This is a genomic window from Microbacterium sp. NPDC064584 (assembly GCF_040687315.1).
GTDB classification, from domain to species: Bacteria; Actinomycetota; Actinomycetes; order Actinomycetales; family Microbacteriaceae; genus Microbacterium; species Microbacterium lacus.
In genome coordinates this window covers 1-56,092 of record NZ_JBFBMZ010000010.1, presented here as the reverse complement: position 1 = coordinate 56,092, position 56,092 = coordinate 1, and the positions used below count along the sequence as shown (strand labels likewise).

Genomic DNA, 56,092 nt, shown 5'->3' with positions numbered 1-56,092 from the left:
CGTGACGGCCAGGACGAGCACGATTCCGGTGATCATGAAGATCACGGACGAGTCGAGGTTCAGCAGCGTCAGGCCGGACGAGATCGACTGGATGACGAAGATGCCCAGGAGCGCCGCGAACGCCGTGCCCCGGCCGCCGAACAGGCTCGCACCGCCGATGACGGCGGCGGCGATCGCGTTGAGGTTCACATCCCCGGTCCCCGAACTCTGGTTCGCCGACGCGAGGCGGGCGGCGGCCAGCACGCCGCCGACGGCGGCGAGGGTGGAGCACAGCATGAACACCGAGATGTAGATGCGGTCGACGCGGATGCCGGCACGCCGGGACGCATCAACGGATCCACCCACCGCATACACGGCTCGACCCCAGCGCGTGCGGGTGAGCGCGATGTCGAGGATCACCACGAGCACGAGGAAGAACAGGAACATGACACCCACACCGCGGGACAGATTCAGGTACCACGCGGCCACGAGCAGGAACGCCAGCAGGGCGCCGGTGCGCACCCCGATCTCGACGTAGGACTGGCTCACAAGGTTCGCTGCGCTGCGCTGCGCGGCGCGGCGCAACCGGATCCAGGCGTACGCCGCCGCCGTCGCGCCGGCGACGAAGTAGGACGCCCACGCCGGCAGGTACCACTGCTGGGCGAACTGGACGATCCACGAATCGAACGGCAGGCCGATCGACCCCGTGTCGCCGAGGATCCACAGCTGCAGGCCGAGGAAGCCGAGGAGCCCGGCGAGAGTGATCACGAAGCTCGGAAGACCGAAGCGCGTGTAGAGGAAGCCGTACAGCAGGCCCACGAGCGCGCCGGCGGCGATCGCCGCGGCGATCGCGAGAACGGGGTTCCACTGCAGCTGCACGAAGCTGACCGCGAGGATCGCCGCGGCGAGCCCGGACACCGAACCGACCGAGAGATCGATCTCGCCGACGAGGAGCACCAGGACGATACCCAGCGCGATCGTGCCGATCGCCGCGCACTGCATCGTGAGGTTCACCAGGTTCGTGCTGGAGAGGAACACGGGGTTCAGTGCTTGGAAGATCGCCCAGATCACGACGAGACCGATGATCACCGGGAGCGAGCCCAGATCGCCGCCGCGGATGCGGTTCAGCAGGGACTCCGCCGCCGAGCGCATGCCGTCCGCGGTGAAAAGCCCGCCCTCGCTCTCCAGCTGGGGTGCGAGGTCTTTGCCGGCGTTCATCGCTCACTCCGTCCGCGGCGACGCGCGTCGCGGTCGTTCAGCGGGATGACCTTCGGATCGGCGGGCCGGTCGGACGGGCGGTCGGCCGCCCGCCGTGCGACCGCATTGTCCACCGCGCCGGTGATCGCGGCGATGAGCGTCTCGCTCGTGACGTCCGCGATGTTGTAGACGCCGTTGTTGCGGCCCAGGCGCAGCACGACGACCCGATCGGCGACCGCCATCACGTCCGCCATGCTGTGGCTCACGAGCACGACGCCGTGCCCGCGTTCCCGCAGGCGCTCGATGAGATTCAGGACCTCCGCGGTCTGCGCGACGCCGAGGGCGGCGGTGGGCTCGTCCAGGATCACGATGCGCGGGTCGCCGATGAGCGAGCGTGCGATCGCGACGGTCTGGCGCTGTCCGCCGGAGAGCGAGGCGACCGGAATGCGCACGGACGGGATCTTCGCCGAGAGCTCGCGAAGGAGCGTCCACGTCTGCTGCTCCATGTCGACTTCGTCCAGCATCCGCCCGTTTCTGAGTTCGCGCCCGAGCCACAGGTTCGCCACGACGTCGAGGTTGTCGCACAGCGCGAGGTCCTGGAACACCGTCGCGATCCCGAGCTCCTGCGCGTCCGCGGGGCTCCCGATCTCAACCGGGTCGCCGTCGTACTCGATCGCGCCGGAATCGGGGGAGTAGACGCCGGAGAGGAGCTTGACGAGCGTGGACTTGCCGGCGCCGTTGTCGCCGATCAGGGCGACCACCTCGCCCTCGTTCACCCAGAAGTCCACGTCCGTGAGCGCCTTCACGGCCCCGAAGCGCTTGTTGATCGCCCGGACGGTGAGCACGCGCTCCCGCGAGCGCCCCGGTCGCGCCGGCGTCATCGACATAGAGGTCATGCTCTCACTTCGCGGCGCCACGGGCGCCTCACATCGATCATCGGATGCCGGCCGCGTCGCACGCGGCCGCCAGGGCGGGGGTGCAGATGTCCTCGACGCTCCAGAATCCGTCCGCGATCACGGTCTCGGCGATGTTGTCCACGGTCACGGCCACCGGCTCGAGGAGGGTCGACGGTGTGCCCTGGATCTCCAGCGGCGCCTCGATCTGCTCGCCGCGGATGAGCGCGACGGCGACGTCGGCGGCGCGCTCGGCCTGCGGGCGGATCGCCTTGTACACCGTCATCTGCTGGTCTCCGGTGAGGAGGCGCTGGATCGCGGACAGCTCGGCATCCTGCCCTGTCACGACGGGGAAGGGCTCGACGTTGGCCGCTTTCAGCGCCGAGATCGCCCCGCCGGCGACGCCGTCGTTCGCGGCGTAGACACCCACGATCTCATCGCCGTACTGGGCGATCTGACCGGCGACCCACTCCTGCGCCTTCTCCGGACTCCACCCCGGGGTGTCGTACGCGGCGAGGACGCGCAGATCGCTGCTCTGGATCACTTCGGTCGCACCCGCCTTGAACTGCGCGGCATTGCTGTCGGTCGGAGACCCGTTCACCATGAGGACGCCGCCGGAGCCGCGTCCGTCTTCGTCGAGCGCCCGCACGAACTCCGTCGCCTGGAGGTCGCCCACGAGCTCGTTGTCGAACGAGATGTAGTAGGCGAGGTCGCCGCCGGCGATCAGTCTGTCGTAGGAGATCACCGGCACATTCTGCGCATTCGCGGACAGCACGATGCTGACGGCAGCCTGCGTGTCGAACGCGTCGAGCACGAGCACGTCGGCGCCGGCCGCGAGGGCGGACTCGGCCTGCTGCTGCTGCTTGGTCGCGTCGCCGTCGGCGTTCGAGTAGAGCACCTCGTAATCGCCCAGCTCCGCCACACGGGCCTCGAAGATCGGCCGGTCGAACGTCTCGTAGCGGGCGGTCTTCGCGTCCGGCAGCAGGAGTGCGATCGTCCCGGCCCCGTCGTCCGGCGCCGTGCCACCCGTGCACGCCGCGAGCGAGCCGGCGAGGATCGCGCCGGTGATCACCACCATGCCCGTGCGGGAGAGGCGCTTCATCGGACCCCTTCTTCGGGTGCGACCCGGATGCGGTCCGGGCGGGAGGGAAACGGGATGTCGAGCCTACGCCGAGAACGGCACGGCTTCGGCATCCACTGTGACGTGATCCAGCGCGATCGTGATCGCGCCGCGCGTCTCGGCCCATCCGCCGAACGTCGCGCCGACGATCTCGGGCAGTCCGTCCGCCGAGGCGAGTGCGGTGCGCTCGAGCGAGTGGCGCATCGGGGCCATCAGGATCTCGCCCGCCTCGCCGAGTTCGCCACCGACGATGATGAGCTCCGGGTCGAACAGATTGCACAGGCTCGCCGCGGCGATGCCGATGTGCCGTCCGGCGTCGGCGATCACCCGGCGGGAACTGCCGTCACCGGCATCCGATGCCTGAATGAGGTCCCGGAGACGCTGCATGCCCTCGCTCGGGGGGAAGAGCGAAAGCAGGGCGGGGCCGCCCGCGTACGTCTCGAGGCAACCGCGGTTGCTGCAGCGGCACATCGGACCGTTCTCGTCGATCGTGACGTGGCCGATCTGACCCGCTTTGCCGTTCACGCCGCGGAAGAGGTCGCCGCCGACGATGAGTCCGGCGCTGATCGTGTGGCCGACCCGGATGAACACCGACGACGACGCATTCCGACCGGCGCCTTCGCGGGCTTCGGCGAGTCCCGCGAGATTCGCCTCGCTGTCGACGAACACGGGGCGCCCGATGCGGGCGGTGAGGCTTTCGGCGACGTCGACGCCCTCCCAGCCGCGGAGGAGGCCCGGGGTGGAGACCATCCCGGTGCGCGGATCGATGGGTGCGGGCAGTGCGAGGCCCACGGCGAGCAGGTCGCTGACGGTACCGCCCAGGGTCTCCATCATGTCGCCGAGGAGGATGCTGAGACGGTCGAGTTCGGCGTCGTGCCGGTGATCGAGCGCGAGCGGCAGCGATGTCTGCGTGATCACGGTGCGTGTGGCGTCGGCGATCGCGATGTGCAGCTGGCGAGAGCTGAAGTGGACGCCGGCGACGAGACCCAGCTGGCGGGCGAGGGAGACCAGGGTCGCACGGCGTCCGCTGCGAGAAGTGATCGAGGTGTGCAGCAGACCCGAAGCGGTGAGCTCCTTGACGATGTTGGACACGGTGGCAGGCGAGAGGCCGGTGCTGCCGGCCAACTCCACTTGCGTCAGTCGCCCATGTCTTTTGAGCGACTCGACGAGCCGGGCTCGGTTGGCTTCACGGAGTGAAGTCTGCGAGCCGGGCGGGGCGATGCGTCCTACCACGATCGACACTGTACCGGACGCCCTCCCGGCCGTCCCGTCCCGGTGGTCCTCTTTGCCCCGAGATGGTCCCCTTTGCCCCGAGATGGTCCCTCTTGCACCGAGATGGTCCCTCTTGCCCCGAGGTGGTCCCTTTTCCGCCGAGATGGTGGGCACCATCTCGGCGGGAAACCCACCACCTCGCGGGGAAACCCACCACCTCGCGGGAAGAACAACCACCTCGGGGGAAGAGCCACCATGTCGGCGGGGCCGGGGCCGGGGCCGGGCGGGGGGCAGGACGAAGCCCCCGCCACCTTCCGGTGACGGGGGCCCGGTCAGGCGAGCGGATGCCGGTCAGACGCGATCAGCCACGCGCTCGGCCTCGGCGCGCCGCGCATCGTCGATGCGATCGAGCTCGTGCAGCGACGAGCCCTTGGTCTCGCGCATGGAGACCACAGCGACGAGGGACACCGCCGCAGCGACCGCCAGGTACACCGCGACCGGGAAACTTGATTCAGGTTTCAAGGGGTTACTCCCGCAGACGCACCAGCCGCTCGTGTCCCGTCTCCTCCAGCTCGGCGATGGACTCGCGACCCTTGAGGAAGTCAGAGAAGGACCGGTAGCCGAGCGCCTTCTCGCTGAAGGACGGATCCATGCGTCGCATGTGGGTCTTCACCGCCGAGCTGTGCAGCCACTCGGCGTCGTCGTCCTTGTCGCGGCCGAGTCGCAGCGCGCGCTCCAGGAGGCGCGTCGCGACGTCCTGCGGATCCTCCGCGGGCTCGTCGGATGCCGGCTCCTCGGTCGCCGCGGCGGCCACGGAGCTCGAGGTCGCGCGCCGGTTCGTCCGCCGCGCCGGCGCGACCGGCTCGGGTGCCTGGAAGAGGGGTGCCACGACGTCGGCCGTCGCCTGCGCGCTCGCCTTCTCGGGGCTCGCCGGCTCGTCCGCCGCCGGAGTCTCCTTCGCCGGCTGCTTCTTCGAGCCGCGCCCGCCCCGGGTGCGGGCAGGGGTCTCCGCCGGCGTCTCGGCGGCGACCGGGGCCGCGGATTCGGCCTCGGCGGCCTCGTCGGCGGCGGGTGTGCTGCTCTTCCCGCGCGAACCGCTGCCACGGCCGGTCGCTCTGCCGCCGGCATCCCGCGTCGATGTGCTCCGCACCGGCCGCGGCACGCCCGGCAGGGAGTCGTAGGCCTCGAACTCGTCGCACGCCGCCGCGAGGGATTTCGCCGTGGACCCCGCGACGCCCACGCCGACGACGTAGCGGCCCAGGCGCCGGCAGCGCTGCGCGAGTGGCACGTAATCGGAGTCGCCCGCAACGATCACGACATGCGTGAGGTCGGGGAGCCGGAACATGTCTTCGACGGCATCCACCGCGAGGCGGATGTCGGCGCCGTTCTTCGCGTACGCCGCGGCGGGGAAGAGCTGTACGAGATCGACCGCGCGGGCGACGAGCTGGCTGCGGTAGACCGCGTTCACGGGCGACGACCAGTCGGCGTAGGCGCGCGTCAGGACGAGAGTGCCCAGCGACGCGGCGTAGTCGATGATCGCGCCGACGTCGATCGTCGCCGCCGCGAGGCGTTCGGCGATCTCGGGATCTTCGGGTGTCTCGATGATCCGCTGACGGTCGCGCCCGTACGAGTTCCGGCCGTGCACCCGGTCGTACCAGGAGATGACGATGTTGTCGAAGTCGAGGTAGACGGCGACGCGTGAATTCTGGGAGTCGGGCATCCTCCCAGTGTGACAGGCCCGCCCGGCGCGGCGTGCGGGCGCGGTGCTCAGGCCTCGCCCGGGTAGCGCAGTCCGATCTGCCGGCGCACTTCGTCGAGGGTGTCCATGATCGCGACGGTCTCGGACAGCGGCAGGATGTCGCTGTCGTTCGCGCCCGAGGCGACGTAGCGCTCGGCGGCCAGCGCCTGGAACTGCATGCCGCGGCCCTCGATGTCGGATTCGAACGACTCCCGCACGGTGCCGTCGGGCGAGACGAGACGGAACGACGTCGGGGTGTACCAGACGCGGTCGATGTCGATCCGGGCCTCCGTGCCGATGATGCTCGCGGTGTTGGGGCCGGCGGCGTGCGACGCGGACAGCGACGTCGAGACAGCGCCGCGCTCGTGCGTGAAGATCGTCGCCACTTCGTCGTCCACGCCGGTGGCCCCGAGGTTCGCGGCGGCGGTGACGGAGGTCGGAGCGCCGAGGATGTCCCACGCGAACGAGATGGGGTAGATGCCGAGGTCCAGCAGGGCGCCGCCGCCGAGGGCGATGTCGTTCAGCCGGTGGGCGGGGTCGGTCGAGATCTTCTGGGTGTGGTCGGCGGTCAGCGCACGGATGTCGCCGAGCGCACCCTCCTGCACGAGCTCGCGCACGCGGAGCATGTGCGGGAGGTATCGCGTCCACATCGCCTCCATCGCGAGGAGACCGGTACGTCGGGCGACGTCCTGCACCCGTGCCGCCTCGGCGCCGTTCAGGGTGAACGGCTTCTCGACGAGGACGTGCTTGCCGTTCTCCAGCGCGAGGATCGCGTTGTCGGCGTGCATCGGGTGCGGCGTGGACACGTACACGATGTCGACATCGGGATCCGAGACGAGGTCCGCGTACGACGAGTGCACGCGGGGGATGTCGAACTCCCGCGAGAAACGCTCGCCCGACTCCGCCGAGCGCGAGCCGACGGCGGTGAGCGTCAAACCCGCCGTCCGCAGGTCGCTCGCGAAAGCGTGGGCGATGCCGCCCGTGGCAAGGATTCCCCAGCGCAGTCCAGTCATCCCTCGAGCGTAGCGAGCGCAGCGCCCAGATCGGCGATCACGTCGGCCGGATCCTCCAGGCCGATCGACAGGCGGAGCGTCGTGGGCGAGATCCCGGCTTCGGCGAGCTGCTCCGCGGTCAAGTGGCTGTGCGTCATGGAGGCGGGATGCGCGATCAGGCTCCGCGCGTCGCCGATGTTGGCGACGAGACGCACGATCCGCAGCGCCGCGATGAGGCGCTCGATGCGGTCGAAATCGGCGAGGGGGTCCCCGGAGGAGGCGACGTCGAAGGAGAAGACGGATGCCGCACCCCGCGGCAGGTATTCTTTCGCGCGCTCGTGCCACGGGCTCGAAGCCAGGCCCGGGTGGCTGACGCGCGTGACCGCGGGGTGCTCGGCGAGGAATGCGGCGACCGCGAGGCCGCTCGCGCTGTGCCGCTGCATGCGCAGGTCGAGCGTCTCCAGGCCCTGGAGCAGTTGGAAGGCGTTGAACGCCGACAGCGACGGACCCAGGTCGTGGACGTATTTCGTCTTGACCAGCGCGATGAAGGGCGACCCGGTTCCGCCGAAGCGCTCGACAAGACTCCCGCCCGCGACGCGCCGGTAGGGGAGCGCGAGTTGAGGCCAGCGCTCGGGGTCGGCACCGAAGTCGAACGTGCCGAGGTCGACGATCACGCCGCCGAGAGAGGTCCCGTGGCCGCCGAGGTACTTCGTCGCCGAGTGCACGACGATGTCCGCGCCGAAGTCCTTCGCGCGTTGCAGATAGGGCGTGGCCACGGTGTGGTCGATCACGAGCGGCACGCCCGCGTCGCGGGCGATCGCGGCGACGGCGCGGACGTCGAGCACCTGCGCGTTGGGGTTCGTGATCGACTCCGCGAACAGTGCGCGCGTGGTCGGGCGGACGGCCGCCGACCAGGCCGCGATGTCGTCCTGATCGACGAAGTCGACCTCGATGCCCCAGTCGGCGAACGTGTCCTGCAGCAGATCGACCGTGCCGCCGTACAGCTGACGCGCGGCCACGATGTGCTCGCCCTGCCTGGCGAGCGCGAGCAGCGCGAGGGCGACCGCCGCCTGGCCCGAGGCGACGGCCGCTGCGGCGACCCCGCCCTCGAGTGCCGCGATGCGCTGTTCGAACACGAGTACGGTCGGGTTCGCCGCGCGGCTGTAGATGTTGCCCTCGCGTCGGAGCGCGAACAGGTCGCGGGCTTCGCTGAGCGAGGCGAACTCGAACGCGTTGGACTGATGGATCGGGGGGACGGCCGTGTTCTCGGCCTGGGCGGGAACGTAACCCGCCTGCACCTGAGCCGTCGCGAAGGACCGGGAGACCTCGGACATGTCCCCATCATCCCGGGGCTCCACCGCCGCCGCATCGGCGTGTGTCGAACTGTTGCACGGAGCGGGTCGGGCTCGCGGGCGCGGACAATGGAGGGATGTCGCTGCTGATCAGCCCCGCAGAACTCGCCGCCCTCCTCGCCGGCGCGGCGCGCGTCGTCGTCCTGGACGTGCGGTGGCGCCTCGATCGACCCGACGGCCGACCCGAGTATCTGACCGGACACATCCCCGGCGCCGTATGGGTGGACCTCGAGCGCGAGCTCTCGACGCACGGCGATCCGGCCGAGGGCCGGCATCCGCTGCCCGCACGGGATGAGCTGCAGGTCGCCGCGCGGCGATGGGGCCTGCGTGAGGGCGACACGGTCGTCGTGTACGACGACGCGAACGCGCTCCCCGCCTCCCGCGCGTGGTGGCTCCTCACCGGGAGTGGCGTGGCGGACGTGCGGCTCTTGGACGGAGGACTGCAGGCGTGGGCGGATGCGGGACTCCCGCTGCAGACCGGTGAGGTGACGCCCGAACCGGGCTCGATCGTCCTCACGCAGCTCGCGCATCCCGTGCTGTCCACCGATGAAGCCGCGACGTGGCCGGGGAGCGGGATCCTGCTCGACGTCCGCGCGCCGGAGCGCTACCGAGGCGAGAACGAGCCGATCGACCCGGTCGCCGGGCACATCCCGGGGGCTCGCAACCTGCCGATCGCGACGCTGCTCGAGTCCGGTCGGTTCCGTGACGCCGAGGTGCTGCGCGACGCGTTCGCCGCGGTGGGCGCCGTTGCGGGTGCGCGGGTCGCGGCGTACTGCGGATCGGGCATCACCGCGGCCCAGACGGCCCTCGCCGGAGTCCTCGCCGGGGTCGAGGTCGCGGTGTACCCGGGTTCGTGGAGCGCGTGGTCGAACACCCCCGGTCGGCCGGTCGCGACCGGGGACTGACCGCGGCTACGGCAGCAGCGTGATCTTGCCGTCCGTGCCCGACTCCAGAGCGCGGTGGGCCTGCGTCGCATCGGCGAGCGCGAAGGACGGGCCGAGCTCCACCGAGAACCGCCCGGCGGCCATCAGGGCGATCGCGACCGGCACGGCCTCGCGCCGCCACTCCAGCTGCCGCGGGCTGAGTCCCTCCGGGCTGCCGCCCGAGAACGCCCGGATGCCGAAGGAGCCGGCATCCCGACCACGCACGATCGTCGCGATGCGATCGCGGTCGGCGACGAGCTCGAGCGACGTCTGGATCGCCTCATCGGTGCCCGCGGCGTCCAGGGCGACGGTGATCCCGTCGGGTGCGGCGTCGCGCACCCGTTCGGCGAGCCCTTCGCCGTAGGCGACGGGCGTCGCGCCGAGCCCGCGCACACGGTCGAACCGCCGCGGGGACGCCGTCGCGATCACCCGCGCTCCCCACAGCACGGCGAGCTGGATCGCAGCCTGGCCGACCGCGCCGGACCCGGCGTGGATCAGCAGGGTGTCGGAAGGTCCGACCGCGAGCGAACGTAGCGACTGATACGCCGTGCCGACCGGGATGCCGATCGCAGCGCCTTCGGCGGCGCTCACCTCGGGCGGCCGCGGCTGCGTGTTCGCGGCATCCACGACGACCTCGTCCGCGTATGTGCCGCTTGCGTCGAACAGGACCACAGCGTCGCCGACCCGGAATCCCTCCGCACCCTCACCGACGGAGGTGACGATGCCCGCGGCGTCCGAGCCGGTCCGGCGCGGCTCGGAGATCTCGCCCGAGGGTCGGAGGCCGCTGCGCAGCTTTCCGTCGATCGGGTTCACCCCGGCGGCCTCGATGCGGACGGCGAGCTGGCCCGGCCCCGGGTCCGAGGCCGGCACGTCGGTCAGGGTGAGCACGTCGGGTCCGCCGAACGCGCTGTAGGTGATCGCTCTGGTCATCACGGGCCTTTCTGAGAGGGCGGCGAGTCGGCGTCGCGGAGGGACTTCTGGATGCGCTGCAACGAGACGGGCTCGGCGGTGCCGAGGTGCTGCGCGAACAGGCTCACCCGATACTCCTCCAGCAGCCAGCGGGTGCGCACGATCGGTGCGGGCGCGTCGGCGGGGACCGGGATCGTCCCGCCCGCCTCGGCGAATGCGGCGGCCGCGCGCTCGAACTCGGTCATGCGCTGCCGGTCTCGTCCGGGGTTATCGGCGAGGCTCTGCACGCGCTCGGTCGCCCCACGCAGGTAGCGCGGGACGTGAGCGAGGCGTGCCAACCCGATGCGCGAGACGAAGCCGGGGAAGACGAGACCTGCCAGCTGGCTCTTGACGTCGCCGAGCGCTCCGAGCAGGGTGAGCGAGTTCTGTGCGCGGAGCGCCCGTTCGCCCTCGCGGGCGGCGGTGAGGATCCGCGTGGCGAGCGAGACCGCCTCGAACGTCTCCGTGACGACTGCGCTCGAGAACGCATCGCGGACGCGCTCGAAGTCTTCCCGTGTGCGCACGGGCCCGCCGGCTGTCCGGTCGAGCACGGCGTCGGCGACCGCGAGCCGGGCGTCTTCGATGAGCGCTTTCGCGGACGGATAGGGGGATGCCGCCAGGGCGAGCTTCTCGGTCGAGGTCAGGTGCTCCAGCACATAGGTCGCGGGTGACGCCACGGCGAGCAGCATGAGGCGACGGACCCCGGCGCGGGTGGCCCGGGCGGCCGCCTCGGCGGTCGCCTCCACGCGCACCGTGACACTGGTTCCGGCATCCACCACCGCCGGATAGCCGCGCACGACGCCGCCCGCGACTTTCGTGTCCACGACGTCGGGCAGATCGCCGAAGTCCCAGTCGGTGACGCCGGTGCGCTCAGCCGCCCACGCTGCGCCGCCGCTCGGCGCGTTCGACGCCGCGGGCCCCGGGGGATCGGGACGTACGCGTGCGGTCGCCCGCGCGACCGAGGTGCGCGCGCGGTCGGCGAACCGTGCCTGGAGGGCGGGGAGGTCGCGCCCCGATCCGACCGTTCGCCCGCGTTCGTCGACGACGCGGAAGGAGACCTGCAGATGGGCGGGGACGCGGTCGAGCTCGAAGTCCGCCGCGGTGACGGGTTGGTTCGCGATCGGCTGGATCCGCGTCGCGAGCGCCGCGCGCAGTGCGACCGGAGGCAGGCCGCCGTGCGACTCCGGCCCCTGGCCATCGAGTTCTTCGGAGAAGCGCGCGGCCCAGTCCGCCGCCGGGACGACGTGCCGGCGGATGTGCTTGGGCAGGGCGCGCAGCAGCGCGGTGATCATCTCGTCCCGCATGCCCGGGACCTGCCAGTCGAACCCGTCCGGGCGGATCTGGGCGAGGAGGGCGAGCGGCACGACGGCGCTCACCCCGTCGTCCTCGGCGCCCGGTTCGAAGCGGTAGGCGAGCGTCAGCACCTGGTCGCCCTGCCGCCAGCGTGCGGGGAAGGCCCGTTCGTCGGTGCGTGCGGCGTCTTCGAGGAGGTCTGCCTCGGTCATGTCGAGGAGCCGGGGCGTCCGGGAAGCAGCATCCCGCCACCACTTCTCGAAGGAGCGCGCATCGAAGACGTCGCGGGGGATCCGCGCGGCGTAGAACGCGTACACGGCCTCGTCGCCGACCAGGATGTCGCGGCGGCGCTCCCGCTCCTCGATCTTCTCGAGCCGCCGCCGCAGTTCGAGGTTGCGGCGTTCGAACGCGGTGAGGCGCTTGTCCAGCGCCGTGGAGTCCCAGTCGCCGTCGACGAGCGCGTGGCGCACGAACAGCTCACGGGCCAGCGGGCGGTCGAAGCGCGCGAGCTGGGCGCGACGGCGGGGGATGATCTCGACCCCGAACAGCGTCACTTTCTCGTAGACGGATGCCGCTCCCGCCGCCTTCGACCAGTGCGGTTCGCTGAGCTGGCGCTTGACGAGATCGGGGGCGAGGGACTCGGCCCACGCCGGGTCGATCGCCGCGACCGTGCGCGCGAACAGACGCGACGTCTCGACGAGTTCGGCCGCCATCACGGCGGCCGGACGGCGTTTGCGCAACCCAGACCCGGGGAAGATCGCGAACTTCGTGCCGCGGGCGCCGAGGTATTCCGCGAGCGGCTGCCGTCGTCCCTCGGCGGGGGCTTTGGCGCCCGCCGCCTTCGCGGCGGCGCGCTGGTCCAGGATGCCGATGTGCGAGAGGAGGCCGGACATGATCGCCCGGTGCAGGTCGTCGGGGTCCGCCGGGCTCTCCGGTCCGGCGTCCCGCCGCGGCGCCCCGACGAGCGTGCGCAGCTGGCGGTGCACGTCGACCCATTCGCGCACGCGCACGTAGTTGAGATGCTCCGCGCGACACAAGCGCCGGAAGGCGCTCGAGCCGAGCGCCGCCTGCTGCTCCTGGAGGTGGTTCCACAGGTTCAGCAGGCTGAGGAAGTCGCTCGTGGGATCCGTGAAGCGCGCGTGCAGACGATCCGCCTCCTCGCGCCGCTCTTCGGGCCGCTCGCGGACGTCCTGGATCGACATGCCTGCGACGATGGCGAGCACGTCGCGCTGCACTCCCGCGCGTTTCGCCTCGATCAGCATGCGCGCGAAGCGCGGATCGATCGGCAGCCGCGAGATCTCGCGGCCGACGTCGGTGAGCCGTGCGGTGCCGCCGTCGCCGCGGGCGGGAGCCTGGACTGCGCCGAGCTCGAGGAGCAGGTCGACCGCCGCCTTGACACCGCGCGAGTCCGGCGGAGTGAGGAAGGGGAAGGCGCTGATCTCGCCGAAGCCGAGCGAGAGCATCTGCAGGATGACGGACGCCAGGCTCGTCCGCAGGATCTCGGGTTCGGTGAACAGCGGACGCCGGTCGAAGTCGTCCTCGGAGTACAGGCGGATCGCGATACCCGGCGCGGTGCGGCCCGCGCGGCCGGACCGCTGCTGCGCGGACGCCTGCGATATCGCCTCGATCGGGAGCTGCTGGATCTTCGTGCGGTTGCTGTAGCGCGAGATGCGCGCGGTGCCGGTGTCGATCACGTACCGGATGCCGGGCACGGTCAGACTCGTCTCGGCCACGTTCGTGGCCAGGATGACCCGGCGGCGGACCCCGGCGACCGCGGATCGCTCGAAAACGCGGTGCTGTTCGGCGGCGCTCAGGCGGCCGTAAAGGGGGAGGACCTCGGTCGGGGCGGCGTCCTTCGCGTACATGCCCCGGACGGCATCCGTGGCGTCCCGGATCTCGGCCTCGCCGGGAAGGAACACGAGCACGTCGCCGGGAGCTTCACGATCGAGCTCGGCGAGGGCGGAGGTGATGCCGTCGACGTCGTCCTCGGTGGCCGCCTCGGGTCCGCGGTAGCGGATCTCGACCGGATAAGTGCGGCCGGACACTTCGATGATCGGCGCGGGCTGCCCCTCGGCATCCGCGAAGTGCGCCGCGAAGCTCTGCGGATCGATCGTCGCGCTCGTGATGATGACCCGCAGATCGGGCCGCTTCGGCAGGATCTGGGTCAGATACCCGATCAGGAAGTCGACGTTGAGGGATCGCTCGTGCGCTTCGTCGACGATGATCGTGTCGTACCGGCGCAAGAGGCGGTCGCGGTGGATCTCGTTGAGCAGGATGCCGTCGGTCATGAGCGCGATGCGCGTGTCGTCCTGCACCTTGTCGGTGAAGCGCACCTTGTACCCGACGGTGGTGCCGAGGGGCACATCGAGCTCATCCGCGATGCGCTCGGCGATCGTGCGCGCGGCGATCCTGCGTGGCTGGGTGTGGGCGATGCGGGTCCGCCCGAGCTCGAGGCAGATCTTCGGCAGCTGCGTCGTCTTGCCCGACCCCGTGGCCCCCGCCACGATCACGACCTGATGGTCGCGGATCGCACGTGCGATGTCGTCCCGTGCGGCGCTGACGGGCAGCTCCGGGGGATAGGAGATCACGGGTTCCGGTGCGGACATAGCCTTCCATCGTATCGATTCGCGTCCCGCTCCTGCCCGACTGCTCCTCGCGAGAGGGCAGATATGTCACCCTCGGACGGCGTGTCGCCCTACAGATCTGCCCTCTCGCGAGCGCATTTAGGCTGGAGCGATGACGATCCCCACGCTTCAGCTCAACGACGGCTACGACATCCCCCAGCTCGGCTACGGCGTCTTCAAGGTCCCGCCGGCAGACACCGAGCGCGCGGTCACCGAAGCGTTCGAGGTCGGCTACCGTCACATCGACACCGCCGCGATCTACGGCAATGAAGAGGGCGTCGGTGCTGCGATCGCCGCGAGCGGCATCCCGCGCAGCGAGCTGTTCATCACGACGAAGCTGTGGAACGACCGCCACGACGCTGAAGAGCCGCACGCCGCGATCCGCGAGAGCCTGGACAAGCTCGGCCTCGAGCGCGTCGACCTCTATCTCGTGCACTGGCCGACCCCGGCGAAGGACAACTATCTGCACGCGTGGCAGAAGCTCATCGAGATCCGAGATGCCGGGCTCACCCGCAGCATCGGCGTCTCCAACTTCCTCGTGCCCCACCTCGAGAAGATCGTCGCCCAGACGGGCGTGACACCCGCTGTCGACCAGATCGAGCTGCATCCCGCGCATCAACAGCGCGACATCACCGGATGGGCTGCCGATCACGGCGTCCGCATCGAGTCCTGGGGGCCGCTCGGTCAGGGCAAGTACGACCTGTTCGGGCTGCCCGAGGTGCGCAATGCCGCCTCCGCGCACGGGAAGAGCCCCGCGCAGGTCGTGCTTCGCTGGCACCTGCAGAAGGGCTTCATCGTCTTCCCGAAGTCGGTGCGTCGCGAGCGCCTGGAGGAGAACCTCGACGTGTTCGATTTCACGCTGTCGGATGCCGAGATGCAGGCGATCGACCAGGTCGAGCCCGGCGACGGCAGTGGTCGGGTCAGCGCGCACCCCGACGAGGTGAACTGAGCTCAGCTCGTGACGTCGCGACGCTGGCCTGCGGTCAGCGTCGCGGCGAGCTGCGTGAGGGCCGCCGCGAGCGCTTCGCGCTCGGCCGGCGACAGGGTCTCGACCATCGTCTCCCGGCGCCGCCGGCTGCCGTCGAGAGCGGCCCGTGCGGGCGAATCCGCCGACATCGTCGGCGTCAGCACCACGCTGCGCCGGTCGTTCGGGTTCGGTGAGCGGGCGAGGTGGCCCGCGCTCGCCAACCGGTCCACGATCGCCGTCGTCGCGGCGCTGGAGGTACCGAGGGTCCTGGCGATGTCGCTCGGAGTGAGCAGGTGGCCTTCCGCTTCGGCATCGGTCACGAGACGAAGGACGGCGATGTCGTTGCCCCCGAGTCCGAGCGATGCCCGCAGATCACGCTCTTCCTCGAGCAGGGCGTGCTCGAACAGCATGAGCGAGGCGAGAGCTCGCTGTTCCTGCGCGACGGTGTACACGGATGATCCCCTTCTGGAAAAGATCATACGCCGAGAAGATGTTGCATTTACCTAAAAGAACGAGATACTAGTTAGATCAGCTAACTAGGGAGGTTGGGAATGGGCACGCTCTTCTACGGAAACAGCGCCGGGATCCACGTGGATGACCGGACGCTGGAGCATCTGCGTCTGGCGATGGCCGTACGACTGCGTCGCGACGAGTCGTTCATGGTGAGCCTGCCGGTGGAGGAGCTCGGCTCGGGCAGTCGCCGCAACCTCTGGGTCTCCGCCGCGGTTCCGCTGCAGTTCGTCTCGAGCGGGAGCCGCGTTCCTTCGCTGAACCGCCTCTGGATCCAGGCCATGGGGGAGAGCGAGGACTCGACGGGAACGCTCACCGTGATGCCGGAGTCCGAAGCGGCCGCGTACCTCGAACGCAAGCACATGCGTGTCATGAACCAGTTCGGGGCGGAATCATCGCACAGTGAGGTCAGGGTCGCCAGCTGAGCCGACCCTGTGTCCCTCGGCTTTATCATCGACACCATGCCGGAGTATTCGACCGACAGCAGCGGTTACTGGTACGACCAGAGTGACGACGCGCGCAGGCGGCGCGCCATCGCCCTCCTGCAGTCCTTCCGCCTCTACCGGGCTGCGGAGGTCGCGATGCGCCGCCGCACGCGGGACTCGATGTCCATGGGCGAGAACGACCTGCTCGTCCTGCGCTACCTGCTCAAGGCGCATCAGCAGGGGCTCTCGGTGTCACCGGGCGAGATCGCCCGCTACCTGGGCGTCTCGACCGCCTCGACCACCGCGATCGTGGACCGTCTCGAGAAATCCGGGCACGTCCGCCGTGAGCGGCACGCCACCGATCGTCGGAGCATCTACGTCGTGCCCACCGCCGACAGCGACGAGGAAGTGCGGCGCACGCTGGGCGACATGCACGATCGCATGCTCGAGGCCGTGATCGACATGAGTCCGGAGGACATCACCGTCGTCATGGACACCCTCGCGCGCCTCCAGGCTGCCGTCGATAAGGTCGACGCCCACGAACCCGCGGTCCGCTCCGTGTGAACCGCCGATCGGTCTGAGCCGCCGATCGGATGCTGTCAGCCCTCCGCGTTCAGATGAGCGGTGCCAGCGCGCCCGCTGTGAGCGCGAGCGTCGCCGCGATCGCTCCCGCGCCCGTGGCGGCGGCGAACTGCAGTCGGCGCACTCGCGCGCGCTTCTTGATGAGCTGCGGACCGCTCGCGCTCGTCAGGGCGCGTCGCGCCGTCCTCTCGTCAGCGAACAGGCCGGTCGCTTCGCCGCGACGATCCACGGCGACGAACCCCGCGGTGGTGCGCTCGACCGTGCCGAAGAAATCACCGGCGGTGCTGGCGACGACGCTGCTCATGATGCCTCACTAGTTAGCTGAACGAGTTACTCACCTTTCTACCTAAATAAACGACATTCGTCTTCCGCCTTGACCTGTTGAGAGGATGGCGGAATGTACGAGACCGAGCCATCAGCGATCGTCGACGGCGCCGCTCTCACGATCGACGGCTGGCGGGTCGTGTCCTACGCCCAGGTGATCGCCCGTCTCGCCGATCGCTATCCGGAACGGCCGCTCCACGAGATCGAAGCGATCGTGGACCGTGAGGCCGACGCCTTCACCGGTGGTCGGGTTCTCGTGGTGCCGTTGGGTGTCGAGGAGGGCGCGGCCGAGATCCTCGGCCGATCCTGCAGCTAGACGGTCAGATCCAGCTCGGCATCCAGTTGTGCGCTCGCCAGAAGTCGTACGGCACCGGCGTCGCCGTGAGGATCGGATACCAGAACGCCGACAGGACGACCGCGAGCACCAGGAAGACGATCACGACCCGCTGACCGCTCGTGCGTCGTGACGCGTCCGCGTGGGACGCTCCCGCCACATCGCGCAGCGCGAACGTGAGGGCGAGCACGAGGAACGGCAGGATCGCGATCGTGTAGAACTGGAAGACCGTCCGCTCGGGATAGAGCAGCCACGGCACGTAGGTCGCGCCGACGGCGGTCAGGACGAGCGCGTAGCGCCAGTCCCGGGAGATCGCGAACCGGTAGATCAGATAGGCCGCCGCGGCCACACCCGCGTACCAGATCAGCGGATTCGGCATGCTGTAGATGTTCTCGACGCATCCGTTCGCCGCGCCGCAGCCCGCTTCGCCCTGGGGCGTGGACTGGTAGTACATCGACGTCGGTCGCAGGAGGAGCGGCCACTGCCACGCCGGACTCGCGTAGCCGTGCTCGGCGGTCAGCCCCACGTGGAAGTTGTAGATCGCCCGATGGTAGATCCACAGGCTCTGCAGCGCCGGGGGAACCCAGGACCAGAAACCGGTGGCGGGCTCCTCGAGCCCCTTCTGGCGGTCGTAGCCGCCGTCGGTGGTGAGCCACCCGAACCACGAGCCGAGGTACACCACGAGGGCGACGGGGATGAAGAGCACGAAGGTGATCGGTCCCTGGCGGAAGGCGGCATCCGCGGGCCAGATCCGGATCCCGGCGCGTCGACGGGCCAGGGCGTCCGTCACGACGAGGTAGATCCCGAACGCCGCGATCGCGTACAGACCCGACCACTTCACCGCGGACGCGGCGCCGAGGGCGGCGCCGGCGGCGATGAGCCACGGACGATTCCACATGACCGGTCCCCAGTCCGCCGGCCCACGGGCGGCGACGAGCGCTGCGAGTCGGGTGTCGTGGCGCCGGCGGTCGAGCAGGACGAACCAGAACCCGAGGAGGAGGAAGAACGTGAGGATGCCGTCCAGAAGCGCGACGCGACTCATCACGATCGCGAGTCCGTCGATCGCCAGGACTGACGCTGCGACCGCGGCGAACGGCACCGAATCGGTCATCGCCTTGGCGACCAGGTAGAGGATGAGCACCGTGGCCGTGCCGATCAGCGCCGTGGCGATGCGCCAGCCGAACGACGAGTCCGCGCCGAAGAGCGCCATTCCTGCACCGATCAGGAATTTGCCGAGCGGCGGGTGAACCACGAAGCTGCCGGTCGTCGAGAAGACATCGGTGTCGCCGGCGACGAAGCTCTCGTTCGCGCCGTCCGGCCATTCCGCGGCATAGCCGAGGACCCACTGGCTCCACGCGTCCTTGACGTAGTACGTCTCGTCGAAGACGAGGGCGTGCGGATGGCCGAGGTTCCAGATCCGGAGGACGCCCGCGAGCAGCGTCACCATCAGCGGCGCGAGCCACGACCAGCGACGTACGAGTCGCGGGTCCGCTGCGACCCGCGCCCGCCACCGGTCGTACATGGACGTGCGCACCGGGAGGAGCGGAGGCGCCGCGGGGCCGGTGGCCGCGACGGGCTCGGACTCGGGCGGGGTCACGAGCACCAGCCTAAGGTGGGACCGTGATCATCCTCGCCGCGACGCCGATCGGCAATCTCGGCGATGTCTCCCGGCGACTCGTCGAGGCGCTGGAATCGGCGCCGGTCATCGCCGCCGAGGACACCCGCACGACGCAGCGGCTGCTCGCAGCCCTCGAGATCGCGCACCGCCCCCGGCTGATCGCTCTGCACGATCACAACGAGAAGGAACGCGCCGGCGAGCTGGTTGAGATCGCGCGCGGCCAGGACGTCCTCGTCCTGAGCGATGCCGGGATGCCCACCGTGAGCGACCCGGGCTATTCGCTCGTCGTCGCGGCGGCAGCGGCAGGCGTGAGGGTCACCGCGATCCCGGGACCGAGCGCCGTCCTCACCGCCCTCGCCGTCTCCGGCCTGCCGACCGACCGTTTCACGTTCGAAGGATTCCTGCCGCGAAAGGCCGGCGACCGGCTGCGGACGCTGCGGAGCCTCGCCGTCGAGCGCCGCACGATGGTGTTCTTCGAGTCGCCCTCCCGCATCGCGGCGTCGCTGGCGGACATGGCGACCGCCTTCGGCGCCGATCGTCGAGTCGTCGTCGCCCGGGAACTCACCAAGAAGTTCGAGGAGATCGTCCGCGGCACGGCTGCCGAGCTCGCGGACTGGGCCGAGGCGGGCGTACGCGGGGAGGTCGTCGTGGTCGTGGAGGGTGCGGCTGCCGCGCAGGTCACATTCCCGGATGCCGTGACGCAGGTCCTCGAACTGGTTCGGGGCGGAACGCGACTCAAAGACGCCGCGGGTGAAGTGTCGACGAACACCGGGCACTCGTCCCGCGAGCTGTACCAGGCGGCGCTCGCCGTCAAGGGCTGAGCAGCCGTCACACGCGAGGGTGCGGCATCCGCCCCCGTCTAGAATCCTCTGGTGAGCACCGGCGAATCCTTCTACATCACCACGCCGATCTACTACCCGAGCGACGTGCCCCACATCGGACACGGCTACACGACGGTGGCGGTCGACGCCCTCGCGCGTTGGCACCGCCAGGCGGGCGATGACACCTGGATGCTGACCGGCACGGACGAGCACGGTCAGAAGATGCTGCGCGCCGCCGCGGCGAACGGTGCGACGCCGCAGGAATGGGTCGACCGGCTCGTGAGCGAGGCGTGGTTCCCGCTCCTGAAGACCCTCGACGTCGCGAACGACGACTTCATCCGGACGACGCAGGAGCGCCACGAGGAGCGCGTGAAGAAGTTCGTCCAGGCGATCTACGACCGCGGCTACATCTACGCCGGCGAGTTCGAGGCGCTGTACTGCGTGGGCTGCGAGGAGTTCAAGACCGAGTCCGAGATCGTCGACGGCACCGGACCGTTCGAGGGCCTCAAGGTCTGCGCGATCCACTCCAAGCCCCTCGAACTGCTGCAGGAGAAGAACTACTTCTTCAAGCTGTCCGAGTTCCAGGACCGGCTGCTCGAGCTCTACAAGACGGATTTCGTGCGCCCCGAGTCGGCGCGCAACGAGGTCGTGTCGTTCGTGAAGCAGGGTCTGAAGGACCTCTCCATCTCCCGCTCGACGTTCGATTGGGGCATCGAGGTGCCGTGGGATCCGTCCCACGTGATCTACGTGTGGGTCGACGCCCTGCTGAACTACGCGACCGCGGTCGGCTATGGCAGCGACCCCGAGCAGTTCGACCGGCGCTGGCCGGCGTATCACGTCGTCGGCAAGGACATCCTGCGCTTCCACGCGGTGATCTGGCCGGCGATGCTCATGGCCGCCGGCGTCGACGTCCCGAGGGGCGTCTATGCGCACGGCTGGCTGCTCGTGGGCGGCGAGAAGATGAGCAAGTCGAAGCTCACCGGCATCGCCCCCACCGAGATCACCGACGTCTTCGGCTCGGACGCCTACCGGTTCTACTTCCTGTCCGCGATCGCGTTCGGCCAGGACGGGTCGTTCTCGTGGGAGGACCTGTCGGCCCGCTACCAGGCCGAGCTCGCGAACGGCTTCGGCAACCTCGCTTCGCGCACGGTCGCCATGATCGAGAAGTACTACGAGGGCATCGTCCCGCCCGCCGCGGCATACACCGACGCTGATCTGGGCATCCAGAAGATCGTGGCGGATGCCGTCACCTCGGCGGATGCGGCGATCGAGCGCTTCCGGCCGGACGAGGCGATCTCCTCCATCTGGACGATCGTCGAGGCTCTCAACGGCTACATCACGGACAACGAGCCGTGGGCGCTCGCGAAGGACGATGCGCAGCGCGGCCGGCTCGGCACGGTGCTGTACACCGCGGCCGAGGGTCTCCGGGCGCTCGCGGTCCTGCTCTCGCCGTTCACCCCGATCGCGACGCACAAGCTGTGGGTGGCCCTCGGCGCCGCCGACACGCTCGGAGCCCTGGACGCGCAGCCGATCCGCGGGGCCGGCCGGTGGGGCATCCTCCCCGCCGGCGCCGCGGTCAGCGGACTCGCGCCCCTGTTCCCGCGCGTCGAGCAGTCTGCATGAGCGATCCGAGCCAGTACGTCCGCGAGCGCCATAACGACGGCACGCGGGACGTCCGCTGGCCGGCGGCTCCGGAGCCGCTCGCGGTGCCGGTGTACGACAACCACGCCCACCTCGAGATCGCCGACGGCGATGAGCCGCTGACCCTCGAGGACCAGCTCGAACGCGCGGCGGCGGTCGGCGTGATCGGCGTCGTGCAGGCCGGGGGCGACGTCGACTCGAGCCGGTGGTCGGCGTGGGCTGCGGCATCCCACACGCGCGTCCTCGCGGCCGTGGCGATCCACCCGAACGAGGCCCCCGCGTACGAAGAGGCGGGGGAACTGGATGCCGCGCTCGCGGTGATCGACGAGCTCGCCGCCGAGCCCCGCGTACGCGCGATCGGCGAGACCGGACTGGACTTCTTCCGCACGCAGGACGCGGGGCTGCCCGCACAGCATCGCTCGTTCGAGGCGCACATCTCCCTCGCGAAGAAGCACGGCATCGCGATGCAGATCCACGACCGCGACGCGCACGACGCCGTACTGGAGACCCTCGAGCGTGTCGGGGCTCCCGAGCGCACCGTGTTCCACTGCTTCTCCGGCGACGAGGCGATGGCCCGCGTCGCCGCCGATCGCGGGTACTACCTGTCTTTCGCCGGCAACGTGACCTTCAAGAACGCGCAGAACCTCCGCGACGCGCTCGCCGTCACGCCGCGCGAGCGCATCCTCGTCGAGACCGACGCGCCCTTCCTCACCCCGACCCCGCATCGCGGCCGCCCGAACGCCCCGTACCTGATCCCGGTCACGCTCCGCTTCATGGCTGCCGAGCTCGGTGTCGAGCTCGATGAGCTGTGCGCGCAGCTGGCCGCGAACACACGCGAGGTCTACGGCTCCTTCGAGGACTGAGTCACCCGATCAGGGGCTCGCCGCCCGCGCCCGGCTCGGGCTGCGCGTCGGTCTGTGCCACCGGTTTCGCGGCGGCGATGTGCGAGATCGGTCGCCACACCAGGGCGAGAGTGACCGCCGCTCCGCCGAACGCGAACCACCACGGTGCCGTCAGCCCGAAGAACTGGGCGAGGATGCCGCCGATGAACTGTCCGATGACGAGGCCGCCGAAAACGCCCACCATGTTCACCGACGCGATCCGGCCCTGCAGTTCGCGGGGGACGAGGCGCTGCCGGACGGTCGTGGAGATCGTCGCCCAGACGAACGCGTACAGGCCGAAGACGAACATGATCATGAAGGCGACCGCGGGCAGCGTCGTCAGGGCGAAAGCCAGGTGCATGAGCACCTCGAGGGCGAGGCACACGCGCATGAGCGTGGCGAAGGACACGTGCTTCTCGAGCCAGCCGAACAGGAAGATCGCGACCATGCCGCCGAGCGCCGACGCGGTCATGAGCGCGCCGTAGCCGACCGGACCCATGCCGAGGTGTTCGGTCGCGTAGAGCACGAGGATGCCCCAGGGGGCGGCCCAGGTGACGTTGAAGACCAGGATGATGATCACGAGCGTCCGCACGGGTGCGTTGTGCCGCAACCAGCGCAGACCCTCGCCGATCGCCTTCAGCGGGGCTCGCGACGACTCCGCAGGGTGCTCGGGCACCGGCGTGCGCGCGATGCGGGAGATGAGGACCACGGCGAGCGAGACGCACAGCACTTGCGCGGCGAACGGCCAGAACGACCCGATCGCGAACAGGAACGCGCCCAGCGGCGGGCCGGCGAGCTGATTCGCGACGAGGAACCCGGCCTGCATGCGGGAATTGCCGATGCCGAGGTCGTCGGGTCGCACGATCATCGGCAGGAGCGTCGAGCCGGCGGAGTCCGCGAAGACCTCAGCGGTGCCGTAGAGGAACGCGACGGCGAGCACCATCCACACCGTCACGGTGCCGGTGACGAGGAACGCGACCAGGGCGAGCACGATCACCGCGCGAACCCCGTTGGCTACCATCACGAGGCGACGTCGGTCGTGGTGGTCCGCGATCGCGCCGGCGAGCAGTCCGAAGAGCAGCCACGGCAGGTACTGCAGCATGGCGCCCGCGGCCACGACGAGCGGCGACGAGGTCAGGGAGGCCAGGAGGAGGGGAGCCGCCGCCAGGGCGATGCCGTCACCGAGGTTGCTCGTCCACGACGAGCTGAGCAGCCACGGGAAGTCGCGTCCGAGCCGACGGGGCGCGATGATCTCGCCGGGGGATCGCATCCCTCGATCCTAGATCGCCCCTCCGACGGCCGCCCGGCGGGTCAGCGCTTCGGGGCGACCGGCGCGGGCGCGTCCTCGCTCATCGACTCGAGCGTGCGCCCCTTGGTCTCCTTCACGTACTTGATCACGAAGAAGATCGCCACGAACGCGAAGAACGTGTAGACCCCGTAAGCGAGTCCGAGTCCGACCGATGCCAGCGCCGGGAACGTCGTGGAGATCACGAAGTTCGCGGCCCACTGCGCTGCTGCCGCGACCGAGAGGGCGACGGCGCGGATCTTGTTGCTGAACATCTCGCCCAGCAGCACCCACACCACCGGTCCCCACGTGGCGCCGAAGAACACGACGTACAGGTTCGCGGCGATGAGCGCGATCGTGCCCGACGAGCCCTCCAGGACCGGCTGCCCGTCCACGACCGTGGCCGTGGCGAACATGAGCGTCAGCACCCCGAGGCAGACGAACTGGCCGATCGCGCCGACGAGCAGCAGGGGCTTTCGACCCACCTTGTCGATCAGGAGGATCGCGACGATCGTCGTGACGATGTTCGTCACCGAGGTGATCACGGTGATCGTGAGGGAATCCTGCTCGGTGAAGCCCACCGCCTGCCAGAGCGTCGTGGAGTAGTAGAAGATCACGTTGATGCCGGTGAACTGCTGGAGCACCGACAGTCCGATGCCGATCCAGACGATCGGCAACAGGCCGAACTTGCCGCGCCGGAGGATCGAGAAGCGCGCGCGCTCCGACTTGCCCTCGACGGTCTTGAGGATGTCGGTGGACACCTTCTCGACGTCGCCGCCGACGTAGCGGGTGAGGACTTCCTTCGCCTTCGTCATCTCGCCGCGCGCGATCAGGTAGCGCGGGGACTCGGGGATCGTCAGCGCGAGGACGCCGTAGATGACCGCGGGGATCACTTCGACCAGGAACATCCATCGCCACGCTTCGAGGCCGAACAGCCACGGCGCGGACGCCGTGCCGGCGGCCGCGACGATCGCCGCGTCGCTGAGGAGGGCGACGAAGATGCCCGAGACGATCGCGAGCTGCTGCAGCGAGCCGAGCCGGCCGCGGTACTCGGGCGGAGAGACCTCGGCGATGTACGCCGGGGCGATGACGGATGCCGCTCCCACGCCGAGCCCGCCGACGATGCGCCAGAACGAGAAGTCCCACACGCCGATCGCGAGCGCGCAGCCGACGGCGCTGGCGACGAACATGACCGCGGCGATCAGCATCACCCGGATGCGGCCGTATCGGTCGGCGATGCGCCCGGCATACCAGGCGCCGATCGCACAGCCGATCAGGGCGGAGGCGACCGCGAAGCCGAGGAGGAGATCGCCGGTCTGGAACTGCTCGCCGATCGCGTTCACCGCACCGTTGATGACGGCGGTGTCGAAGCCGAACAGGAAGCCGCCGAGCGCCGCCGTGGCTGCCACGAGGACGACGCGTGTCAGCGGCACGGAGACGTGCGATCCGGATGTCGGAGCCGAACTCATGGGGGGCCTCCTCGTTCGCGAAGACGGACGGCAGTGCCCGCCTGGCCTTACCCTGGCCGCCGCGCGCAGGACTGTCAACCCGACGTGCCGCGGGGCGGCGAGCCCGTCCGCACTACAGTGTTCTCATGCCCGTGACCCTCCTCGGCGCGTCCGAGATCCGCTCGCTGGCCGCAGGACTCGACGTGACTCCGACCAAGAAGCTCGGTCAGAACTTCGTCGTCGACGCGAACACGGTGCGCCGGATCGTTCAGGTCGCCCGGGTCTCCGCGGGGGAGCGCGTCGTCGAAGTCGGACCGGGTCTCGGGTCTCTCACGCTCGCGATCCTCGAGACCGGGGCGAGCGTCACGGCCGTCGAGATCGATCACCGCCTGGCTTCGCGGCTCCCCGCGACGGCCGCCGCCCACGGTGTGCCGGCCGATCGGCTCGAGGTCGTGGATGCCGACGCCCTCCGGGTCACCGAGCTCCCGGGCGAGCCGACCGTCCTGGTCGCGAACCTCCCCTACAACGTCTCCGTCCCGGTGCTGCTGCACTTCCTCGAGCATTTCCCCGCGCTCCAGCGCGGCGTGGTGATGGTCCAGGCGGAGGTCGGCGAGCGACTCGCGGCGGCGCCGGGGTCCAAGACGTACGGGGCGCCGAGCGTGAAAGCCGCGTGGTACGGTCCGTGGCGGCTGTCCGGCATGGTCTCGCGGCAGGTGTTCTGGCCGGTCCCCAACGTCGACAGCGTGCTCGTCTCCTTCGCCCGCGATCCCGAGCCGCGCGGCACCGAGGCGGAGCGGCTTCGCACGTTCCAGATCGTCGACGCCGCGTTCCAGCAGCGGCGGAAGATGCTCCGGCAGGCGGTCTCGGGGGTGCTCGGCGGCTCTGCGGCAGCGGCCTCCGAGATCCTCGAACGTGCGGGGGTCGCGCCCACGGCGCGCGGCGAGGAGCTCGGCGTCGAGGACTTCCTGCGGATCGCGCGGGTCGCCTGATTCTCGACGTTCGCGCGTCGGACCCACCCCGTTCACGAAACATGCCGGTAACATTCAGGGCATTCCGTCACCGTGGCGGGTGGCGCATCCAGCGCCGAGGGGGAGGGTGCGATGCGCACCGCGGAGTATCCGGCGCCCGAGCGCGTCCTGCTGCACCTGAGTGACACGCACCTTCGTGCGGCCGGATCGCGGCTGTTCGACCTCGTGGACGCGCGTGAGCATCTCGCCAGGGCCCTCGCGACGATCGAGGCGTCCGGGATCGCCCCGGACGGCATCGTCTTCACGGGTGACCTCGTCGACCTCGGTGAAGGTGACGCATACGCGCAGCTGCGGGATCTCGTCGAGCCGTTCGCCGCACGACTGCACACGCGCGTGTTCTGGGTGATGGGCAATCACGACGACCGCGCGGGGCTTCGGACGCACCTGCTCGGGTCCGGCGGCGACGCACCTGTGGACCGCGTCGACGAGCTCGACGGACTGCGCCTGATCACCCTCGACACCTCGGTCCCCGGCGCCCACCACGGCGAACTGCGCGACGAGCAGCTCGCGTGGCTCGCCCGGGTCCTCGCGACACCGGCGCCGCTCGGCACGATCATCGCGATGCACCATCCCCCGGTGCCGAGCGTCCTGCCGCTTGCTGCGACGGTCGAGCTGCGCGACCAGCAACGGCTCGCCCCCGTGCTGCGCGGCACCGATGTGCGCGCGATCATCGCCGGACACCTGCACTACTCCACGTTCGCGACGTTCGCCGGGATCCCCGTGTCGGTGGCCTCGTCCACCTGCTACGCGCAGGACCTCACGGTTCCGGTCGGCGGGACGCGACCGCAGGACGGCGCGCAGGCGTACAACATGATCCACGTCTACGACGACACCGTCGTGCACTCGGTCGTCCCCGTCGATGCGCCGCGCACCCTGGAGTACGTCGACGCGGCAGAAGCGCGTCGACGCCTCGCGGATGCCGGAATCCGCCAGCCCGGGGCGCCGGAGCGGATCAGCCCGCGGACAGCCCCGCCGACGGAACCGATCGCGATCCCGCACTGAGGTCCGCGCGCTCCCACGGTGCGCGCACCGGGAACATCCGCTCCAGGATGTCGGTCACCGTCCGAACCCGCAGCTCTTCCGGCATCTCACCCGCGCCGCCGTCGTTCAGGCAGAACATGTCCACGTCGCGACGGCGGGCGAGGCGCTCCATGCCCGCGAGCGAGGCCGCGAGCGTCGTCTGCACGTAGCGCACCCGCGGCTTCGTGCTGGCAATCGCCCGCCCCGTGAACTGCGCGTAGTAGTGGTACAGGCTGTTCGTGACGGAGATGTCGGTCGCGGACCGGAAGCGGGAGGCGGCGGTCCGGGCGAAGTCCTCGGGGAACGCCTGCTCGAGCTCCGCCATGACGCTGCGACGCAGCGGGGTCGCGCAGTGCTCGAGATCGCGGGTGATCGTGCGGCCGAAACGCTCCTGCAGCAGCGCCCGGTTCACGCGCAGCGCGTTGTCGTGGCCGCTGCGGTGCGTCTGCGGTCCGCCGGCGCCGATCCGGATCCCGCACTCCACGAACCGGGTGATGCCGGCGGGGGAGAAGAAGAGTTCGGGCTGCACGGGCCGGCCGAAGAACATGTCGTCGTTCGAGTAGAGGAAATGCTCGGCGAGCCCGTCGATGCGGTGCAGCTGCGACTCGACGGCATGCGAGTTGTGGATCGGCAGGACGGACGTGTCGCCGAAGAACTCCTCGCTGCGCACGATCGTGACCTTCGGGTGATCCAGGAGCCATGCCGGTGCGGGGGAGTCGGTCGCGATGAAGATGCGACGCACCCACGGGGCATACATGTGGACGCTGCGCAGGGCGTACCGCAGCTCGTCCACGTGGCGGTAGCGGGCCGGCCCGTCGTCGCCCTCGCCGACGACGTACTCGGCCATCTGCGCGGCGCGCTGCCGCTGGAAGTCGGTGGACGAGCCGTCGACCCACGAGAACACCATGTCCACGTCGTGTGTGAACTCGCCCGGGTGCACGTCGAACATCCCGGCGATCGTGCGGAAGGACCGGCCGTGCCGCACGACGTCCACGAAGGAGAGATCGGAGGCGGCCGTGATCCGCCGCGTGACCGCGTTGTCGTGCGGGGCCTCGATGACGTCATCCCCGAATCGCCAGAACTCGAGCCGGATGCCGACCTCGTGGTCGTAGCGAAGATCGCCCTGCGCGCTCATCCGCGGGCGATAGACACGCAGCGCCGCGGGAGCATCCGACGGATCCTCGAGGTCGGCGGCGAGCACCGCCCCGAGGGCTTTGCGCTTCACGTACACCGGTTCGGGCAGCCCGCGCAGGGCCTGCACCGAGGCTGCGGCATCCGTCACGTCGACCGCGAGTCCGACGGTGTGCACGTCGTGGCGGATCAGCAGGATGCCGACGCCCGCGTGTTCGAGCGCGCCGGCGATCAGCAGGAGGTCCTCTTCGCGCGCCTGCGCCGGAGTGGTCTGCTCGTGCAGCAGTCGAAGGACGCCGCGGTCCAGAACGATGTCATCGCGCTCGAGCAGCGCGGCCCAGCTGCGGGGCTGGACGGGGAGTGCGGACAGCATCGCCATGATTCCTCCTTCGACAGGGGGACAGACTAAGCGGCCATCGTTTCGGTGACGTTTCGCGGCCGTCCCCTTGACCACGAGGTCGCGACGTGCTGTGGGTCCGCACCCTCTCGCGCTCGCACGGCCGAGGATAGGCTCGGTGCGTGACCGACTCCCCGCGCTTCCGCCCCGACGTCCGAGAACTGCACCGGCCCTATGCGGCCGCCGCCGACCGCTACTCCGCGACCGAGTACCGCCAGGTCGGATCGTCCGGGCTGTTCCTTCCGCCCATCTCGCTGGGCCTGTGGTGGAACTTCGGCGACAACATCCCGTTCGACAACCAGCGTGCGGTGCTGCGCCATGCTTTCGACATCGGCATCACGCACTTCGACCTCGCGAACAACTACGGTCCGCCGTACGGCACGGCCGAGACGAACTTCGGCCGCATGATGCGCGAGGATTTCGCGCCCTACCGCGACGAGCTCATCCTCTCCTCGAAGGCCGGCTACGACATGTGGCCGGGGCCGTACGGAGATCACGGCTCGCGCAAGTACCTGCTCGCCAGCGCCGAGCAGTCGCTGCGCCGCATGAGCGTGGACTACGTCGACATCTTCTACTCCCACCGCGTGGATCCGGTGACGCCGATCGAGGAGACGATCGGCGCGCTGGACACGCTCGTCCGCCAGGGCAAGGCGCTGTACGTCGGGATCTCCTCCTACAGCGCCGAGCGCACCGCGACCGCGGCCGCCGTCGCGCGGAGCCTCGGCACCCCGCTGATCATCCACCAGCCGTCCTACTCGATCCTCAACCGCTGGGTCGAGGACGGGCTGACCGGCGTGCTGGCGCAGGAGGGGATGGGGGCGATCGCCTTCACTCCGCTCGCCCAAGGGCTGCTCACCGACAAGTACCTCGGCGACGGCACCGCGCAGCGCGCGCAGAGTCGATCCTCGCTGCCCGATCGCAAGCTCTCGGAGAGCGCGCTCGAGGCGCTGCGCAGCCTGGATGTGATCGCGAAGAAGCGCGGGCAGTCGCTCGCGCAGATGGCGATCCAGTGGGTGCTGCGCGATGCGGTCGTCGCGTCCGCGCTGATCGGCGCGTCGCGTCCGGAGCAGCTCGACGAGAACGTCGCCGCTCTCTCCGGTCCGGCATTCGACACGGCCGAACTCGAGCAGATCGACGCGCTGTCCGGACGGCTCGACGTCGATCTGTGGGCGGAGTCGGCGCAGCTGTGACGCACGCGTTCGTGGCCGACCGCGTCCACGTCCGGGCGCCGGGGAAGCTCAACCTGTTCTTCGAGGTCGGCGACGTCCAGGACGACGGCTATCACGATGTCGCGTCCGCCTACCAGGCGGTCTCTCTGTTCGAGGACGTCTGGGCCGAACCGGCGGATGACTTCACGATCGCGATCTCGGGCACGGTCGATGTGAGCGGTGTGCCCGCCGACGACCGCAACCTGGCGCTGCGCGCCGCGCGCCTGGTCGCGCAGAAGGCGGGATATGCCGGCGGCGTGCACCTGGACGTCGTCAAGCACGTGCCGGTGGCCGGCGGCATGGGCGGGGGGTCCGCGGATGCCGCGGCCGCACTCGTCGCGTGCGACGCGCTCTGGGGCACGGACCTGGGAGCCGCGACGTTGCACCAGCTCGCCGCCCGACTCGGTGCGGACGTGCCGTTCGCCCTCATGGGCGGCACCGCGGTCGGCACCGGTCGCGGCGACGAACTGAGTGCGGCGCTGGTGCGGGGACGCTTCGACTGGGTCGTGGTGCCGGCCGAGGGGGGACTGTCCACACCGGAGGTCTACGCGCACCTGGACGTGCTGCGAGCAGAGCACGGGGCGCTCTCGCGCGTGCGGACGCCGGCTGTCGACCCCGGCGTCCTGAAGGCGCTGCGCGCCGGAGACCCGGTGGCCCTCGCCGAACACGCCCGCAACGACCTCCAGGCCGCCGCGCTGTCGCTGCGCCCCGATCTGCGGGCGACCCTCGAACTCGGCGATCAGGCCGGGGCGCTGGCCGGAATGGTGTCCGGCTCGGGTCCGACGCTGGCCTTCCTGGCGGCGGACGCGGAAGCGGCGCTCGAGCTGCAGGTGGTGCTGTCCGCGGCGGGTCTCCGGGCGCTGCACGTGCACGGGCCGGTGCCGGGCGCCCGGATGATGTGAACGCGGCAACGTAGCGTTCATTTCGGTTCATTGCAAGGATTCCGTCGGACGGATCCCGTGTCGACGGGGTTCGCTACGCTCGGAAAGCGGCTTCGTGCTGCGCACTGATCCAGGCGCCGTGAGCGCCTCGAGGAGGAATCATGAAGGCGCATCTGAACGGCACGGTCATCGCTGAGGCGGACGAAGCCGACCTGGTCAAGATCGAGGGCAACTGGTACTTCCCGCCGGCGAGCGTGAAGCGCGAATTCCTCCAGGAGAGTCCGACGCCCTACACATGCCCGTGGAAGGGCGAGTGCCAGTACTACTCGGTCGTCTCGGGCGACGACGTGCTCGCGGACCGTGCCTGGGCGTACCCGACCCCGTACCCGACCGCGATCGAGCGAGTCGGACGCGACTTCTCGGGGTACGTGGCTTTCTGGAAGGAAGTCGAGGTCACGGCCTGAGCAAGGTCGTCCCATGATCGAGTTCTCGAACGTCACGAAGGAGTTCCCCGACGGCACGCGCGCGGTCGAGGACTTCCATCTGATCATCCCGTCGCGCAAAACGACGGTCTTCGTCGGATCCTCCGGCTGCGGCAAGACGACGCTGCTGCGCATGATCAACCGCATGGTCGAGCCGTCCGGCGGCGATATCTCGATCGACGGGGAGAGCATCCTGGCGAAGGATGCCGTCAAGCTGCGTCGCAGCATCGGCTACGTCATGCAGAACTCCGGGCTCATGCCCCACTTCACGGTGATCGACAACGTCGCCACCGTGCCGGTGCTGAGCGGCGTGCCCAAGAAGAAGGCCCGGGAGCAGGCGCTCGGTCTGCTCGACACGGTGGGCCTGGACCGCTCGCTGGCCGGCCGCTACCCGAGCCAGCTGTCCGGCGGTCAGCAGCAGCGCGTCGGCGTCGCCCGCGGACTCGCCTCCGACCCCAACATCCTCCTGATGGACGAGCCGTTCGGCGCGGTCGACCCGATCGTGCGCGCCGATCTGCAACAGGAGCTCATCCGACTGCAGAGAGAACTCGGCAAGACCGTCGTGTTCGTCACGCACGACATCGACGAGGCGTTCCTCCTGGGCGACCAGGTCGTGATCCTCCAGAAGGGCGCCCGCATCGCACAGGTCGGCTCGCCGAGCGAGATCATCGAGAATCCCGCCGAGGACTTCGTCGCGAGCTTCATCGGCGTCGACCGCGGCGCGCGGGCACTCACGATCAAGCAGACCGACCGCGGCGCGGTGGTGGTCGACAGCGAGGGACGCACCCAGGGAGCGATCGTCGGAGACGCCCGATGAACTGGGTCGCGAACAACCTGGATCTGATCTGGGAGCTGACGCTGGTGCACCTGCGGCAGTCGATCATCTCGATCATCCTCGGGTTCGTGCTGTCCGTGCCGCTCGGGTGGCTCGCCTGGCGATACCGGGCCGCGCGAGGCGGCATCCTCACCGTCACGGGTCTGCTGTACACGATCCCCTCGCTCGCGCTGCTCCCGCTGCTCCCCGTTCTGATCGGAACGCCGATCTTCAGCGAAGTCAACCTGATCCTCGCCCTCACGATCTACGCGATCGCGCTCATGACGCGGTCGGTTTCGGACGGACTCGGCTCGGTCGACCCCGCCGTGCGGCTGTCCGCGACGGCGATGGGGTACGGCGCGGGGCGGCGGTTCTGGGCGGTCGACTTCCCCCTCGCCGGGCCGGTGATCCTCGCGGGGCTCCGAGTCACCGCCGTCAGCACGATCGCCCTCGCGACCGTCGGCGCGCTCATCGGCGTGACGAACCTCGGCTACCTCTTCACGAACGGCTCGCAGCGGCGGATCATCGCCGAGGTGCTCGCCGGCATCGTCGCGGTGGTGCTCATCGCGCTCGTGATCGACCTGCTGCTCGTCCTGATCGGGCGCGCGCTCATGCCGTGGTCGAAGACGCCGTCCCGCGCCGCGCGCCGGCGTGCGCGCCGGGCGAACCTGCCGCTGGAGGTGAGGGTCGCGTGAACCTCATCGGCGATGCGATCGCGTGGATCTTCTCCGGTGACCCCGGGGCGGGCCTCGCACCGATCCCGGTGGCGCTCGCGCAGCACATTTGGTTCACGTTCCTGTCGATCCTGATCGCCGCGCTCATCGCCGTGCCGCTCGGCTGGCTGATCGGGCACACCGGGCGCGGCCGGGACATCGCCGTCGCGATCTCTGGTGCGGCTCGCGCCATTCCGTCCTTCGGCCTGCTGATCCTGCTCTTCCTGCTGCTCGGAGTGCTCCGCACGACGGAGGCTGCGATCATCACCTTCGTCCTCCTGGCGATCCCGTCGATCCTGGCCGGGGCCTACACCGGGTTCGAGGCGATCGACCGTCGAGTGCTCGACGCCGCCCGATCGATGGGGATGACGCCGTGGCAGGTGCTCTGGCGCGTCGAGGTCCCGCTCGGTCTGCCGCTGCTGGTGGCGGGCCTGCGGTCGGCGACGCTGCAGGTCGTCGCCACGGTCACGATCGCCGCGTACATCAACCTGGGCGGGCTCGGGCAGTACATCCTGGCCGGCATCCCGCTGCGCCGTTTCGACATCGTCCTCGGCGGCGCGCTCCTCGTCGCGGCGCTCGCACTCGTCCTGGACGGCTTGTTCGCCCTCCTGCAGCGCGCATCCGTCCCCGCGGGCATCCGCGCCGCCCAGACCCACCACTCCGCTCCCCGGCGATCGGCATCCGCACGCACCACGGCTGCCGCCGCATCCTGAAAGTCCTGCACCACCACACACAGAGGAAAGAACCATGTTCACCATCAACAAGTCCAAGGTCGCCTTCACCGCGGCCATCCTGACCGGCGTCGCACTCGTGGCCTCGGGTTGCGCCTCCAGCGACCCGCTCGCGCCCGAGACCGAGGCTCCCGCGGCCGGGGGCGAGACGATCGTCATCGGCTCGCAGGCGTACTACTCGAACGAGATCATCGCCGAGATCTACGCACAGGCGCTCGAGAACGCCGGCTTCGACGTGTCGCGCGACGCGTTCAACGCGGGTCAGCGCGACGCGTACATCCCCGCCCTGGAGGCGGGGGAGATCACCCTGTTCCCCGAGTACTCCGGAAACCTCCTGCAGTTCTTCGACCCCGAGACGACGGCGCGCACCGCCGACGAGGTGTACGCGGCGCTGCCCGACGCGCTGCCCGAGGGCCTGAGCGTGCTGGACCAGTCCACCGCGACCGACCAGGACTCCTACACCGTGACGAAGGCGTTCGCCGATGAGAACTCGCTCGTCGAGATCGGCGACCTCGCGAACGTGACCACCCCGCTCACCCTCGGCGGCGCACCCGAGCTCGCCGAGCGCCCCTACGGACCCACCGGGCTCCTGGACACGTACGGTGTGACCGTCGCGTTCTCCCCGACCGCGGACACCACGGTCGAGGCGCTCCTGGCGAACACGATCCAGGTCGCGAACGTCTACACGGCCGACCCCCGCATCCAGACCGACGACCTCGTCGTGCTCGAAGACCCCGAGGGTCTGTTCCTCGCCTCGAACGTCGTCCCGGTCGTCAGCGGAGAGCTGCCCGACGGTGCGGCCGAGATCATCAACGAGATCAGCGCGGCGCTCACTCCCGAGGGTCTGGTTGCGCTGAACGTGCAGAGCACGGTCGACCAGGAGTCCACGCCCGACATCGCGACGGCCTGGCTCACCGAGAACGGCCTGATCTGATCCGGCCCTGACGGCCCTTCCGCGAGACTGCAGCGGAGCGCCGAGACTGCGGGTGATCCCCTCAGTCTCGGACGCCCGTTGCAGTCTCGCGGCTTTTCGCGGCCGACTACCCTGGGAGGGACATGGCACATCTTCTCGGGGCCGAGGCCCTGCAACTCGAGTTCCCCACGCGCATCATCTTCGACTCCGTCTCGCTCGGCGTCGACGAGGGCGACCGCATCGGCGTCGTCGGTCGCAACGGCGACGGCAAGTCCAGCCTCCTCGCGATGCTCGCCGGGCGACTCGAGCCCGACGGGGGTCGCGTGACCGTCCGCCGTGGCGTCAGCGTCGGTGTGCTCGACCAGGGCGACACGCTCGACGATGGCGACACGGTCGCCCGCGCCGTCGTGGGCGATCTTCCCGAGCACGAGTGGGCGGGTGATCCGCGGGTGCGCGACGTGACCGCGGGCCTGCTCTCGGGCTTCGACTGGAACGCGCCGATCTCCGACCTCTCCGGTGGTCAGCGGCGCCGCGTCGCGCTGGCGAAGCTGCTGATCGGCGACCATGACGTCCTCATGCTCGACGAGCCCACCAACCACCTCGATGTCGAGGCGATCGCCTGGCTCGCCGAGCACCTCAAGCGCCGCTGGGCGCCGAATTCCGGGGCGCTCCTCGTCGTCACGCACGACCGGTGGTTCCTCGACGAGGTCTGCACCCGCACGTGGGAGGTGCACGACCGCATCGTCGAACCGTTCGAGGGCGGTTACGCGGCGTACATCCTCCAGCGCGTCGAGCGCGACCGCATGGCGGCCGCTTCCGAGGCCAAGCGACAGAACCTCGCCCGCAAGGAGCTGGCATGGCTGCGGCGTGGAGCGCCCGCGCGCACCTCCAAGCCCCAGTTCCGCATCGACGCGGCGAACGCGCTCATCGCCGACGTCCCGGAGATCCGCGACCCCGTCGCCCTCCGCTCGCTCGCCGTCTCGCGACTCGGCAAGGACGTCGTCGACCTCCTGGACGTCTCGGTCGCGTACGAGCGTCCCATCCTCACCGACGTGGAATGGCGGATCGCGCCGGGCGAGCGCACCGGCATCCTCGGGGTGAACGGCGCGGGCAAGTCGACCCTCCTGGGGCTCGTGGCCGGCACCGTCCAGCCGACGTCGGGGCGGGTCAAGCGCGGCAAGACCGTGAAGGTGGCCACCCTCACGCAGCGCCTGGACGAGCTCGAGGCGCATCTGGACGATCCCGTGCGGGTCGTCCTCGAGCGCCTCCGTACGACCTACACGTTCGGCACCGGATCCAAGGCGCAGGATCTGACCCCCGGGCAGCTTCTGGAGCGCATGGGCTTCTCGAGCGCCCAGCTCTCCACTCCCGTGAAGGATCTCTCCGGCGGTCAGAAGCGGCGCCTGCAGCTCCTGCTCGTGCTCCTGGACCAGCCCAACGTCCTCATCCTCGACGAGCCGACGAACGACCTCGATACCGACATGCTCGCGGCGATCGAGGATCTGCTGGACTCCTGGCCGGGGACGCTCCTGGTCGTCTCGCACGACCGGTACTTCATCGAGCGCGTCACCGACCAGCAGTATGCGATCTTGGGCGGCCGCCTCCGGCACCTTCCCGGAGGCGTCGACGAGTATCTCCGCCTGCGGCACAGGCAGGAAGAGCAGGCGGATGCCGCCGCCGCGGCATCCGCTTCGGCCTCAGCCCCCGCGTCCACCGGTCTCAGCGGCGCCGAGCTGCGCGCCGCGCAGAAGGAGGTCGGTGCGATCGAGCGACGGCTCGCGAAGCTCGCGACGCTGATCGACGCCGCGCACGTGAAGATCGCCGAACACGATCAGAACGACTACACCGGCGTCGCCGCGCAGACGGCGACCCTGCGTGAGCTCGAGACCGAGGTGTCTCAGCTCGAGGAGCGCTGGCTGGAGCTGTCCGAGCTCGTCTGATCCGCCTCAGCGCGGGCGCGGGGGCGGGGGAACGGCCTTCGCCGCGATCACGGTCGCCAAGCCCACGCGCTGAAGCCCCCGACGCGTCTCGATCACGACGCTGACGGCATCCCGTTCGCGGAGCTCGCCGAGCGCGTCCGTCGCGCTCCCGTCAGGCAGCAGGTAGCGCGCCACGACGCGTGTGCCGATCGGGATGCCGCGCAGGAAGTCCGCGGAGTGCGTCACCAGCTGCCGACCGCGTAGTCCTTCAGGAAAACCCCGAACACGTCCTCACCGGCTTCGCCGCGCACGATGGGGTCGTACACGCGTGCGGCGCCGTCCACGAGATCCAGGGGTGCGTGGAAGCCCTCTTCGGCGAGCCGCACCTTCGTCGGATGCGGTCGCTCGTCGGTGATCCATCCGGTGTCCACGCTCGTCATGAGGATGCCGTCCGTCTCGAACATCTCCCGCGCGCTCGTGCGCGTCAGCATGTTCACCGCGGCCTTCGCCATGTTCGTGTGCGGATGCCCGGGACCCTTGTAGCCGCGACCGAACACGCCCTCCATCGCGCTGACGTTCACGACGTACTTCCGCCGCGCCGGGCTCGCCGCCATCGACGGCCGGAGCTTGGACACGAGCAGGAACGGGGCGGTCGTGTTCGCGAGCTGCACCTCGAGCATCTCGAGCGGGTCCACTTCCTGCACGTGCTGCGTCCACGAGTTCACGTCGTGGAGGTCCGGGACGAGTCCGCCCGCGTCGATCGCGGTGCCGGCGGCGAGGCGGTCCAGCGAACTGGAGCCCGCGGCCATGGCCTGCTCGGTGAGCTCTTCGGCTTTCGCGGCGGCGGCGGCGAGGATCGGGTGGGCGCTGACGGACTGCGCGAGCGCGAGAGGGTGCGCGTCATTCGTGTGCCCGAACGTCACGAGTTCGGGCAGCGGACCGTCGGGCAGCGGCGCGAGCTCGGCATCCACGAGCGGCTGGTAGGCGCCGGGGGAGCGCCGCACGGTCTGGGTCGCGTTGTTGATCAGGATGTCCAACGGCCCCTGCTCTGCGACGGACTCCGCGAGCCCGATCACCTGGGCCGGGTCGCGCAGGTCGATGCCCACGACGCGCAGGCGGTCGATCCACTCGGCGGAGTCCGGCAGGCTCGAGAACCGCCGGACCGCGTCGCGAGGGAAGCGCGTGGTGATCGTCGTGTGCGCGCCGTCGCGAAGGAGCCGCAGTGCGATGTACATGCCGATCTTGGCGCGACCGCCGGTCAGCAGGGCCCGCTTTCCGCTCAGGTCCGTCCGCGCGTCGCGTTTGGCGTGGCTCAACGCCGCGCACGCGGGGCAGAGCTGGTGGTAGAACGCGTCGACCTGCGTGTAGGGCTGCTTGCAGATGTAGCACGGTCGGGCGACGCGCAGGGTGCCGGCCGTCGGCGCGGTCGCGCGGGTCTCCAGCGGGATGCCCCGCGTCTCGTCGTCGATCCGGTCGGGCGCTCCGGTCGCCGTGGCGGCGATCACCGCGCGGTCGGCTTCGGCGATCTCGGCGCGCTTCGCGAGCCGCCGCTCCTTCTTGGCCGACTTGAACATGGCGGCCGTCGCGCGACGGACCGTGACGTAGTCGGGGTGCGTCTCGTCGACCTCGTGCAGGCGGCCGAGGACGCGGAGGGTGACCTCCAGTTCGGCGGGGTCGATGCCGCTCGGGGGGACGGCGGAAGAGTCATCGACGGAGGGCACACGGAATTCTATCCGGCCCGCGCGGCCCCGCTTCAGGTGTCGAAGCCGAGGCTGAGCTTGCGCAGCAGGCTCGCGAGGCGGTCCCGGTCCGACCGCGAGAGTGTGTCCAGCAGCAGCGCCTCTGCGTCGACGAGACGCGTGATGGCGGCATCCACCCGCGTGCGCCCGTCCCCGGTCAGCGTGACCAGGATGCTGCGCCCGTCGTCCGGGTCGGCCTCGCGGTGCACGAGGCGGCGGCCCACGAGCCGGTCGATGCGGTTCGTCATCGTGCCGCTGGAGACCAGCGTCTGCTGCAGGAGGGCCTTGGGGCTCAGCTGGAACGGCTCCCCGGCGCGCCGGAGCGCCGACAGCACGTCCCACTCCCACGGCTCGAGGTCGCTGCGACGGAACGCGTCCCGGCGGGCGCGGTCGAGGTGGCGCGAGAGCCGGTCCACGCGCGAGAGGACTTCGAGAGGCGAGAAGTCCAGGTCGGGGCGCTGGGCCATCCACGCCTGCACGATCCGGTCGACTTCGTCGCTCTCGTGGCCCATGCGCCCATTATCCCGGGGTCGCCGAGCCCGCCGTGCGCCTCCCCGGGGCCCGCACGCCGTCTCGCCGTGAAACACCGGCGAGAAATCGCACGCTGCGACTCCGCGACGGCCCGGCCGAGCCGAAATCTCCCCGTGCTTCCACACGAGCCGCGCGACAGGGGTGCGGGTGCAACCGTCTGGCAGACTTGACGCGCGGTCCGGGCGGATGCCGGGGCCGTGGTCCGCCGTGGTGTAACGGCAGCACGACAGCCTTTGGAGCTGTTAGGTCCAGGTTCGAATCCTGGCGGCGGAGCATGTCGAACACGCACAGCACGGACGCGCCGGAACTCGCCGTCATCATCCTCGCCGCAGGACAGGGCACCCGGATGAAGTCCTCCCTGCCGAAGGTGCTGCACCGCATCGGGGGTCGACCGCTCCTCGGGCACGTGCTGGACACCGCGCGGAACCTGGAGCCGGCGAACATCCTCGTGGTCGTCCGCCACGAACGCGACCTCGTCGCCGACGCCGTCCTCGACATCGCGCCCGAGATCCTCGTGGTCGACCAGGACGAGATCCCGGGCACCGGCCGAGCCGTCGAGGTCGCCCTCGAGCGGGTACCCGACTTCTCGGGCGATGTGCTCGTCCTGAGCGGCGACGTGCCGCTCCTGGACGACGAGACGCTGGCCGGCCTCGTCCGTGCGCACCGCGCAAGCGGTGCGGCGGCGACCGTTCTGAGCGCCGTCGTCGCGGACGCGACCGGCTATGGCCGGATCGTGCGCGATTCCGTGGGCGGCGTGCAGCGCATCGTCGAGCAGAAGGACGCGACGGATGCCGAGGCGGAGATCACCGAGATCAACGCCGGGGTGTACGTCTTCCAGGCGCCCGCGCTGCGCGCGCACCTCTCGCTCGTCGGCACCGCGAATGCGCAGGGCGAGCGCTACCTCACCGATGTCGTCGGCCTTCTCCGGGACTCGCGGCTCGCGGTCGGCATCTCGCAGGCGTCGGATGCCGCAGCAGCGCTCGGTGTGAACGATCGGGTGCAGCTCTCGGAAGCTGCCCGCCTCCTCAACGCCCGGACGGTGCGTCGCTGGCAGCTGGAGGGCGCGACGATCCTCGACCCGGCGTCCACCTGGATCGACGTGACGGCGAGCCTCGCGCCGGACGTCACCGTGCTCCCGGGAACGCACATCCTCCGCTCCACCGCGATCGCCGCGGGAGCGACGGTCGGCCCCGACACGAGCCTGGTCGACTGCGAAGTGGGGGAGAACGCCACCGTCACGCGGACGGACGCGACCCTGGCGGTCATCGGTGCCGGTGCCACCGTCGGACCCTTCGCCTATCTGCGCCCCGGCACGTATCTCGGCGAGAAGGGCAAGATCGGCACGTTCGTGGAGACCAAGAACTCCACGATCGGCGCGCGCAGCAAGGTGCCGCACCTGTCGTACATCGGCGACACGACGATCGGCACCGGCGTGAACCTGGGAGCGGGCGCGATCACCGCGAACTACGACGACATCGCCAAGCATCGCACCGAGATCGGCGACGAGGTGCACACCGGCTCGCACAACGTGTTCGTGGCGCCCGTTAGGATCGGTGAAGGCGCGAAGACCGGGGCCGGAGCGGTGATCCGCAAGGATGTGCCCGCCGGTGCCCTGGCGCTCAGCGTGGCCCCTCAGCGCAACGTCGAGGGGTGGGTCGAGACGAACCGACCGGGCACCGCGGCGGCCGACGCTGCCGCGAAAGCCCGGTCCGCACAGAAAGCGGACGATGGCGCGCAAGAATAAGACGGTCGTCCTGGACCGGGCGAACGACATCGCCCCCGGACTGGTCGCCAAGACCAAGAAGCGTCTGGTCGTCGCCTCCGGCAGGTCGCACCCCGACCTGTCGGCGGACGTCGCCGCGGCGCTCGGCACCGAGCTCGTCCCGACCGAGTACCGCACGTTCGCCTCGGGTGAGATCCTCACGCGCTTCGAGGTGTCCATCCGCGGGTGCGACTTCTTCCTGATCCAGAGCTTCGGTCCGCCCGTGAACGAGTGGCTCATGGAGACGCTCATCATGTTGGATGCCGCCAAGCGGGCCTCTGCGAAGCGGATCACGGTCGTGGCCCCCTACTACCCGTACTCTCGCCAGGACAAGAAGAGCCGCGGACGCGAGCCGATCAGCGCCCGCCTCGTGGCGGACCTGCTCAAGACGGCCGGCGCCGACCGGGTCATGAGCGTCGACCTGCACGCCGCGCAGATCCAGGGCTTCTTCGACGGCCCCGTCGATCACCTCTTCGCCAAGCCCGTGCTGCTGGAGTACTTCGAGCAGAATCTGTCGACGGAGGACCGCGCGAAGCTCACGGTCGTCTCGCCCGACACCGGTCGGGTGCGTGTCGCGGACACGTGGTCGGACAGTCTCGGCGCCCCTCTCGCGATCATCCACAAGCGCCGCGACCCGAACGTGGCCAACCAGGTCACCGTCAACGAGATCGTCGGCCAGGTCGACGGCCGGGTGTGCCTCCTCGTGGACGACATGATCGACACCGGCGGCACGATCGTGAAGGCCGCCGAGGCGCTGAAGAAGAACGGCGCGGAGCGGGTCATCGTGGCGGCGACGCACGCGATCTTCAGTGACCCGGCGGCCGAGCGCCTCCAGTCCGAGGCGATCGACGAGGTCGTCGTCACGGACACGGTCCCGATCCCGGCCGAGAAGCGCTTCCCGTCGCTGACGATCCTTCCGATCGCCCCGCTGCTCGCCCGCGCGATCCACGAGGTCTTCGAGGACGGCTCCGTCACGAGCATGTTCGACGGAGCGGCGTGACGACAGCGGCAACTGCATGCGCGCGCATTCATAGGGACTTCTGAGGCGGAACGGTCGTTCCGGCGCGGGCGGCCCGGATAGCGTGGAACCTCCCAGGCGTCGCTCGAGGAGGACCCCCATGATCCGCACCGCCGTACCCCGCCCCGTCCGCATGACCGTCGCCGCCGCCGGCGTCGCCGGCGCCTTCGCGCTCGCCGGCTGTGCGAGCACGGCCCCCGCCGCCGATCCGACGACCGACGCGCCGGCAGCCGAGCCCGAGTCGTCCTCGTCGCCGAGCGCGTCGGAGGCGGCATCCGGATCGAGCACGTATCAGAACGGCACCTACACCGCCGAGGGGTCCTACGCGACGCCGGAGTCGGTCGAGACGATCGTCGTCACCGTCACCCTCGAGGACGACGTCATCACGGCGGTCGACGTGACGGGCGACCCGCAGAAGCGCGAGTCGGAGGAGTACCAGAGCAAGTTCATCGGCGGCATCGCCGATGTCGTGGTCGGCAAGGACATCGACGAGATCTCGGTCAGCCGTGTCGCCGGATCCTCGCTGACCAGCGGGGGTTTCAACGAGGCGATCGACACGATCAAGTCCGAGGCGTCCTGACCCTCCGGTGAGCGGCGCATCGGGGCCGTTCTCGACGTGGCGCTTCGACGCGATCGGGACCGGCTGGCAGATCGACACGTCCGAGCCCCTGGATGAGTCCGCCCGCGGCCGGATCGACGCGGTGATCGATCGGTTCGACCGGGAGTGGTCGCGGTTCCGGGCGGACTCGGTCGTGAGCGGCCTGGCCCGCCGCGGTGGCTCTGCGCCCGCGCCGCCGGACGCCGCGCGCATGCTCGACGCGTACGCCGTACTGGACGCCGCCACGGGGGGAGCGGTCAATCCCCTCGTCGGCGCCTCGCTCGCCGTGCGGGGATACGACGCCGCCTACGCGTTCGTCGACCGGGGGGCGCGACCTGCCCCGCGGGACTGGCGTGACCGTCTCCGCTGGGAGCAGGGCGCCCTCGAGCTGGACGGGCCGGAACTGATCGACGTCGGCGCACTCGGCAAGGGCCGCCTGGTGGACAAGGTCGCCGCCGAGGTGGCCGCGTCCGTCGCAGGTCCGTTCGTCGTCGACGCGAGCGGCGACCTCATCGTGGCGGGCACGGCCGAGCGGGTGGCGCTCGAGCACCCGTACGACTCGCGGCGCGCGATCGGTGTCGTCGAGGTGGCGGATGCCGCGCTCTGCGCCTCCGCGACGAACCGGCGGGCGTGGGGCGATGGCCTGCACCACGTCCTCGACGCGCGCACCGGAGAGCCCGTGCGGACGATTTCCGCGACCTGGGCGATCGCTCCGTGCGGCATCCCGGACCCCGCGATGCGCGCCGACGCCATCGCGACCGCGCTGTTCTTCGAGGGGGGTCCGGAGTCGGCCGCCGAGTGGGGGATCGACTGGGTGCGGATGACCACCGACGGCCGCGTGGAGTGGTCTCCCGGGAGTAAGGCAGAGTTGTTCACGTGATCGGAACCTTCACCTCGCTGTGGAACCGCGTCTTCGCGGTGCTCGGGCGCGTCTCGATGTACCGGCTGGCCTTGTACGCCCTCGCTGCGCTCGCCCTCGTGGCCCTCGCGGTGTCGTTCTTCGGGCTCGTCGCGCCGACCCCGCTCGAACTCCTCGCGTCCGCCGTGGTCCTCGCCCTCGTATGCGTGCTGACGGACGCCGCCGCCCAAGCGGTCGTGCGCCTGCCGTGGCGTGTGGAATCCTCGCTCATCACCGCGGGCATCCTGCTCTTCGTCCTGCGGCCGACGCTGGATCCTGCGGGGCTCGCGGGACTCGCGCTCGGCGCGGCCGTCGCATCGCTGTCGAAGTACGTCCTGGCCTGGCGGGGACGCCACATCTTCAACCCCGCCGCGGTCGGCGCGACCGTCCTGACGCTCGTGAGCATCGCGCTGCCGGCGCTGGGGGCGTCCTCGTGGTGGGTGGGTACACCGGTGCTCGCGGCTCCGGTCATCCTCTTCGGGCTCGCGGTCCTGATCCGGACCGAGAAGGTGCGCGTGATCGCGGTGTTCCTCCTCGTCGCGGTCGCCGTGGGCGTCGCCCGTGTCGCGACCCAGTACCAGCAGGCCGGCCTCGAGGTGGACACGGTCACGGTGCTCTTCTCGGTGCTGTGGTCATCGCCGTTCCTCTTCCTCGGTGCGTTCATGCTCTCCGAGCCCCTCACGATGCCCCCGCGACGCTGGCAGCAGTTCACCGTCGCCGCGCTCGTCGGCATCCTCGCGGGGTGGCCGATCGACCTCGGGGAGATCAGTCTCGGCCAGGAGCGCGCGCTGCTGGTCGGCAATCTCCTCGCGTTCGTGTTCGCGTTCTCGACGCGCTCGGCGGTGAAGCTCACGCTGTCGTCGCGCGAGAACCTCACGCCCACCGTGCAGTCGCTCACCTTCCGGACCCGCCGGCCGCTGTCCTTCGTTCCGGGCCAGTACCTCGAGCTCGACGTGCCGCATCGCCACGCCGATGCCCGCGGCACGAGGCGGGAGTTCAGCATCGCCTCGGCGCCGGAAGACCTGCCTTCGCTCACGGTCGCGTTCCGTGAGGCTCCCGGGGCGCAGACGCAGAGCTCGTACAAGAAGGCCCTCGCGCGGGTGGGGGAGGGCGACACGCTCGCGGTCACCGGCGTGTGGGGAGACTTCGTGCTGCCGAAGAAGGCCACGAGCGCCGTGCTCATGGTCGCGGCCGGAATCGGCATCACTCCGTTCGTCTCCCAGCTGCGGCACGTGCGACTGGCGGAGGAGGACCGCGACATCGTGCTCGTGTACGTCGCTTCCGAGGCGGCCGAACTCGCCTTCCGCGATGAGCTGGAGGCATCCGGCATCCCGGTCATCGTCTTCACCCGCGACGAGCCCCGCGATCTGTCGCGCCATTGGCACTGGGCGCGCGGCGTGCGTCTGGACGCCGACGGACTGCTGCAGGTCGTGCCCGACATCGGCGCGCGCCATGCGTACATCTCGGGTCCGGCCGGGCTCATCGCCGATCTCGCCCCCGCCCTCGAGCGCGCGCGCTCGCTCACGACGGACGCCTTCAGCGGCTACTGATCGTCACCGTCTAGTGATCCTCGCCGTCACGGTCACGCCCGGATCAGGAGATTCGGCGCACGCAGGCCGATTGCGGCCCACATCGTCCTGCGTCAGCCAAATCACCTGATCCGGGTCAGACGGATGCCGCGTCCGGCGTCTCGGGGGCCAGCGGCAGCCGCACCTCGAACGTCGTGGATCCGGGAGTGCTTCGTACGGTAATCGAGCCGCCGTGGGCGACGACGATCGCCTGGGCGATCGAGAGTCCGAGTCCGGTGCCGCCCGTCTTGCGCGCCCGTGACCGATCCGCCCTCGAGAAGCGCTCGAACAGCTCGTCGGCGATCGTGGGATCGATGCCCGGGCCGTCGTCGTGCACGCGGAGGACGGCATCCGCACCGTCGCGGTGGAGGCTCAGCGTCACGGCGGTTCCGGCCGGCGTGTGGGTGCGCGCATTCGCGAGAAGATTGCCGACCACCTGGTGCAGGCGTGCGGCGTCACCGGTGACCACGACGGGCTCTTCGTCGAGATCCAGCTCCCATCCGTGGTCCGGCCCCGCCGGAGTGGCGTCGGCGATCGCCTCGATCGCGAGCCGCGACAGATCCACCGTGCCGTAGACGAGCTCCTGCCCCTCGTCCAGGCGCGCGAGCAGCAGCAGATCCTCGACGAGAGCGGTCATCCGGATCGACTGCGCCTGGATGCGCTCGAGCGACGACTCGGTCGTCTCGCTCAGCGCGGGATCACGCAGCGACAGCTCGGAGTAGCCCCGGATCGACGCCAGCGGCGTCCGCAGCTCGTGACTCGCGTCCGCGACGAAGCTGCGCATGCGCTCCTCGTTGCGCTGCCGAGCATCCAGGGACTGTCCGACGTGGTCGAGCAGCGTGTTCAGCGCGTGGCCGACGCGACCGATCTCGGTGTGCTCGTCGGTCTCGTCGTCCGGCACGCGCTCGGTGATCGATACGGCGCCTTCGGCCAGCGGCAGTGCGGCGACCCGCGTGGCGGTGTCCGCGACGACCCGCAGCGGCTTCAGCCCGGCGCGGATCACGAGCGCGATCGCGGCGACGAGCAGCAGCAGGCCACCGGCGGTGACCAGCGCGATCGTCGTGAGCGTCTGGGCGATCGTGCTGCGCACCTCGATGACGGGAAGGCCCGCGATGCCGACGAAGCTGTCGCCCGTGACGAGACGGATGCGATAGTCGCCGATGCCGTCGCCCAGCGAGACGGTCGTGAACCCGCCCTGGCTGATCGCATCGCCGATCCGTGCGATCTGCGAAGAGGTCAGACGTACGACGTCGCCCTCGTTGTCGATGTACGCACCGGAGATGCTCCCTTGTGCGGATTGCGCGATGAACAGGAAGCCGGGCTCCTGCGGACCCTGGCTCAAGACGTCCACCGCGTCCTGCGTCGCGTTGGGGAACTGATTCATCTGCAGCGCCCGGCCCGCCTGTCGGGCGCTTTCTTCCAGGCGGTTGTCCAGGTTCTGCTCGAGCACACGCCCGAGGGCCGCACTCGTCGCGATCGCCACGATCACGAGGATGAGCGAGACGATGCCGATCACGGTCGCCATGAGCCGGGTCTGCAGGCTCCAGGTGCGGCGTGATCGGCCGCGGGCGGCTGAGGTCACTGAGGGGCCTTGATCATGTAGCCGACGCCGCGCACGGTGTGGATGAGCGGCTCGCGGCCCTGATCGATCTTCTTCCGCAGGTAGGAGATGTAGAGCTCGACGACGCTGGAGCGTCCGCCGAAGTCGTAGTTCCAGACCCGGTCGAGGATCTGCGCCTTGGACACGACGCGACGCTGGTTGCGCATGAGGAAGCGCAGCAGCTCGAACTCGGTGGCCGTGAGCTCGAACGCGACGCCGCCGCGCTCGACCTCGTGGCTGTCTTCGTTCAGGCTGAGATCGCCGACCCGGAGGATCGGCTCGGACTCGGCCGACTGCGCGGTTCCCGCGCGACGCATGAGTCCGCGCAGGCGCGCCACGACTTCTTCCAGGCTGAACGGCTTCGTGACGTAGTCGTCGCCTCCGGCGGTGAGGCCGGCGACCCGGTCGCCCACGGCGTCCTTGGCCGTGAGGAAGAGGACGGGGACGTCGTTGCCGGACTGCCGCAGGCGCTGCAGCACCGCCATCCCGTCCAGGTCCGGCATCATGATGTCGAGCACCATCGCGTCGGGCGCGAAATCACGCGCCGCCTGGAGCGCCTGCAGACCGGAGCTCGCGGTGCGCACCTCCCACCCCTCCATGCGCAGTGCCATCGACAGCAGATCGGTGAGCATCTGTTCGTCGTCGACGACGAGGACACGGACGGCGGAGCCGTCGATTCGGCGCAGAGCCGGGGCGGAAGCAGGAGTGGCCATGCGTCCATTGTGCGCACGTTCCTATGCCCTTCCTATGGAGCCGGCTATGCGTGTGCTGTGAGTCGGTCTGCGGCTCATCGCATTTCCATATGCCGCGCTGACGCTGTGCATCGGCGGCATCCCTAGCGTCGTCTCGAACGGCTCGACCGGCCGTCAGGAGGAGACCCATGTACTGGACGTATCTGCGGCGCGAGCTGTTCGGCCGCAAGAAGCAGACGATCATCGTCGCGATCGGGATGGCGATCGCGATCGCGCTCGTGATCATCGTGAATTCGCTCGCTGCGGGCGTGCGGGACGCGCAAGCGCAAGCCCTCGAATCCGTCTACGGCGTCGGCACCGATCTCACCGTGACGGGCGCCGCCGCTGAGCCGGGGGAAGGGCGCGGCGGACCTCGGTTCGAGTTCGGAGAGGACGACGGTGCGACCTCCGACGGCACCACCACCCTCAGCCAGTCACGACTGATGGCCGACCCGATGCGCGGCACTCTCGACGCGTCGACGGTGCAGACGATCACCGGCATCGACGGAGTCGCCGCAGCGACCGGCGCCCTGTCGCTCACGAACACGACGTTCTCGGGTGAGCTGCCTGAGCGCCCCGCCGACGGGACCGCTCCCGACGACGCCACTGTGCCGCAGGACGGTACCGCGCCCGAGGGACAAGGCGGCGCGGCGCAGGGCGGCGGCTTCGGCGGAGGCGACTTCGACGTCGACGCGTTCTCGGTGCTCGGCATCGACCCGGGCGCCACGGCGGTCGGCCCGCTGTCTGCGGCGAGCGTCACCGAAGGTCGCGGCCTGGAGGCCGGCGACGCCGGCCGGAACGTCGCTGTCCTGGACGCGACGTATGCCGCCACGAGCGACATCGCCGTCGGCGACACGATCGACGTGGGAGGAACCGACGTCGAAGTCGTCGGCCTCGTGACCTCGACCTCGAGCGAGGCCGACACCGCGGCGAACGTCTACATCCCCCTGGACGTCGCGCAGACGATCGCCGGAGTCGACGACGTCGTCTCCACCGTGTACGTGCAGGCCGCTTCGGCCGACGCGATCACGGCCGTGCAGGCGGACGTGGAGGCGGCCCTGCCGGACGCCACGGTCAGCTCGCAGTCCGACCTCGCCTCGACGGTCTCCGGATCGCTCTCCAGCGCGTCGAGCCTCATCACCAGCCTCGGCACGTGGCTGTCGCTCGTCGTCCTCGTCGTCGCGCTCGGCCTCGCCGTACTCTTCACGATCTCGGGGGTCTCCCGCCGCACCCGCGAGTTCGGAACGCTGAAGGCGATCGGGTGGTCCGACGGCCGTGTCGTGCGCCAGGTGGCCGGCGAGTCGGTCGTACAGGGGCTCATCGGCGGCGCGGCGGGCTTGGCGCTCGGTCTCGTCGGGATCTGGGCCGTCAACATGATCGCGCCGACGATCTCCACGGCTCCGTCGGCCGTCGACGTCGGCGGCACAAGTGGGGGAATGGGCGGCGGGCCGGGCGGCGGCTTCGGCGGTCTGGCCGCGCAGACGACCGCGGCTGATGTCGTGCTGAGCGCACCGCTCACCCTGTGGGTCGTGGTCGCGGCCGTCGGCATCTCCGTCCTCGGCGGTCTGGTCGCCGGCGCCTTCGGCGGATGGAGGGCGGCCCGGCTCAGCCCGGCCGAGGCCCTCCGGTCGGTCGGGTGACACCGCCATGTCCACCCCGTCCGCCCACCCTGCCCACGAATCCTCAGAACCGATCGGAGAGACCATGACCATGCTCGACACGCAGAACGTCCCGCGGACGCCGGACCCGGCATCCGCCCCGCTCTACCGCCTGCAGTCCGTGACGCGCACCTATCCGCAGCGCGGTCGTGTCGTCACGGCGCTCGCCGGGGTGGACCTGGAGATCCGCGAGGGGGACTTCGTCGCGATCCAGGGCCCCACCGGCGGCGGCAAGTCCACGCTCCTGCAGATCCTCGGAGCGCTCGACCGGCCCACGGCCGGCAGCGTCGTCCTCGCCGGCTCCGATATCGCGACGGCGACGCGCAGTGAACTCGGACGCCTGCGCGCCCACGAGATCGGCTTCGTGTTCCAGGGTTTCAACCTGATCCCCACGCTCACCGCGCAGGAGAACGTCGACATGGCGCTGGAGCCGCTGGGTCTGGAGAAGTCCGAACGCACGCGCCGCGTCGCGGAGGCCCTCGCCCACGTGGGGCTCGCGGATCGCGCCGATCACCGGCCGAGCGAGCTCTCCGGCGGTCAGCAGCAGCGCGTCGCGATCGCCCGAGCGATCGTCAAGCGCCCGCGCGTGCTGCTCGCGGACGAGCCGACGGGCAACCTCGACGAGAGCATGCGCGACGAGATCCTCGCGGTGCTGCAGACCCTGAACGCGGAGGGCCTGACGCTCATCGTCGTGACGCACGATTCCGCCGTTGCGCGCCGCGCGGGACGGCGGCTGCGCCTGGAGAAGGGCACCGTGCGCGAGATCACCCGCTGAGCGCCCGCCGAGCTGTCACGATCGGTCGCCGCCGCGCATGCGAGGCGGCCGCTCGTGACACGTCCGTCGGCTCAGCCCGCGCTGCGCGCGTACGCCGCCATCCGGTCGAACGCGCCGTCCAGGTCGGCGTCGATGCGCTGCTCGGCTGGATGCGCGTCGTAGTACTCGACGATCCGCCGGGCGCCCTCGTCGAAGGTGATCGTCGTGCGGAACTCCGGGACGAGCGCGGTGACCTTCGCATTGTCGAAGACGGCAGAGTGGGCCTTGTCGCCGAGCAGGGTCGGGCCGAGGGCGGGCGCGAACGCGGCGATCGCCTCGGACGAGACGTGCATGAGATCCGGAGCCTTCACACCGGCGGCATCCGCGAGCCAGCCGTAGATCTGGTTCCACGTCGGGGCGTGCGAACCGGTGATCGTGAACGCCTCACCGATCGCCGCCGGATTGCCGAGGAGTCCCGTGAAGGCGACCGCGAAGTCGTCGCTGTGGGTGAGGGTCCACAGGCTCGTGCCGTCGCCGTGGACGATCACCGGTTGGCCGGCGCGCAGGCGCGCGATGTCCGTCCAGTGCCCCATCGTCGGGATCAGCCGTTCGTCGTACGTGTGCGACGGGCGGACGATCGTGGTCGGGATGCCGCGCTCGCGGTACGCGTCGACGAGTACGTCCTCGCACGCGATCTTGTCCCGCGAGTACTGCCAGAACGGGTTGCGCAGCGGTGTCGACTCCGTGATCGGCAGGCGCTGAGGCGGCTTCTGGTACGCCGAGGCCGAACTGATGAACACGTACTGCCCGCAGCGCCCCTCGAACCTCTCGAGGTCGGCGCGCACATGCTCCGGGGTGAACGCGAGGAACTGGGCGACGACGTCGAACTCGCGGCTCCCGATGGCCGCCGACACGGCTCGCGCGTCGTGCACGTCTGCGGTCAGCTCGTGAACCCCCTCGGGCAGCGGGCGGCGGCCCGAGCCGCGGTTCAGCACTGTCACGTCATGGCCCAGGGCGACCGAGCGTCGTACGCTCGCCGCGCTGATCGTGCCGGTTCCGCCGATGTACAGGATGCGTTGGTGGGTCATGGTGCCATCGTGCCCGATCTCGCCGCGCTCGCGACGTAGAGTGTCCGCGGGAGTGAAATGACCGTCGTGGACAACGCCATCTATGTGGGTGGGCACCGCACGTCCGATCCGTCGTCGCTGGACCAGACTTTCGAGGAGATGAGCGAGCGCCACGGCATGGCGTGGATCGGTCTCTATCGGCCGGACGAACCCGAGCTGCGCGAGATCGCAGACGAGTTCGCGTTGCACCCGCTCGCCGTCGAGGACGCGCTGACCGGACACCAGCGACCCAAGCTCGACAGGTACGGGGACGCCGTCTTCCTGGTGCTCCGGCCTGCGCGGTATCGCGACGCGGCGGAGGAGGTCGAGTTCGGCGAGGTGCACATCTTCGCCGGGCAGGACTACGTCGTGACGGTCCGCCACGCCGAATCTCCGGATCTGGCTCGTGTGCGCCACCGTCTGGAGGCGGAACCGGAACTGCTCGAGCGCGGGCCGATGGCCGTGCTCTACGGCATCATCGACGAAGTCGTCGACGAGTACGAGCCGGTCGTGGTGGGCCTGGAGAACGACATCGACGAGATCGAGAACCAGCTCTTCGCGAACGATCCGGCAGTCGCTCGGCGCATCTTCGGCCTGACGCGCGAGGTGATCGACTTCCAGCGTGCGGTGGGCCCGCTCGTGCCGATCCTCGAGCGTCTTCAAGTGGATGCCGAGACCTTCGGGGTGGACCTCGAGGTCAAGCGCGCGTTCCGCGACGTGCACGACCACGCGATCCGGATCGTGGAGCGCTCCGCCAGCTTCCGCACGATCCTCGAGAACGCCCTCCTGCTGCACTCCACTCTGGTGACACAGCGGCAGAACGACGCGATGGCGGAGATGACGGAGTTCAGCCTCACCCAGAACGAGCAGGTGAAGAAGGTGTCCGGCTGGGCCGCGATCCTGTTCGCCCCGACGCTCGTGGGCACGATCTACGGAATGAACTTCGACTACATGCCCGAGCTGCACTGGACCTTCGGGTATCCGATGGCGTTGGCGCTCATGGCGACGACGAGCTTCACGCTGTACAAGGTGTTCAAGCGCAAGGGATGGCTCTGACCCGAGCCACCCCTTTCGCGTGTCCCTGCCCGCGAGTAGCCTCTGGGCGATGCGGGTGGACGAGATGGGTTCAGAGGCCTCGGCGCGAATGATCACGCGCGCAGACGAGGCGTGGGAAGGTGCTCGGCACTTCCACGCGGGCAGCGGCGACCCGGACGCGATCGTGCAGGCCCGATCCGTGGAAGACGTGGTGACGGCGGTCCGGTGGGCCTCCCTTCGGCAGGTCCCGATCACGGTGATCGGCGGGGGACACAGCGCGTGGGGCACGGTCCCCGGCGGGCTGACCCTCGACGTATCGGGGCTGCGCACGGTCGAGGTCGTCGGAGACTTGGTGCGGATCGGCGGCGGAGCCACGTGGGGGGCAGTGGCCGACATCCTGGCCGGGCGCGGTCTCGGGATCAGCTCCGGCGACACCGCGTCGGTCGGCGTCGGTGGGCTCACGCTCGGCGGCGGCATCGGATGGATGGTGCGCGCGTGGGGTCTCGCGGCCGACCAGCTGGTCGGCGCCCAGGTGGTGGCGGCGTCGGGAGACGTGGTCGAGGTGACGGCGCAGACGCACCCCGAGCTGATGTGGGCGCTCCGCGGTGGGGGAGGCAACTTCGGCGTCGTGACCCGGTTCGACTTCCGCGCCCACGCGTTGGACGCCGTGGTCTTCGCCGCCTGCCGGGTCGTGGGCGACAAGCGCGCGGCCCTCCGCGCTGTGCGTGAACTCATGCGCGATGCGCCCCGCGAGCTGACGGTGACCTACATGGACGTGCCCCCGATGGACCCGAGCGCACCCGCGGGCGCGGGCATCACCGCGGTGTGGGCAGAGCCCGACGAGGAAGCGGCGCGCGACGCGCTCGCGCCGCTTCTCGCCCGCGACGACCTCGTCTTCGACAGCCTCGCTGTGGCGCGCTATCCCGACATCCTGCTCGATATGCCCGCCGCGGATCCGAGCGCTCCGCCGCCGGGCTTCGTCGGCGGCAACGCGCTGCTCGCAGAGCTCGGTGACGAGGCCGTCGACGAGCTCGTTTCCTTCCGCGAGCGGCATCCCGCGTCCGTCCTGCTCCTGCGCTCGCTCGGTGGCGCGTACGCGGACGTCGCCCAGGAGGACACGCCGTTCCCGGCACGCGACGCGACGTGGTTCGCGATGGCCGGGGCTTTCGACCTCCCCGGAGTGCTCGACGTCGCCGGTCGCGCGGACGCGCTGCGCCTGGAGGAGCGTCTCGACGCCCTCGGCTGCGGGTTCTACGGCAACTTCACGACGTCCACGGATGCCGCCCTCGCGGCGAAGGTGTTCCCTCCGCCGACGATGGCCCGGCTTGCCGCCGTCAAGCGCGAGTGGGATCCGCAGAACCTCTTCCGTCGAAACCACAACGTGCTGCCCGCCTGACGTCGGCGAGCAGCACGTCGATGATCACCCGGTCAGTGGGTGTCTTCGGCTTCGATCTCGGTGCGGTCGCCCGACCAGAGCGTGTGGAAGGTGCCGGGCTTGTCGATGCGCTTGTAGGTGTGCGCGCCGAAGAAGTCGCGCTGCCCCTGCACGAGCGCGGCGGGGAGGCGCTCGGCGCGCAGGCCGTCGTAGTACGACAGTGAGGATGAGAACGCGGGGGCGGGGATGCCGGCTCCCGCGGCGGTCTGGACGATGCGGCGCCACGAACCCTGGGCGCGGCCGAGGGCCTCGACGAAGTACGGGGCCGTGAGCAGGACGGGCAGGTCCGGCGTCTGACCATACGCATCGGCGATGCGGTTGAGGAACTGGGCGCGGATGATGCACCCGCCGCGCCAGATCTTCGAGACGGCACCGAGGTCGATGTTCCAGTCGTACTCCGCCGCGCCCGCGCGGATCTCGTCGAACCCCTGCGAGTAGGCGACGATCTTCGAGGCGTACAGCGCGAGCCGGACGTCTTCGATGAACGCATCCGGGTCGGTGACCGTGAGTCCTTCGACCGGTCCGGGGAGGTCTCCGGAGACTTCGCGCTGCTCGGGGTGGGAGGACAGCGACCGGGCGAAGACGGCCTCGGCGATCCCGGAGACCGGCACGCCCAGGTTCAGCGCGGTCTGCACGGTCCACGCGCCGGTGCCCTTCGCGCCGGCCTGGTCGAGGATCACGTCCACGAGCGGCTTGCCGGTCTCGGCGTCCACCTGACGCAGGACCTCGGCGGTGATCTCGATCAGGTACGACTCCAGTTCGCCGCGGTTCCACTCGGCGAACACGTCCGCGATCTCGGCGGGGGTCTTGCCGGTGCCGCGGCGGATCAGGTCGTACGCCTCGGCGATCAGCTGCATGTCGGCGTACTCGATGCCGTTGTGCACCATCTTCACGAAATGGCCGGCGCCGTCGTGCCCGACGTGCGTGACGCACGGCTCACCCTCGGCGACCGCGGCGATGCTCTTCAGAATCGGGCCCAGCGTCACCCACGACTCGTCCGAGCCGCCGGGCATGATCGACGGGCCGAGGAGGGCTCCCTCTTCGCCGCCGGAGATCCCCGCGCCGACGAAGTTGATGCCGGTCTCGCGGACCGCCTTCTCGCGCCGGATCGTGTCGGTGAACAGGGCGTTGCCGCCGTCGACGATGATGTCGCCCGGCTCGAACACGTCCACGAGCGCGTCGATCACGGCATCCGTCCCGGCGCCCGCCTTGACCATGATGATCGCCGTCCGCGGCTTGGTGAGCGATGCGGCGAACTCCTCGTAGGTCGCGGCCGGGACGAACCCGGCCTCGGGGTGGGCCTGCACGAGGTGGTCGGTCTTGTCGTGACTGCGGTTGAAGATCGCCACCGTGTTGCCCTCGCGCGAGGCGAGGTTGCGGGCGAGGTTCGAGCCCATCACGGCCAGACCGACGACGCCGATGTTGGCAACAGATTCAGACACACGCACTCCTCATGATTCGCGCCAGGGGATGACACCCAGCCTAGAGTCTGCGCGGTCGGCGTCACGGCTCCGTGACGAAGCGTCAGTCCTTGCGGTAGCTCGCGCGGCCGAGGGACCAGAAGGCGAGGACCGTGCCGACGAGGCCGGCGGCGGAGATCAGTCCGATCACCGCGAGGAGCAGTGCCGAGGCGGTCTGGCTGTCGAGCATGGGGTCCTCCGGGAGCAGAAGCGGGTCTCTTCATCGTAGCGGTGCGGCGCGCGGGGCCACGCTGGTAGACTGGGCGATTGAACTTCGGCGAGGGAGGCCTCGCACCGACCGCAAGGTCTGCGTGCGGCATCCGTGATCGACGCGGTGATGCGGGCTCCGGCTTTCCTCACGCGCAGGCGTTCGAGTCGAAACAGACCCCATTGCCCCGGGCCGCAGCCGCCCGCCACCGCGTGGACCGTCGCCGAGACGATCCGCCCTTTCGCAAGGAGAACCCCATGGTCACCGAGACCGACACCAAGGTCGTCGCCGAGACGCGCGAGAACTTCGGCAAGGGCTTCGCCCGCCGCCTGCGCGCCGCCGGCAAGATCCCCGCCGTCATCTACGGTCACGGCACCACGCCCGTGCACGTGGCGCTGCCCGGCCACCAGGTCGCGCTGCTCATCCGTCGCGCGAACGCCGTCCTCGAGCTCGAGCTCGACGGCACGCAGCAGCTCACGCTGGTCAAGGACGTCCAGAAGGATCCCGTGCACCAGATCATCGAGCACATCGACCTGCTCGTGGTGAAGAAGGGCGAGAAGATCCAGGTCGACGTCCCGGTCACCGTCATCGGCGAGCCCGCCGCGGGCACCGTCGCCACGCAGGACGCGAACACGGTTCTGCTCGAGGTCGAGGCGACGCACATCCCGGAGCGCATCGAGCTCGACGTCGAGGGTCTCGAGGACGGCACCCACGTCACCGCCGCCGACCTGGTGCTGCCCAAGGGCGCTGCGCTCGTCGTCGACGCCGACACGCTCATCGTCGCCGTCGCGGTGCCGGTCGACACGCTCGAGGCCGAGGCGGAGATCGCCGAGGCGGATGCCGAGATCGCGGCGGAGCAGTCGGAGGAGGCCCAGGAGGCCAAGGAAGACGAGTCCGAGTAAGTCAGTCAGCGGGGGAGGGGGTGCGGTTTCCGCGCCCCTTTTTCCGTCCCCGGCAGGAGAGGATCGGCGATGGCGGACAAATGGCTGATCGTGGGGCTCGGCAACCCCGGCCCGCGGTACGAGCTCACGCGGCACAACGTCGGCCAGCTCGTGCTGGATGAGCTCGCGGCGCGGCGGGGCGAGACCTTCCGCGCGCACAAGGCGAACGCGCGTGTCGTGGAGACCTGGCTGCGTCCCGGGGGTCCCGGGATCATCCTGGCCAAGCCGAACACGTTCATGAACGTCTCCGGGGGACCGGTCGCCGGGCTCGCGAAGTTCTACGGCATCGCGCCGGACCGCGTCGTCGTCGTCCACGACGAGCTGGACATCCCGTTCGACACGATCAAGCTCAAGATCGGCGGCGGTCACGGCGGCCACAACGGCGTCCGCGATGTCGCGAAGGCGCTCGACACGCCGGAGTTCACGCGCGTGCGTGTCGGGATCGGCCGGCCGGCCGGCAGGCAGGACCCGGCGGACTGGGTGCTCGAGCCGTTCGGCGCGGCCGAGCGCAAGATCCTGCCGATCCTCGTCGGCGACGCCGCGGACGCCGTCGAGCAGCTCGTGGACGAAGGACTCCTGGCGGCCCAGCAGAAGCATCACGCGCCGCGGGCCTAGCTGTACCCGGCTGAGACGTTGGTGACGTTTCGGGGGTTGCGCTGAGGAGAACCTCCGGGGCTTAGTGGAAGTGCTTACGTTCCCTAATCTC

General features: G+C 70.0%; 53 protein-coding genes and 1 tRNA gene (1 of these 54 cut by a window edge). 30 read left to right on the top strand and 24 right to left on the bottom strand.

Going from position 1 to position 56,092, the window contains the following annotated elements; translation table 11 throughout:
* From AB0P18_RS13945 to AB0P18_RS13910, 8 genes are all read right to left on the bottom strand, one after another.
* On the bottom strand, positions 1-1,131 hold the 5' portion of the coding sequence (locus AB0P18_RS13945; RefSeq protein ID WP_363360638.1) for a sugar ABC transporter permease. It extends 48 nt beyond the left edge of the window; 1,131 of the gene's 1,179 nt are visible here — the first part of the coding sequence; it begins with the start codon at positions 1,129-1,131; its stop codon lies off the left edge, out of view.
* 62 nt (positions 1,132-1,193) lie between these two features.
* A complete protein-coding gene (locus AB0P18_RS13940; RefSeq protein WP_344054662.1) occupies positions 1,194-2,063 on the bottom strand; it encodes an ATP-binding cassette domain-containing protein in 870 nt (289 codons plus the stop codon).
* Positions 2,064-2,109: 46 nt separating this feature from the next.
* Positions 2,110-3,171 carry a substrate-binding domain-containing protein gene (locus tag AB0P18_RS13935; protein WP_344054660.1) on the bottom strand — a complete coding sequence of 354 codons (1,062 nt, stop codon included), beginning with the start codon at positions 3,169-3,171 and terminating at the stop codon, positions 2,110-2,112.
* A 63-nt stretch (positions 3,172-3,234) separates the two neighbouring features.
* On the bottom strand, positions 3,235-4,422 hold the full coding sequence (locus AB0P18_RS13930; RefSeq protein ID WP_344054658.1) for an ROK family transcriptional regulator: 1,188 nt from the start codon (positions 4,420-4,422) through the stop codon (positions 3,235-3,237).
* Positions 4,423-4,752: 330 nt separating this feature from the next.
* A complete protein-coding gene (locus AB0P18_RS13925) occupies positions 4,753-4,923 on the bottom strand; it encodes a hypothetical protein (protein ID WP_363360528.1) in 171 nt (56 codons plus the stop codon).
* 4 nt (positions 4,924-4,927) lie between these two features.
* Positions 4,928-6,121 (bottom strand): NYN domain-containing protein, encoded by a 1,194-nt coding sequence (locus AB0P18_RS13920; RefSeq protein ID WP_363360527.1) that lies wholly within the window; start codon positions 6,119-6,121, stop codon positions 4,928-4,930.
* A 47-nt stretch (positions 6,122-6,168) separates the two neighbouring features.
* Positions 6,169-7,152 (bottom strand): Gfo/Idh/MocA family oxidoreductase, encoded by a 984-nt coding sequence (locus AB0P18_RS13915; RefSeq protein ID WP_363360525.1) that lies wholly within the window; start codon positions 7,150-7,152, stop codon positions 6,169-6,171.
* A complete protein-coding gene (locus AB0P18_RS13910; protein WP_363360524.1) occupies positions 7,149-8,465 on the bottom strand; it encodes a PLP-dependent transferase in 1,317 nt (438 codons plus the stop codon). The genes AB0P18_RS13915 and AB0P18_RS13910 overlap by 4 nt, the downstream gene beginning before the upstream one ends.
* 95 nt (positions 8,466-8,560) lie before the next feature.
* Here AB0P18_RS13910 and AB0P18_RS13905 point away from each other — a divergent pair, with 95 nt between their 5' ends.
* On the top strand, positions 8,561-9,388 hold the full coding sequence (locus tag AB0P18_RS13905; protein WP_363360523.1) for a sulfurtransferase: 828 nt from the start codon (positions 8,561-8,563) through the stop codon (positions 9,386-9,388).
* A 6-nt stretch (positions 9,389-9,394) separates the two neighbouring features.
* Here the strand turns inward: AB0P18_RS13905 and AB0P18_RS13900 are convergent, their stop codons facing one another.
* Positions 9,395-10,336 carry an NADP-dependent oxidoreductase gene (locus tag AB0P18_RS13900; protein ID WP_363360522.1) on the bottom strand — a complete coding sequence of 314 codons (942 nt, stop codon included), beginning with the start codon at positions 10,334-10,336 and terminating at the stop codon, positions 9,395-9,397.
* Positions 10,336-14,253 carry an ATP-dependent RNA helicase HrpA gene (gene hrpA, locus AB0P18_RS13895; protein WP_363360521.1) on the bottom strand — a complete coding sequence of 1,306 codons (3,918 nt, stop codon included), beginning with the start codon at positions 14,251-14,253 and terminating at the stop codon, positions 10,336-10,338. Before hrpA ends, AB0P18_RS13900 begins: the two co-directional genes overlap by 1 nt.
* Before the next feature lie 130 nt (positions 14,254-14,383).
* Between hrpA and AB0P18_RS13890 the strand changes: the two genes are divergently transcribed.
* The gene (locus AB0P18_RS13890) at positions 14,384-15,220 is read left to right on the top strand and encodes an aldo/keto reductase (protein ID WP_363360520.1); all 837 of its coding nucleotides are present in this window, start codon (positions 14,384-14,386) and stop codon (positions 15,218-15,220) included.
* 2 nt (positions 15,221-15,222) lie between these two features.
* Here the strand turns inward: AB0P18_RS13890 and AB0P18_RS13885 are convergent, their stop codons facing one another.
* Entirely contained in the window at positions 15,223-15,690 is a 468-nt protein-coding gene (locus AB0P18_RS13885; protein ID WP_363360519.1) for a MarR family transcriptional regulator, read from the bottom strand.
* Positions 15,691-15,789: 99 nt separating this feature from the next.
* On the opposite strand from AB0P18_RS13885, the gene AB0P18_RS13880 reads away from it, so the two are divergent.
* A complete protein-coding gene (locus AB0P18_RS13880) occupies positions 15,790-16,173 on the top strand; it encodes a hypothetical protein (RefSeq protein ID WP_344054638.1) in 384 nt (127 codons plus the stop codon).
* Positions 16,174-16,209: 36 nt separating this feature from the next.
* A complete protein-coding gene (locus tag AB0P18_RS13875; protein ID WP_363360518.1) occupies positions 16,210-16,737 on the top strand; it encodes a MarR family transcriptional regulator in 528 nt (175 codons plus the stop codon).
* Positions 16,738-16,786: 49 nt separating this feature from the next.
* Here the strand turns inward: AB0P18_RS13875 and AB0P18_RS13870 are convergent, their stop codons facing one another.
* On the bottom strand, positions 16,787-17,059 hold the full coding sequence (locus AB0P18_RS13870; RefSeq protein ID WP_344054635.1) for a hypothetical protein: 273 nt from the start codon (positions 17,057-17,059) through the stop codon (positions 16,787-16,789).
* A 93-nt stretch (positions 17,060-17,152) separates the two neighbouring features.
* Here AB0P18_RS13870 and AB0P18_RS13865 point away from each other — a divergent pair, with 93 nt between their 5' ends.
* The gene (locus tag AB0P18_RS13865) at positions 17,153-17,395 is read left to right on the top strand and encodes a three-helix bundle dimerization domain-containing protein (RefSeq protein ID WP_344054633.1); all 243 of its coding nucleotides are present in this window, start codon (positions 17,153-17,155) and stop codon (positions 17,393-17,395) included.
* A 4-nt stretch (positions 17,396-17,399) separates the two neighbouring features.
* Here the strand turns inward: AB0P18_RS13865 and AB0P18_RS13860 are convergent, their stop codons facing one another.
* A complete protein-coding gene (locus tag AB0P18_RS13860) occupies positions 17,400-18,935 on the bottom strand; it encodes a phospholipid carrier-dependent glycosyltransferase (RefSeq protein ID WP_363360637.1) in 1,536 nt (511 codons plus the stop codon).
* 98 nt (positions 18,936-19,033) lie between these two features.
* Between AB0P18_RS13860 and rsmI the strand changes: the two genes are divergently transcribed.
* Genes rsmI through AB0P18_RS13845 form a run of 3 tightly spaced genes read left to right on the top strand, consistent with a single transcriptional unit; the run spans position 19,034 to position 22,356 of the window.
* A complete protein-coding gene (gene rsmI / locus AB0P18_RS13855; protein ID WP_363360517.1) occupies positions 19,034-19,852 on the top strand; it encodes a 16S rRNA (cytidine(1402)-2'-O)-methyltransferase in 819 nt (272 codons plus the stop codon).
* Positions 19,853-19,903: 51 nt separating this feature from the next.
* Complete coding sequence (gene metG / locus AB0P18_RS13850; protein ID WP_363360516.1) at positions 19,904-21,475, top strand: methionine--tRNA ligase; 1,572 nt, start codon at positions 19,904-19,906, stop codon at positions 21,473-21,475.
* Positions 21,472-22,356 carry a TatD family hydrolase gene (locus AB0P18_RS13845; RefSeq protein ID WP_363360515.1) on the top strand — a complete coding sequence of 295 codons (885 nt, stop codon included), beginning with the start codon at positions 21,472-21,474 and terminating at the stop codon, positions 22,354-22,356. The genes metG and AB0P18_RS13845 overlap by 4 nt, the downstream gene beginning before the upstream one ends.
* 1 nt (position 22,357) lies before the next feature.
* On the opposite strand, the gene AB0P18_RS13840 is transcribed toward AB0P18_RS13845, so the two are convergent.
* Positions 22,358-23,644: an MFS transporter gene (locus tag AB0P18_RS13840; protein WP_363360514.1), complete on the bottom strand. Its 1,287-nt coding sequence runs from the start codon at positions 23,642-23,644 to the stop codon at positions 22,358-22,360.
* Positions 23,645-23,685: 41 nt separating this feature from the next.
* On the bottom strand, positions 23,686-25,128 hold the full coding sequence (locus AB0P18_RS13835; RefSeq protein ID WP_363360513.1) for a sugar porter family MFS transporter: 1,443 nt from the start codon (positions 25,126-25,128) through the stop codon (positions 23,686-23,688).
* A gap of 125 nt (positions 25,129-25,253) precedes the next feature.
* Between AB0P18_RS13835 and rsmA the strand changes: the two genes are divergently transcribed.
* The gene (gene rsmA / locus AB0P18_RS13830; protein WP_363360512.1) at positions 25,254-26,096 is read left to right on the top strand and encodes a 16S rRNA (adenine(1518)-N(6)/adenine(1519)-N(6))-dimethyltransferase RsmA; all 843 of its coding nucleotides are present in this window, start codon (positions 25,254-25,256) and stop codon (positions 26,094-26,096) included.
* A 111-nt stretch (positions 26,097-26,207) separates the two neighbouring features.
* Positions 26,208-27,137, top strand: coding sequence for a phosphodiesterase (locus AB0P18_RS13825; protein ID WP_363360511.1), 930 nt, complete (start codon positions 26,208-26,210; stop codon positions 27,135-27,137).
* On the opposite strand, the gene AB0P18_RS13820 is transcribed toward AB0P18_RS13825, so the two are convergent.
* The gene (locus AB0P18_RS13820) at positions 27,088-28,665 is read right to left on the bottom strand and encodes a stealth conserved region 3 domain-containing protein (RefSeq protein ID WP_363360510.1); all 1,578 of its coding nucleotides are present in this window, start codon (positions 28,663-28,665) and stop codon (positions 27,088-27,090) included. The two genes, AB0P18_RS13825 and AB0P18_RS13820, sit on opposite strands and share 50 nt — an antisense overlap.
* Before the next feature lie 140 nt (positions 28,666-28,805).
* Between AB0P18_RS13820 and mgrA the strand changes: the two genes are divergently transcribed.
* From mgrA to AB0P18_RS13780, 8 genes are all read left to right on the top strand, one after another.
* Entirely contained in the window at positions 28,806-29,873 is a 1,068-nt protein-coding gene (gene mgrA / locus AB0P18_RS13815) for an L-glyceraldehyde 3-phosphate reductase (RefSeq protein ID WP_363360509.1), read from the top strand.
* Positions 29,870-30,793 (top strand): 4-(cytidine 5'-diphospho)-2-C-methyl-D-erythritol kinase, encoded by a 924-nt coding sequence (locus AB0P18_RS13810; protein ID WP_363360508.1) that lies wholly within the window; start codon positions 29,870-29,872, stop codon positions 30,791-30,793. Before mgrA ends, AB0P18_RS13810 begins: the two co-directional genes overlap by 4 nt.
* A 140-nt stretch (positions 30,794-30,933) precedes the next feature.
* Positions 30,934-31,236: a DUF427 domain-containing protein gene (locus AB0P18_RS13805; RefSeq protein ID WP_344054611.1), complete on the top strand. Its 303-nt coding sequence runs from the start codon at positions 30,934-30,936 to the stop codon at positions 31,234-31,236.
* Between the two features lie 13 nt (positions 31,237-31,249).
* Complete coding sequence (locus AB0P18_RS13800) at positions 31,250-32,071, top strand: ATP-binding cassette domain-containing protein (protein WP_363360507.1); 822 nt, start codon at positions 31,250-31,252, stop codon at positions 32,069-32,071.
* Entirely contained in the window at positions 32,068-32,763 is a 696-nt protein-coding gene (locus AB0P18_RS13795) for an ABC transporter permease subunit (RefSeq protein ID WP_344054607.1), read from the top strand. The genes AB0P18_RS13800 and AB0P18_RS13795 overlap by 4 nt, the downstream gene beginning before the upstream one ends.
* Positions 32,760-33,494, top strand: coding sequence for an ABC transporter permease (locus AB0P18_RS13790; protein WP_344054605.1), 735 nt, complete (start codon positions 32,760-32,762; stop codon positions 33,492-33,494). Before AB0P18_RS13795 ends, AB0P18_RS13790 begins: the two co-directional genes overlap by 4 nt.
* A gap of 34 nt (positions 33,495-33,528) precedes the next feature.
* Positions 33,529-34,446 carry an ABC transporter substrate-binding protein gene (locus AB0P18_RS13785; RefSeq protein WP_363360506.1) on the top strand — a complete coding sequence of 306 codons (918 nt, stop codon included), beginning with the start codon at positions 33,529-33,531 and terminating at the stop codon, positions 34,444-34,446.
* 122 nt (positions 34,447-34,568) lie between these two features.
* The gene (locus AB0P18_RS13780; RefSeq protein ID WP_363360505.1) at positions 34,569-36,365 is read left to right on the top strand and encodes an ABC-F family ATP-binding cassette domain-containing protein; all 1,797 of its coding nucleotides are present in this window, start codon (positions 34,569-34,571) and stop codon (positions 36,363-36,365) included.
* Positions 36,366-36,371: 6 nt separating this feature from the next.
* On the opposite strand, the gene AB0P18_RS13775 is transcribed toward AB0P18_RS13780, so the two are convergent.
* From AB0P18_RS13775 to AB0P18_RS13765, 3 genes are read right to left on the bottom strand one after another with little or no spacing between them, the layout of a single operon-like run.
* A complete protein-coding gene (locus AB0P18_RS13775; protein ID WP_363360504.1) occupies positions 36,372-36,590 on the bottom strand; it encodes a hypothetical protein in 219 nt (72 codons plus the stop codon).
* Complete coding sequence (locus AB0P18_RS13770) at positions 36,587-38,065, bottom strand: SDR family NAD(P)-dependent oxidoreductase (RefSeq protein WP_363360503.1); 1,479 nt, start codon at positions 38,063-38,065, stop codon at positions 36,587-36,589. The genes AB0P18_RS13775 and AB0P18_RS13770 overlap by 4 nt, the downstream gene beginning before the upstream one ends.
* Before the next feature lie 32 nt (positions 38,066-38,097).
* Entirely contained in the window at positions 38,098-38,595 is a 498-nt protein-coding gene (locus AB0P18_RS13765) for a MarR family transcriptional regulator (protein WP_344054595.1), read from the bottom strand.
* 220 nt (positions 38,596-38,815) lie between these two features.
* Here AB0P18_RS13765 and AB0P18_RS13760 point away from each other — a divergent pair.
* From AB0P18_RS13760 to AB0P18_RS13735, 6 genes are all read left to right on the top strand, one after another.
* Positions 38,816-38,887: transfer RNA gene (locus tag AB0P18_RS13760), tRNA-Gln, on the top strand.
* A 1-nt stretch (position 38,888) separates the two neighbouring features.
* Positions 38,889-40,358, top strand: a complete 1,470-nt coding sequence (glmU, locus tag AB0P18_RS13755) for a bifunctional UDP-N-acetylglucosamine diphosphorylase/glucosamine-1-phosphate N-acetyltransferase GlmU (RefSeq protein WP_363360502.1) — start codon at positions 38,889-38,891, stop codon at positions 40,356-40,358.
* Positions 40,342-41,376, top strand: a complete 1,035-nt coding sequence (locus tag AB0P18_RS13750) for a ribose-phosphate diphosphokinase (RefSeq protein WP_344054591.1) — start codon at positions 40,342-40,344, stop codon at positions 41,374-41,376. The genes glmU and AB0P18_RS13750 overlap by 17 nt, the downstream gene beginning before the upstream one ends.
* Positions 41,377-41,494: 118 nt before the next feature.
* The gene (locus AB0P18_RS13745) at positions 41,495-41,974 is read left to right on the top strand and encodes an FMN-binding protein (RefSeq protein ID WP_344054589.1); all 480 of its coding nucleotides are present in this window, start codon (positions 41,495-41,497) and stop codon (positions 41,972-41,974) included.
* A 7-nt stretch (positions 41,975-41,981) separates the two neighbouring features.
* A complete protein-coding gene (locus AB0P18_RS13740; protein WP_363360501.1) occupies positions 41,982-42,872 on the top strand; it encodes an FAD:protein FMN transferase in 891 nt (296 codons plus the stop codon).
* The gene (locus AB0P18_RS13735; protein ID WP_363360500.1) at positions 42,869-44,440 is read left to right on the top strand and encodes a flavodoxin reductase; all 1,572 of its coding nucleotides are present in this window, start codon (positions 42,869-42,871) and stop codon (positions 44,438-44,440) included. Before AB0P18_RS13740 ends, AB0P18_RS13735 begins: the two co-directional genes overlap by 4 nt.
* Positions 44,441-44,555: 115 nt before the next feature.
* Here the strand turns inward: AB0P18_RS13735 and AB0P18_RS13730 are convergent, their stop codons facing one another.
* Positions 44,556-45,983, bottom strand: a complete 1,428-nt coding sequence (locus AB0P18_RS13730; protein ID WP_363360636.1) for an ATP-binding protein — start codon at positions 45,981-45,983, stop codon at positions 44,556-44,558.
* Between the two features lie 53 nt (positions 45,984-46,036).
* Positions 46,037-46,771, bottom strand: a complete 735-nt coding sequence (locus AB0P18_RS13725) for a response regulator transcription factor (RefSeq protein WP_363360499.1) — start codon at positions 46,769-46,771, stop codon at positions 46,037-46,039.
* Between the two features lie 167 nt (positions 46,772-46,938).
* Here AB0P18_RS13725 and AB0P18_RS13720 point away from each other — a divergent pair, with 167 nt between their 5' ends.
* Both AB0P18_RS13720 and AB0P18_RS13715 read left to right on the top strand, forming a co-directional pair.
* Positions 46,939-48,429: an ABC transporter permease gene (locus AB0P18_RS13720; RefSeq protein ID WP_363360498.1), complete on the top strand. Its 1,491-nt coding sequence runs from the start codon at positions 46,939-46,941 to the stop codon at positions 48,427-48,429.
* Between the two features lie 64 nt (positions 48,430-48,493).
* Positions 48,494-49,222: an ABC transporter ATP-binding protein gene (locus AB0P18_RS13715; RefSeq protein WP_363360497.1), complete on the top strand. Its 729-nt coding sequence runs from the start codon at positions 48,494-48,496 to the stop codon at positions 49,220-49,222.
* Between the two features lie 71 nt (positions 49,223-49,293).
* On the opposite strand, the gene AB0P18_RS13710 is transcribed toward AB0P18_RS13715, so the two are convergent.
* Complete coding sequence (locus AB0P18_RS13710) at positions 49,294-50,289, bottom strand: SDR family oxidoreductase (RefSeq protein ID WP_363360496.1); 996 nt, start codon at positions 50,287-50,289, stop codon at positions 49,294-49,296.
* Between the two features lie 57 nt (positions 50,290-50,346).
* Between AB0P18_RS13710 and corA the strand changes: the two genes are divergently transcribed.
* Together corA and AB0P18_RS13700 are read left to right on the top strand one after the other, a co-directional pair.
* Positions 50,347-51,363, top strand: a complete 1,017-nt coding sequence (corA, locus tag AB0P18_RS13705; protein WP_363360495.1) for a magnesium/cobalt transporter CorA — start codon at positions 50,347-50,349, stop codon at positions 51,361-51,363.
* 88 nt (positions 51,364-51,451) lie between these two features.
* On the top strand, positions 51,452-52,738 hold the full coding sequence (locus AB0P18_RS13700; protein WP_363360494.1) for an FAD-binding oxidoreductase: 1,287 nt from the start codon (positions 51,452-51,454) through the stop codon (positions 52,736-52,738).
* Positions 52,739-52,770: 32 nt separating this feature from the next.
* Here the strand turns inward: AB0P18_RS13700 and gndA are convergent, their stop codons facing one another.
* Both gndA and AB0P18_RS13690 read right to left on the bottom strand, forming a co-directional pair.
* The gene (gene gndA, locus AB0P18_RS13695; protein WP_344054572.1) at positions 52,771-54,219 is read right to left on the bottom strand and encodes an NADP-dependent phosphogluconate dehydrogenase; all 1,449 of its coding nucleotides are present in this window, start codon (positions 54,217-54,219) and stop codon (positions 52,771-52,773) included.
* Positions 54,220-54,301: 82 nt separating this feature from the next.
* Positions 54,302-54,427: a hypothetical protein gene (locus AB0P18_RS13690; protein ID WP_344054570.1), complete on the bottom strand. Its 126-nt coding sequence runs from the start codon at positions 54,425-54,427 to the stop codon at positions 54,302-54,304.
* Between the two features lie 275 nt (positions 54,428-54,702).
* Here AB0P18_RS13690 and AB0P18_RS13685 point away from each other — a divergent pair, with 275 nt between their 5' ends.
* Complete coding sequence (locus AB0P18_RS13685; protein WP_363360493.1) at positions 54,703-55,347, top strand: 50S ribosomal protein L25/general stress protein Ctc; 645 nt, start codon at positions 54,703-54,705, stop codon at positions 55,345-55,347.
* Positions 55,348-55,416: 69 nt separating this feature from the next.
* The gene (pth, locus tag AB0P18_RS13680; protein ID WP_363360492.1) at positions 55,417-56,001 is read left to right on the top strand and encodes an aminoacyl-tRNA hydrolase; all 585 of its coding nucleotides are present in this window, start codon (positions 55,417-55,419) and stop codon (positions 55,999-56,001) included.
* The last annotated feature ends 91 nt before the right edge of the window (positions 56,002-56,092 follow it).

Excerpts from the sequence above, each read along its gene's own strand:
- AB0P18_RS13940 (WP_344054662.1), bottom strand. The coding sequence starts at position 2,063 with ATGTCGATGACGCCGGCGCGACCGGGGCGCTCGCGGGAGCGCGTGCTC.
- AB0P18_RS13935 (WP_344054660.1), bottom strand. The coding sequence starts at position 3,171 with ATGAAGCGCCTCTCCCGCACGGGCATGGTGGTGATCACCGGCGCGATC.
- AB0P18_RS13920 (WP_363360527.1), bottom strand. The coding sequence starts at position 6,121 with ATGCCCGACTCCCAGAATTCACGCGTCGCCGTCTACCTCGACTTCGAC.
- AB0P18_RS13915 (WP_363360525.1), bottom strand. The coding sequence starts at position 7,152 with ATGACTGGACTGCGCTGGGGAATCCTTGCCACGGGCGGCATCGCCCAC.
- AB0P18_RS13910 (WP_363360524.1), bottom strand. The coding sequence starts at position 8,465 with ATGTCCGAGGTCTCCCGGTCCTTCGCGACGGCTCAGGTGCAGGCGGGT.
- AB0P18_RS13905 (WP_363360523.1), top strand. The coding sequence starts at position 8,561 with ATGTCGCTGCTGATCAGCCCCGCAGAACTCGCCGCCCTCCTCGCCGGC.
- AB0P18_RS13900 (WP_363360522.1), bottom strand. The coding sequence starts at position 10,336 with ATGACCAGAGCGATCACCTACAGCGCGTTCGGCGGACCCGACGTGCTC.
- hrpA (WP_363360521.1), bottom strand. The coding sequence starts at position 14,253 with ATGTCCGCACCGGAACCCGTGATCTCCTATCCCCCGGAGCTGCCCGTC.
- AB0P18_RS13890 (WP_363360520.1), top strand. The coding sequence starts at position 14,384 with ATGACGATCCCCACGCTTCAGCTCAACGACGGCTACGACATCCCCCAG.
- AB0P18_RS13880 (WP_344054638.1), top strand. The coding sequence starts at position 15,790 with ATGGGCACGCTCTTCTACGGAAACAGCGCCGGGATCCACGTGGATGAC.
- AB0P18_RS13875 (WP_363360518.1), top strand. The coding sequence starts at position 16,210 with ATGCCGGAGTATTCGACCGACAGCAGCGGTTACTGGTACGACCAGAGT.
- AB0P18_RS13870 (WP_344054635.1), bottom strand. The coding sequence starts at position 17,059 with ATGAGCAGCGTCGTCGCCAGCACCGCCGGTGATTTCTTCGGCACGGTC.
- AB0P18_RS13865 (WP_344054633.1), top strand. The coding sequence starts at position 17,153 with ATGTACGAGACCGAGCCATCAGCGATCGTCGACGGCGCCGCTCTCACG.
- AB0P18_RS13860 (WP_363360637.1), bottom strand. The coding sequence starts at position 18,935 with ATGTACGACCGGTGGCGGGCGCGGGTCGCAGCGGACCCGCGACTCGTA.
- AB0P18_RS13845 (WP_363360515.1), top strand. The coding sequence starts at position 21,472 with ATGAGCGATCCGAGCCAGTACGTCCGCGAGCGCCATAACGACGGCACG.
- AB0P18_RS13840 (WP_363360514.1), bottom strand. The coding sequence starts at position 23,644 with ATGCGATCCCCCGGCGAGATCATCGCGCCCCGTCGGCTCGGACGCGAC.
- AB0P18_RS13835 (WP_363360513.1), bottom strand. The coding sequence starts at position 25,128 with ATGAGTTCGGCTCCGACATCCGGATCGCACGTCTCCGTGCCGCTGACA.
- rsmA (WP_363360512.1), top strand. The coding sequence starts at position 25,254 with ATGCCCGTGACCCTCCTCGGCGCGTCCGAGATCCGCTCGCTGGCCGCA.
- AB0P18_RS13825 (WP_363360511.1), top strand. The coding sequence starts at position 26,208 with ATGCGCACCGCGGAGTATCCGGCGCCCGAGCGCGTCCTGCTGCACCTG.
- AB0P18_RS13820 (WP_363360510.1), bottom strand. The coding sequence starts at position 28,665 with ATGGCGATGCTGTCCGCACTCCCCGTCCAGCCCCGCAGCTGGGCCGCG.
- AB0P18_RS13805 (WP_344054611.1), top strand. The coding sequence starts at position 30,934 with ATGAAGGCGCATCTGAACGGCACGGTCATCGCTGAGGCGGACGAAGCC.
- AB0P18_RS13800 (WP_363360507.1), top strand. The coding sequence starts at position 31,250 with ATGATCGAGTTCTCGAACGTCACGAAGGAGTTCCCCGACGGCACGCGC.
- AB0P18_RS13795 (WP_344054607.1), top strand. The coding sequence starts at position 32,068 with ATGAACTGGGTCGCGAACAACCTGGATCTGATCTGGGAGCTGACGCTG.
- AB0P18_RS13785 (WP_363360506.1), top strand. The coding sequence starts at position 33,529 with ATGTTCACCATCAACAAGTCCAAGGTCGCCTTCACCGCGGCCATCCTG.
- AB0P18_RS13780 (WP_363360505.1), top strand. The coding sequence starts at position 34,569 with ATGGCACATCTTCTCGGGGCCGAGGCCCTGCAACTCGAGTTCCCCACG.
- AB0P18_RS13765 (WP_344054595.1), bottom strand. The coding sequence starts at position 38,595 with ATGGGCCACGAGAGCGACGAAGTCGACCGGATCGTGCAGGCGTGGATG.
- glmU (WP_363360502.1), top strand. The coding sequence starts at position 38,889 with ATGTCGAACACGCACAGCACGGACGCGCCGGAACTCGCCGTCATCATC.
- AB0P18_RS13750 (WP_344054591.1), top strand. The coding sequence starts at position 40,342 with ATGGCGCGCAAGAATAAGACGGTCGTCCTGGACCGGGCGAACGACATC.
- AB0P18_RS13745 (WP_344054589.1), top strand. The coding sequence starts at position 41,495 with ATGATCCGCACCGCCGTACCCCGCCCCGTCCGCATGACCGTCGCCGCC.
- AB0P18_RS13730 (WP_363360636.1), bottom strand. The coding sequence starts at position 45,983 with ATGGCGACCGTGATCGGCATCGTCTCGCTCATCCTCGTGATCGTGGCG.
- AB0P18_RS13725 (WP_363360499.1), bottom strand. The coding sequence starts at position 46,771 with ATGGCCACTCCTGCTTCCGCCCCGGCTCTGCGCCGAATCGACGGCTCC.
- AB0P18_RS13720 (WP_363360498.1), top strand. The coding sequence starts at position 46,939 with ATGTACTGGACGTATCTGCGGCGCGAGCTGTTCGGCCGCAAGAAGCAG.
- AB0P18_RS13715 (WP_363360497.1), top strand. The coding sequence starts at position 48,494 with ATGACCATGCTCGACACGCAGAACGTCCCGCGGACGCCGGACCCGGCA.
- AB0P18_RS13710 (WP_363360496.1), bottom strand. The coding sequence starts at position 50,289 with ATGACCCACCAACGCATCCTGTACATCGGCGGAACCGGCACGATCAGC.
- corA (WP_363360495.1), top strand. The coding sequence starts at position 50,347 with ATGACCGTCGTGGACAACGCCATCTATGTGGGTGGGCACCGCACGTCC.
- AB0P18_RS13700 (WP_363360494.1), top strand. The coding sequence starts at position 51,452 with ATGATCACGCGCGCAGACGAGGCGTGGGAAGGTGCTCGGCACTTCCAC.
- AB0P18_RS13690 (WP_344054570.1), bottom strand. The coding sequence starts at position 54,427 with ATGCTCGACAGCCAGACCGCCTCGGCACTGCTCCTCGCGGTGATCGGA.
- AB0P18_RS13685 (WP_363360493.1), top strand. The coding sequence starts at position 54,703 with ATGGTCACCGAGACCGACACCAAGGTCGTCGCCGAGACGCGCGAGAAC.
- pth (WP_363360492.1), top strand. The coding sequence starts at position 55,417 with ATGGCGGACAAATGGCTGATCGTGGGGCTCGGCAACCCCGGCCCGCGG.